The organism is Achromobacter sp. K91 (assembly GCF_003576205.1).
In the GTDB taxonomy this organism is placed as follows: Bacteria; Pseudomonadota; Gammaproteobacteria; order Burkholderiales; family Burkholderiaceae_B; genus Achromobacter; species Achromobacter aegrifaciens.
In genome coordinates this window covers 1-41671 of sequence record NZ_QWFB01000082.1, presented here as the reverse complement: position 1 = coordinate 41671, position 41671 = coordinate 1, and the positions used below count along the sequence as shown (strand labels likewise).

Genomic DNA, 41671 nt, shown 5'->3' with positions numbered 1-41671 from the left:
AAGGGAAAGTAGCGCAACTTCATGGGACAGCGAACAGCCGCCGACAGTTTGGAGCTGAGCGGTGGCGTTCTCGAAACTTGAAATCACTGCCTTTCGTAAGCCAGGTCGGCCTTGCGATGCCGTTCTGCAGCGACATCCAGTTCCACCCATGATCTATCCATCTTTCGCCCGGAACTACGCGGTCAGTCAATGCTGCTGACAGAGGTGCCCCGACGGAGTTGTTTGAGGCACTCCCTATCGCCAAAGATGAGATGAAGGTCCGTACTGTGCTGTGGGGCTCTACATAGCGAAGCATGATGAGCTCTTGCTAGATGTTCGCAGCCAGGGGAGAAGTAGTAATGCGTGCCACCGGTTGCATGGTCAAAACGCGAAAGAACGGCGAAGTCCAGCATCCCTCTCTGGTGAGCAAAACGTTGGGCGTGCTGTTCGAGTTTGAGGTTCAAGACAACTGAATCGATTCCATTGTCGACGTAGAGGTGATGCCACATAGTGGGCCTCCAAGGTGTAAGTGATAGGTCCTTAGTCTTTGTCTTTCACCGTGGGCTATTAGCTCTTCGACGGTACGTCTGCCATATCAGCCAAGCTCGGCCCTGACGCGTTCCTGGATGGTGCGTTTGAATGGCTCCAAGAGTTGCAGTGATCGGTGCCGCATAGCGCTTCGATCTCCGCTATTCGCCGTACCGGCACCGGATTCTTGGACGCCTTCGGCGAAATGCAGTTTTCCATCAACCGTGGCCAACACTTCCTGCAATGTTCTAGTGTTCGGGCTAAAGCGGTCCGCAAAGAGTTCTTCCAGAAGAAGTTGTTGAAGATGGAGTTGAGCGGCAAGTTCCAAGTCCGTCTCGGCCCCCCCCTCCTCTGCTGCCAGTGGGTCGAGAGTGGTCCGCGGTGGAGAGGTCGTCAGGTTGGTGATTACCGTGTCATCGCCAAAAAAATGCTCAAGCTCCTGGTGTCCCTGAGGCGCCACGCAAGGCTCCGCGTCGTGAGCGAGCGCGAAAGTCGCACACTGAGGCGAGAAGTAGAAGTGAACACCTTCAGCGTCGAAATCGGGGCGCACAAGGATGGCGAAATCATGCTCTCCACGCTGCTGTGCAAAGTCCTCTGCGAGCTGTGCCAACCGCCATGGGCCAAGAAGCGCTTCGACGGGCGACGCGACAGCGTCTATGTATAGGTGATGCCACATAGAAATTCCCTCCATAGTTCGTAACGCACCTGCCGGTGCAAAACTCATGGTAGCGCTGCTCGTTGGGGTGAAAAAAGCGGCTCTTTGTAAATTGATGAAGCGGTGCAACATTGCGATGCGTCTAGGTTTTTTTCATGGCTTTGTTGATGCAATATGGCAAGAAAGATCCCATCTCGCGCGCGGTGAGCCAGCCCGTAGAAGCTGGCTCAAGATGCGAGAGCATCCCTGATAGGCCGGAGAATCTTGCTGCACCAAGTCGGCGAGCGCTTGAGCCATACCGTTATGACGCTATTGGCACCCGATACGCGTCTCTCGAGGCGGATGAGCGAAGGGATGCCCCTTATCGCGGCCAGCACCAATACATCCCCCGCACCGCTCTGAACGAGGCGTCCACCAGGCGTTCGTGTTAGCCTGCCGCAGCTTCGTTCAGCTTGCTGACTCTGCGTGACACAACGCAGGCTAAACGAAGTATCTCCGGAGCTTCAATCGGTGCCTCACGGGCCACGAGCGTGGTTGGTGCAAGCCAGTGAAGCAGCCGATCTCCAGCATGGAGCTGCCCATTTTCGAGGCGAAGGTCACACCCAACAAACACTCATGGCCATTTGAGTACATCATTCAAATCCCGGGGATTCAGAACTGATAGCGCACCCCCAAATTGATGTCCCCGCCACTGAACCCATAGGCCCCGATCCGGCGCTGGCCCGCCACTTCTCCATACAAAGCCAAGTTTCGCGTGAGCATGCCGTTCGCACCGATAGCCAGCCGCGCGGCGCTGCCTACTCGGCCTGGCGAGTAGTCCTTTCCCGAGAGATTGACGGTACCTGCACCGCCTGTGCTGTGCATCAGGTCCACTCGCGCATACGGCGACCAGCTCTGCGTGCCAGAAAGCGTGTAAGAGGCTAATACCCCCACTCTGCCAGACCAGATCTGCTGGTTATCGAACTTGGCCTTGACACCATCGTCGTCGGTAAAGTTGCGAATGCGCAAGGTCTGACTGCGTAACTGGAACTGCGGTTCAATTTGCAGGCCACTGGAGAATGTTATGGTCCGCCCCACTTCGACGGATGCGTCATAACTATCACCTCGCAGCGTTCCGACATGGCCACGTTCATTGCTCGACACCGGGCCACTATAGCGACCGAACGAAAGAAGCCCATCCGCGTACCAGCCACTACTGTGAGTCCAGGTGCCGGTCAGGGCCACGCTACGGCCATCCATGGAGAATTTGCTTTGTTCGGCACTGCTGGCACGGGTATTCACCTTGCTTGACCCTAACGTGACAGCCCCTCCTATGCGCACACGCTGCCGCGGATCGTTCAAGGCCAGCCAATTGGCGCCGAACTGCATGGCCTGGCTGTTCTGATCAAAGTCATAGCCATACTCCTGGAATCCGCGGTTGCTGCGGTACTTGTCCCGCGCTCCGATAACGCGGGCGTAGCTCTCGATGACGGCCGAGTTTTCCCCTGCCGCATCGGATTGTCGCAAGTCACCGAGGCGTCTGCGCAAGTTGTCCGTTACAAAACTGCTGTAGTTTTGCATCGCCATGCCTGCGCTCAAATAAGAACTTCCTTGCGGTACCAGCGCCGGACGCGGATTGCCGTTGCCGTTGCCATTGCCGTTGCCGTTGCCGTTGCCGTTATCGTTCGGGACTCCGGGCACGATATTGCCATTTTTATCCACATAGGCGGTCTGCAAACGGAAATCGACGCTCAACGGGGTCGCGCCAAGCAGGCTCTGGGTCTGGTCAGGCGCCGGCAGTGCGCCAGTGCCGTACGCGAACAAACGGTACTGCAGACCTTTTGTCAACGAGACATAGTCATTGGGAAGCTTGAACGCATCAGCTTGTGCTTTCCCACCGACCTGAACCAGCGAAATACCTTCGGCCGGCATGTAGGCATGGTTCCCGGCGACGTTGGTATTGGCGCCTTCGCCTGTAAATTGAGTTGTCATCAGGATCGTCTGACCTGTTACATCGCCATGGACAAGCAAGCGGTCAGTATATTGTGCAGCTAGTCCCCCTCCTGCATTGAGTACCGTATTAGTGCTCACTTTTCCGCCGCCCGCGTAGTTGCCAGCTACCTCTAGCGTTTTGTAGCGCCCTTCGACAGGAGCAGTGAACTGAATATTTCCCCGATTTACCAGCGAGGTCAGCTTCGCATCTGCTGGCACCGTCCAGGTGCTGTTGGCATCGTTCAGAGACAGTCCGACCTTGGCGCCGCCGGACGCTTGCGGCACGCCAGTATATTGGCTCGCTTGGTCCAGATAGACCTGCAAAACCGTACCCGCGCCGTCGGCCGCGACTAGGCTCTTTAACTCTTGCCCGATCAGATTGAGGCTGGCTTGAGCGTTGTTAACAACGCGATAGGCCGCGTTCGGTGCATTGATTGCCACATTCGACAGCGTAACGACGCTATCGCCGTCCACCAGAATCGCATCTCCGCCGCCCGTGACGGAACCGCCCGACAGAGTAAGGCTGCCCGCATGCATCTGTACTGGCGTGGGAATGCCCGCGGCACCGATGGACGCCCCTTGCAAAGCCAGCTTTCCCCCTCCCATGGTGACGCCGCCTAGCGTGCCGCCGTCGCGGAATGCCATCGAGCCATCTCCGCTCTTGGTCAGCACCATTCCGGCACCTAGGACAGAGCCCCAGCTAGTGTCTACACCAGCACCGACGATGACAGTGCCGTTCTGCCGCAATTCGACGTTTCGACTGGAAACAAAGCTGCCGGCGACCTCCAGATCGCCTCCATTGAGCACCACCTCCCGCGAAGCGGCCAGGCTGCCTATATTGCTGTCGGCCCGCACTCGCAAAACCCCACCATCGACTCGGGTGTTGCCCAAATAGTCATTCTGATTGGTGAGTTCCAATGTGCCGGCACCCGACTTGACCACAAAAATGCCCTGTCCTCCGGGGGTGCTAGCGTCGCCCAGGTGGTAAGGCACCAACTCGGTTTGGCCCGCCGCTACTTCGTAACGCACATTGTCGTTCGCGCCGATCACGCCACCGGCAGTGCTGCCGGTGGTGTCTATGACGAGGTGTGGCCAATTGGTAGCCGAACCTTCATTGGCCGGCACGTTTGATTCGGACAGGTCCAGCCAGCCGCCGTCCAACAAAAACCGCTTGGAAAACGTAGCCGGATCGACGTTGCCACGTATCGCCAGTACCCCGCCTTGAATAGTGGCATCGCCACCGAAACCGAAAGCCGTGGCGCCGGAGAGTTTCAACACGCCAGTATTGCGTTTTATCAGCCCCCCTGTGCCGGTGATAGCGCCATCAAACAGCGAGGCACCTGTGCCGTCCACTGTAAGGTTGTTCGCGCCGAGTTGGATCGTGCCGCCACCATTGACGGTTCCAGCGGCAAAACTCGAAGCACCGCTCAGATCCAAAATCCCGGGCGAACCGATTTCAATGGCTTTACCGCTCGCCGTCGCAGAGCCCAAGGCGGTGATCTTCCCCCCCTGGATAGACGTCGTCCCTGCATATCCGAATGCGCTGGCCCCGCTCATCTGGAGATTCCCCGCGCCCTGCTTGGTCAAACCACCGGAACCTTGGATCGATCCGCTGAAGTCCGAATCCCCCGCGCCAGACACCGAGAGTGATTGCGTACCCAGCAGAATGGTGCCATTGCCCACAGCCGCGCTTTGCAGCGTGCCGACCGTAAATCCGTTGGTACTTTGGGAAATGTCGAGTATGCCCCCCCCTCCGCCTGTGAAATTGAAATCTTTGTCCTGCGCACTTACGGCCTGGCCCCCCACTGCCAAAGTGCCTGCTCCAATCTCGACGTTGCCCGAGAAACCGAATGCCTGCGCCCCGGTAAGCGTCAATTGACCAGACCCGTTGCGCACCAGGTCGCCAAAGCCTGATATATCGCCAGCGTACGTCGTCGTAGCGGCACCATCGACCGTCAAGCTCACCGACGTAGCTGCACTGGCACCTAACTTGACCGCTCCCCCCGAACCCTCCAGAGCGCCAATTGAAAAAAGCGTATGGTCATTGTTGCCGCTGATATCGACCAAGCCCGAGCCATCCAGCCTCAAGGTCGCGCCGGTGGCTTTCGAGTCCTGCTCGAATACAAGTTTGCCTTCCTGAGCCGAGCCCGAACCATTGGCCCAGAACTTGCCGCTCGACGCGTCGGCGGAGCCCGAGAACACGATCGTCCCCCCCTCCTCCGCCAAGGCGCTCCATGACTGGGAGCCCAGTGCCATGGTAGGCAAGTTGATACTTAGCTTGAGTTCACTACCGGTGCCCGTCGAGTGCAATCCCGCCGAGTCGGCACCGGAGATCACCATCCCAGCCGGAATAACGTCGGTAGATGGATTGGCGCTGCTGAATGTTTTGACGGCGCCGCCCTGCAACGATATGCCATGCGAAGCCGCTCCCGTCGTGGCGATCTGTGAGTTGGAATCCAGAGTCAGCTTGTGGGACTGCGTGCCATAGATCACTACCGCCGCGGAACCGTCGCCGATTGTGGAGATCGAGGCTCCCGTGGATACCACGCTGCCGCTATTGTCATTAGCAGTCGTGCTGCCCACGATCAGGCCGGGGGAATTTTTTCCGCTCGTCGAAACAGATGTCCCGTTCAATTGCACGAGCCCATCGAACTGGGCGCGGATGCCCCCCGCTCCGTCCCCCTGCGTCGACACCGTGGCGGCGTTCAACTTCACACCGCGTCCCGCTGTTCCCGTGCCGAGCACACCGTACGAACCTCCGCCAGTGGTAAGGATGAAGGCGCCATCACCAATTTCTGGAATGGCCCCACCACCAGACAGTAGGCCGTTACTGCTGCTCCAAACGGCAGTGCTATTTGCTCCCGTTGTCGTAATTTTCGTTGCCCCAGTCACTGTCGCAGAGGATCCAGAGAAAATCCGCAGACCGTACGCGTTATCGCCTTTAGAGGTAATAACTGCACCATCTATCACCACCGTAGCGTCGGAACCAGCAGTCTCAATCGCCGTGCCCCGCTCTGAAACAAACTCCGAATTTCCACTGACGGTGGCCATGCTGCTGTAGTCCACATACAGAGCTTTTCCGTTTGCTCCATTCGCAGTGGCCTTCACATCCCCGAGCGTCAGCGAAGATCCATTTTTTGCATATGCGGCGTAAGCCGTCGATCCCTCCACAGTTATATTCGTCCCCACCGCATTAATGTTGGATTGCGGCGCACTCAATGAATCCGCCATCAGCCCATGCGCGGAATCTCCCTGTGTCCGGATGGTGTTGCTACCGGGCGCATTCAAGAGCGTCCCTGCTTTGCTCCACAAGCCGTAGCCACTAGTGCCAGCCCCTGTAGTCTCTACGGTATCGCCAAGACCCAGACTGTTGGTCTGTGTGCTTGTGTAGTTCGCGGCGCTTACGTCCTTGGGTGTCAAGGCAACGCATGCCACGACGCCCAACACCCAGTACCACGGGACCCACCCATTCTGGATCTGACCTAGATGAATAATGCGCCTCGCGGCCCAAGGCATAATATCCCGCTCGGAGTTCGATGCAGCGTTGTTCGTCAATTTATCGTTCATGGTCTCGTTTTCCACCACAGGAAGAAATGCGATCGACCGCAGCGGGACCCGGAGTTCTCACCATTGGCGATTCCGGTACTGCGAGCATTTCGACTCTGTAGATTAGGGCGATAGCTGTGGTCTGGTAGCTATCAAGCTTTGATGAGATTTATTTCAAGTCATCATTTGCGCAACCAGGCCAAAATGATGTTTCCGTACATCGAGCGAAAATGCATGGAGAAGAACAAAATGGCTGACGATCAGACAGCAGGGTTTGGAGTACCCTGCCGCCCCAGACGCGCGGCAACCGTCACCCTAAACTGGTGTCCATTGGCACAGTCAGCAATTTTGAATACGCCACGGACGTGCCCCCTCCCGCTTGCCTCACTGCATACTCGGCCTGAAATTGCCCTGCATATCCCGTCATGGCGAACTGCTCGAAGGTTACGTTGAATCCCGTCCTGAGTTCTCCGAATAGCACGCCGTGCGTGGAATCCAGTTTAAAACTCTGCTTAGTGCCATCATCGTTGACGTAGACGGTCACATCGACCTGGTCGCCCTCCTGCATGTTGGCATATGGCTTTACCTTGACGTTCAACCCTCCAGCGATAAGCGAATTATTGACGACCGATCCACTGATCGATGGCGCCACTAAAGTGCGGGCAACGTTTGGAGGCATCACCTGTGGTGGAACGCCTTGGACCATTTGCTCAACGATCTGGGAGTCATATGCGTTGCCGCTCGTGCTGCGGCTCATGCAATAAGAAATCTTATTGCGTTGCCCGCTGACGAATAGAGATTTTGGAATCTGAATTTCGCCCGGCGTCGGCAGGTTGCTCAACAACACTGGACCATAAACGGCGTTTCCGACAAACACCGTACAGTTCGTGTAATTCTTCAAGTTCACGCTTCCATCGAACGTGGCAGTCACATACGCCAACGGACCGTTCAGATCGATGTAGTTGTTTGGCATGATGAAAATCAATGGGGCGAGCGTGCCCTTGGTCACACCTCCTGGTGCCAACTGCGAATAAAGAACACTTTGCTGTATGCCAGCTGCTCCAGGCGCAGAGAAAATCAAAATTATCGCGGATTCGCTGGCATTGAGGCACTGCAAAACCGCCATACCCGTATCGTCCGCCGTTACCACATAATTGCCATCGTCGTCAGGAATTACTCTGTCACCGGACTCTGTATAGAGACCCGTAGGTATGTTGGGCAATCCTTGGACTTGGATCGGCATGAACTTGGCGGGCAAGCCAGTGGTCAAATCGGTGGCCCGCACCGTGGCGCGGATCGTGTATATCGACCCATTCGCAGGCGGTGTGTTGCGGGTTGGAGAAGGGACGGCATCGATTCTGTCAAAATTGACGTTCAAGGCGGCATCAACAACGTCGTACATACTGACGTAATGGCCCGCGGGGGTCCCGCCCTCCTCCCATACGGAAACTCGCAGTGATCCCACTGGCCGAGATGCCACATGGACAACATTTTGACCCTGTCCATTTGCATCCGTCGTAGTTTCGTCTTCGTCGAACACATTTCCTTGCAGGTCGTCGGTACTCCAATTGAGGGTCCGGCCACTGCTCTTCCCCCCATCTTCGGCCACAAACTTCACGGTGATTGTCTGCCTAGTCCCAAGTGTGACGGAAGCAGAAGCCTTAGGAGAAACAAATGCAATACTCATCGATTTCACCTCGAACGTTTCTTTTCGCTACGCCGCCAACATGCGAAACTGGGCGACGGTCCAGGAATCTTCGGCAACAATAGGGTTGGTGATGGGCTGATACCCCGAACTCCAGTTTGCATTGGGACCAGTGTTGGTCAATCCAAGAACAATGACCTGATACTCCCCACCGGCTGAAAACAAATACGGCACATCACAGGATATGGCCTGAGGGTCCAAGACCTTGAAACCCCTGCCGCTGCTACCGGTATAGTCCATCCCGGAAATCGAAAGGCTGAAGCCCACGCAGGAGGGAGGCTGCGCCTGGTTCCACGTCCACTGGACAGAAACATACCCGGACAAGTCATATGACGTGCTATGAATAGTGATAGCTGGTTGAACAGCAGCTTCCATGAAAATCTCCCTGATAGTCGTCAGCGGGTAACTTGTGGGCAGTCCCCTGTTGTGGTACCTGCAGCCTGCCCTCAAGTTGACCCGTTCCTCGTCTTTTCAACGCCCGGACTTCATGCGCTGCTTAACAAGCTGACCCTGCATGGCGTTGTCGCCGATCTGTATGCCACCCGCGACAAACACGGCGTCCTCGGGATTCGCGATGTCGGTCCGGTCTTCCGTTTCGAGCACCAGGTTATATACAGTGCGAGCAGCTTCAAAAATCTGTTTACTCGCCTCGTTTACTCGAATCGCCTGGCCGCGCTTGTCGTAGACTTGATCGCCTACTTTGACCTGAGAGGCAGCAACCATGCCACGATGCGTACGGACGGGATGGTCCGGAGTTAGCATGACCGTTTCTTTTCCCGCTCCAATTCGAACGAACTCCTTGTCGGTGCCCTTGAGAGTGGAGCGCACTCTCAGTCGACCGCCGTCCTTGGTAGCAATAATGTTCCCAGGTCGCAACGATTCGATCGGAGCCTCGCTGACACTGGCATTGGCCAGTTTCACCATCGTTCCCTCCAGCACGCAGCCCCACTGAATCTCCACAGGGGAGACTTGCTGGTAGTTTTCGGGATCGACACTGGAGCCCGCGGTGATGTCGGAGGCCCATACCACGGTCAGGGGCTGGCCGAATTGTCCCCCGTCGTTCAACATGGAAGTTACGGTTACGCTAAAGGGCAGAATAGTGCCGTTGTTGTAGCAGACCGGCCCAAAATTTGCCGTGGGGAAGTTCCAGGAGAGGCTTAATTGGTCGTTGCTGATCGTGACGTCGTCCTTCGGCGTGGAGGAGTCATCGGGCGAAACCTGACACACCCCGCCATTGCCGTCTCCAAGCATAATTTCAATGTACGGGCTGCTGTCCGGAGGAGCCAGATCGTTGGGCATAATTCTCTGGTTGTACTTCACCTGCCCACTAACGGGGAATATCACCGAAACGGCTGTATTCAACGGTTGTGTGGGACCATAATCGCACAGTCCATCGCCATATTGAGACGCCCGATTCAGGCATACTATGACGGGCTGGTTCAGTATAGGCTTGGTGGTAATATGTCTGGGGTCAGTGAGTGCCTTGCTAATAACCGCGGGCCCTCCCGGATCGCCAACATTCGCTCCCCAGACCTGCGTGGACGTGAGTGCTATTTTTCCACCATACCAATAGATCAGGTCAGCCTTTGCTAGCACCAGCCCCGACGGCTTTTGCGGTGTTTTGTAGCTCGACGCCGGCATATTTCGAAGGTCGGCGTTAGGATTGAGCGAGCTATCCGTCGTCTTCGATTGTGAAATTGCAATTCTTTGAGCATTCAACAGCTGTTGGGTAATTTTTAGGCGACGGTCTGGCGTCCCGTTGGCTGGTTGGCCGTAAGGCACATAGGCCGTGGCCGTCACATCAAACCCCAGATTGTTTACGTAACCCGAGAATCCTCGCATCTGGATATAAGGTTGAGGTTCGGTAGCCGGGACACCTGCAGACGCAAGCATAGAGCTTACCGAAATAGGCAGGCCTTTCGCCCTCATGTCCAGCTGCCGCTTCTTGTATTCGGCGAGCTGTTCAAAGAGTTCAGGATCGGATTTCGGCGTAACACCCGCCAGGCGGTACTCCGCATATACCCCCGCCTCCGTGATTGGGTCGGTCAAGTCGAGTACTGTCCGCTTGCCGACCGGAACTTTTTCCAGATACCGGCTAATCGCTGCCTTATCCGAGTCTTCCGCGCTGACACTGCGCATCGCTGTGCCCGAGGCCGAACAGGCCTGTATGCTGACCAGCACGGCAAACACGAGCATGCCACGCCACAACTTTCTGATGGATGAATACATCGCGTTCCCCAAAATTGATTTCCACCCCTAAACATTACCGACTGTTCTTATACTGAGCCGGTGTCGGCTATGTAGGGACTGTATTTCGAGTACAGGACTTGGCCAGTAGTCTTAACTACGGAATACTCGCATTCGTAGGAGCCGTTCTCGCCGCCGTACGATCCATACCCTGCAAGTGCCGACTGCGGGACGCTTACCGTGAATGCGCCAGTAGCAACCACGGTAATGACTGGATTTGAGTAGGTGTTGCCTCTGGGCGTGCCATCGGTCCCGTCAAAACCATTGATATAGGACGTCACGGTAACTTTGTCGCCAACCGCCATACCAGAATACGAGGGCACTTTAACCAGCAAGCCTCCAGAAATTGCCGAGTTCGAGACAATGCTCACGCCAGGCAAGGTAACAGCTGTCAACGTTCTGCTTTCTTGTGCCGGATGGTTATTCGGATTTCCCGTCGCATACAGGGCTAGCACTCCAGATTGAGTCGTATTCCCCGTCGCGCTCGTCACCATATAGCGCAGAATATTCTGATGCCCGGGATTGGTATCGGTAGTAGTCAGTTTAGCCTTGGGAACATTCACTCCCGCCGCGAGATCGGTGACCGTTATATCGCGCAGCGCGACCTGATCGTCAATGAGGACGCAAGCGGCCGAGTTTCCATCCACCATTCCGGATGGAATGAGCGCTTGCACTGCAAAGGTTGGGCCTGAACTTTGATCGAGGTCAATAGTCGTACCGTTGGACTCTGGAACAGAAAGGGCGGGCAGTGGCCCATTTCCGCCCTGCTCGATGAATATCAAATTGACTGTCTGCTCGACCCCGCCACTGCCGCGGGCGAAACTCAACCAAAATGTCCCTGCATTTGTGGAACCTACGTTCACGGACGCTGTGCCTGTCGTCCCGGAGGTCAGGTTATATATGCCATTAACCGGAGAAAGTGCTACGTTATTATTGGCAGGATCAAAATATGAAAGATTGCCGTTGCTTCCCAGCTGAAGCGTGTAGTTGTCAATTGCATCGGCATTTTCATCGGTGATATCTACTGAGGTACCGATTATGTTGGCAGCAACCGCAGGATCGATAGTGTCCGAGAAAGGGGCGTAGGCGGACGTATTGCCCGTAAAGTGCACAGTTGATATTTTTATTATGTCAAAATTGTATTGGTCTGAACTCAATTGTTGCGTTACGCCACCGATGACGCTGGATACCGTAATTGCGGCCGAAACGCTGGTTGAACCTACGTACTTGATAGAGTTTTGAGAAAATCCATCGGTTCCGGTTACCGTGGTAGAGTGCCGAATTTCGACATTACTATCGTCGCACTCCCATTTTAGTGTTGTGTTGCTTGGGTCGCCTGAAACTCCCCCATCATAGAGGTAGACAAAAGTAGTATCGACTTCAGCGGGAACAGGGCTGCCTGGTGCTGGATTTTGCATTTGTGATGCCATTTTGCTTCCTCTTAAGATGAGAGATGGCGTCGCCGCTCCACGACGTGGAACGAAGTTCAGCACGATTTGCACAGCCGGCATTCTTATTTTTCACGCGTGAGTTTTGAATTCTTATCCCGGCCCACCCTCTGCATGAACTCCGTGCGGAACAGCAACCGTTAAATGGCAGCTCGATCGTTCTCATGGCGCCGGACGGGCTTCAAAAGGGAAAGTGCACGCGTTCAATAGCGCCAGGACTCAGGTTCGCGTACCTTCCAATGGAGCATTGCCGTACTGATTGTGGAGGAGAATATGGCGCACGTGATCTGGACGATATCGGGAATCGGCGTTGGATCAGTGGCGGTCTGGATGTCCCATACGTGGCTGGTGCCACCGTGGCGCGATCTTATAGCGATTGCTGGGAGCGCTGTAGGCGTACTTCTTATCGTTTTGCCGTTTTTCTTGGACTGACCCGCTCGCCCTGTTTTCAGTGTCAAACCTCATCTGAAAAATTCGGTATGGCTTCGCCACATGGAATGGGAGCCATGCCGTGAAGTGATCGAAATACAACGAAGAGAAAATTGGCTCGCGTGAAAGCAGGCCGAATTAGGGACAGCCGCTCTCGATAGTTCCTGCACCATCTAGAGTGAAGCCGAACGGCGGTACGCCGGGCCGGCCTCTGTCTGGCGTAATTTCACTCATCTTGCTGTGAGCAGTTCTAGACGAGAAATGAACTTGTCCGCCGTGCCAATAGTCACACCAAGTGGACAGGCGCTGGGCAGAATTCTTTTCATTGTTGGCACGGCATGTGACGCACTGATTTGCGCGACGTCAGTCCGAAATGCTGGCGTGCCGCAAGGTTTCTGCCGGTTGTGGCCCACTTTACTGTCAGGGATGTCAATATGAAAAACCGATTGCTAAAGTTTGTGAGTTGCTCGGTCATTGTGCTGATGACTGGCTTGCTACCGAGAGTGATGGTCGCCGCAACACCGCCGTTCAAAGTCAGTGCAGATAGGATGGAAACGTTGTCAGCGGACACCGTGCGAGCAACAGGCCATGTCGTTATCGCATTCGAGGATGCGGAAATCCGGACCGACAAAGCGGACATCGTCACAAGCAAAGATCAAGTGGTCATTACTACGGGTGCCCGTAGATTCGTCGTAACGAAGAACTAACGATTTTCCGGCGCTGAGTATGGCAACTCTTCGGAGTATGCCGAATGCGCCGGGAAACCTCCTCATCATACCGCGTGCGTTGGCGGGTCGACGGCCCGCATTCGATGCAAAGCCAGACTGTTCCGTAATGCACAACAGCCCGATGCACCGACCTCGGATGCGGCAGGATTGACGACGGGACTGTCAGTCAATTGCAGTCGTTCATTGCCTGTACCTCTCAGAACTTGGAACGAATGGTTTATTCATCAATGTGGGCGTATAAGATCAGTAACAACACACTCACACCACTTCCCAAAAGCACCACGACGACGTCGTAGGGAGACGGTATGATTGCGCCAAGCCAGGCCGTAGCAATTACGGCCATAATGCTGCAGCCGAGTACGATCACTGCCATAGCATTTCCTTTTCCTTTGAAAAGAGAATGGCCACTGTCGTCACGGTATTCGACTGTTTGGTTTTCCGCTTATGAAAAGCGGACGATTCGCTTTGGAGATGCGGCTATCTGCTACCCGGCGTAGCCAGTACGACGTACGAACGTTCACCAATTTCAACGTACCCAATCGATTTAGCCCTTCCGCAGGCCTGTTCGTGCCATTGGAAAGCCGTTCGGCGTTATTGGGGTATTGTCGGGTCTTCGTCCGTTTGTGTGGGCGTACGGCGTTAAAGATGTCCGCAGTTTGTCCAGCAGGGCGTCACCTTGTGAACGGCAGTGCTCCGATGGCATTGGGCTTGCGCTGAACTCGGTTGTTCTGCGGTGTCTCAGGGCAGCAGCTCGTCAATGCGATTGTCCGGATGCATCAGCGATGTGCGCCAGCACATGGCGCTGGTACGTACACCTTGTGATCAGATGCAGCCATCTCTCCAGTTTTGAACTGTCAAGTTTGCGGGCGAAGGTCACTTACCTTCAACCTAACGGTGAAGACATGTCCGGTTCGACAAGGGCAAGTTCAGTAACGTACTGGTTGCATCGGGCATCGAAATTTAACTGAGCGATGCCCGTGCGCGTGTCATGACAGGAAGAAAAATCTCCGGAAGCACCTCAGCTTCCGGTATTTACTTTTTTAATCACAAACTCACACCACACATCGGGAGCACTTTTAGTGGCTTCCATATAAAGATATGGATACTTCGAAGTATCTAAATTTGCTGACAAATAATTTTTATTTCCAGCGATGGATTGGAGGGTATATTTAGACTCACCTGCTCCGACCTCAGATATGTTGAATTTGCACCAGTCATCTATCGCGCTGTTTTTCTGTGAGGCGACATCTAAATATAACGCTCCATTTTTTTCCTCTTGAATTAAGCTCAGAACATTCCCATCATAATTTCGAAGCAAGACGGTGTTTCCTTCGTAGCTCTCTATATAGAAAAAGTTAAGATTACTTGAGGCTCCATCTTTTGCAGCAGCGCGATAGCCATATGGAGCGCCAGGTGGCGAGACTATGATTTCCCAGAAGCTGCCGGTTGTCAGCTGTAGGGTAATTTGGGTTCCGGTGGCGGCCATAAAATTCCTTCCTATATTATTTTGAAATCCAAGAAATATCACACACCAAGGGCATGAGTGCTAACAGTTCGCATGGCAAATCGCTGCCATAATTCTTTAAAAAAGATTGGCACGCTGCGCGCTCGTTGATTGATTATGGATAATCGTCAAGTTCGACTTTCTTAATCAAAAACTCACACCACTCATCCGGAGTTGTTTTTTGGGCCTCTACGTACAGCGGTGAATTTTTTGTATCTTGAATTGCTGATAAATAGTTTTTACTTCCCGCGATGGACCTTAGTGTGAATTTGCTGCTCCCTGGAGTGACCTCCAGCATTTCAAATTTACACCATTCATCTACATTGTTGCCCTTCTGGGGCGCGACACTCAAATATAGAGCTCCCTCTTTTTCTTCTTGAATAAGACTAAAAATATAGCCATTAACTGTTCTGAGTGAAACGGTATTTGAGTCGCTTTTTTCGATAGAGAAAAGGACTAGGCTTGGGGTTTGGCCGATGCCGATGCGGTTAGAGTTGGCGTCTGGAAAAAACCAGAATCCACCATTTTTCGCCTGAATGCTATAAAAATAATTTGGCCCCGTCATCGCTCATCCTTCTTGGTTGGATCAGTTAATGTTTACGCTGGCAGTGCTTATTCGATCATCGTCCAGCAGACCCCGGACGTAGAGTGACTGCGACAGGACTTTGATCGAAGATTGAGTTTTGCGTGAACCTTGGTCTGGTTGCGTTTGGGCTTGCCCCTGTCGAACCAGCCCCCCTCCTCCCCGGAAATACCTCGTCTTGAGGCTTGTTGCGAAACATGATTTTTCCAAAGATCAGCGCGAGTATCCTGTTAAATATCTTCTTAATATTTTGAATGTGCGCACATTTAGAGCGGCTAACAATACTGGGAAGTGTGAGAATGTGAAAAGAGCCTAATGCCTCCTATCTAGCTTGCCGTAGTGGAATAAAATTCCAAGAACGAACCGCGCTTTGTTTCGATAGCCGCGAGCCTTCACGCGCATGGCTCGGATCTGACTATTCAGGGCTTCGGCCCCGGCGTTGGACACCCTCAGCCACATAGCATTGAGGATGCCCCAGAGCCGCGTCTCGATCTGGTTGGCCACGCCGTGCAACGCCGTGATGCCTGAGCGGCGAGGCGCCTGGATCCATACTTGCCACGCCTTGGCCGACTGTTTTGGGTGATAGTCCGCATGCCAAATTTAGCGCGCCTTTTCCTTGTGCATCCAGACCATGGTCGTGTCCAGCAGACTGGCCGACAGCGCCTGAATGCGCTCACGGGCAAAGTCAGATAGGCGTGAGCCCCACCGCAACCAGTCGTAGCGACTGCGATGGATATCCCGGCGTAGCGAATAGTCCACCCGATGCAATTCACTTTTGCGCGTGTTGTCTACAGCTTTACTGAGCGACTTGGCCACGTGGACATGATCGAACGCGACCTTCTCTAGCGCATCGGGCAGACTGTCGAGAGCCGCTTTGATGTAGGCACAGCTCATGTCCATGGAGACCGATTTGAGTTGTTCGCAGCGCCTTCGTCCCAGGGCCTTGAAGCAACGACGCAGACTCTCAGCCGCCCCGCCGTGTTCGACAGTTAGCACGCGTTGTGCCGACGATACGATCGCAACGTAATCCCGCCCCTTGGCGAACGCGACTTCATCGACGCAAATGTGGACATCGCAGGCAACACGGCGCCGACCTAGCCCCCGACTCACCGCCCGACGCAGAATGCCGTCAATTGCACTCCAACTTAACCCCAGACGGCGGCTCACCGCGTGGATGGTCGTCTCGCTTCTGGCCGCGCGAGCTCAGCGGCTTCGCAAATGCGCCTGAGTTGCCTGCGGCCCTGATTGCACCAGCACTCGTAACAGGTGTAAGTCACGCCGTCGATAGTCAGATGGAAAACCTGTTCAATATGCCAGACAGCAGAGCTGTCCCTCACCCGCACAGCGTCCCCGGTCTTCCACATATGCTCTCGCCCGGTTGCACTCAGTTTGACCTGTGAGGTCCGCACGTCTCGCGAGCGCGACATACAACACACGCGTGCAATCGCCCTCCTCTTGGCTCTTTGGTCCCGAAGGAAGCATCCGTCCAAGCGCACCCACCTTGAAGGTCGGGCGGCTTTCGGTTGGACGCTAGTCTTTCAAGTTAAACGGACTGGACAAACTTACTATCGACCCAGCATTTATGTCTGTAGGAAACAGTTGTCGAAAGTGGTTCAGCAACCGCTTCTGCTGTCGAAGCCTGGAGAATTCGGAACAGGGTATGTCGCCATCCTGCTCCAAAATGGAAATCCGGTTGTCGTGCCTGTTTACGATAACCTGCAAATGCAGACGAACATGCCGTGTCGGCCATAGCAATAGCGCAAGACGCTCACCACCGATATGTTCTAAATCCTCAATCCGCCGTTCACGCGCCGCGGTACGAATTTTTTGCCACAGTCCGTCAGAATTTTGTGCGTTCAGAATGATCATTGCAAGCTTCGTGCTGGCAGGGTCGCAGAAGCCCTCCATGGGTTCGGGCGTCCGATAAAGTGCGGACGCTTGGTATAGCCCGAATGGCCGAAGAACGATAGCCATTTTTCAGTAACTTGCCCATTTCATGCATGAATCAAAGTTGGCAATCCAGTTTTCAAAGGGCTGGAGCGAAAATGGGACGTTGACGAATGTCGGCCCGGGTTGTGATTCCGGTAGTCCAGAAACGGGCCTGCCGTAGGCTTCACGGTCGGTTGCTTCTCCATCGACTCGAGCTTCGCAAGTCGGTCGAATGCTCGCCACCGTATAGGCTCCCACAATAATCTCGGGCTGTTTCGCCGCATCTGCGCAAATTTCATGTCGCCGTGCAGGAATCTGTCTCACGCGTGCACAGTGAACCTACATATATTGTCCATGCCTTGCCGGGATCCTCCCAGCTAGGCCGAGGCGAGTTTGACCGCTCGCTTCTTCAACTGGATTTAATAGGAGCATGTCGATGCAAGATGAACCGATCAAGTTGGAAGAATGGCTGCGCGAACCTACAAATGAAGACGCTACGAACATGATGCAGGCCAAGGCGATCGTGCCATTTGGAACAGCCCTCTGGCCTCTGTAGGTCAATAAGCGGGCGACCGGGACTTTGTCCCCGCTCTTTTCTCGGCCGCCCGCGCTCACCGCTCACTTATGGGATCTGATCAGCATGAATGGCAGCATCCGGAATCTCTATCAGTGCCTTGCATTCCACCCCGCTATCGCGCGCATGGTGAACGCGCAACTACCCATCAGCATACTCATAGGTACGGACTCGGCTCACGCGGCCATTGGAAACAACATTGCCCAACGGTGTCCACGGTGGCTGAACGCCCGTGTGGAGCATCTAAGTCTGGAACGTAGCGACGAAGATGATCTGCGCGCGGCCATCGTCGCTTGCGATATCTATGTGTTTCTTTACTCGTCATCGACACGAGAGACCATTTCTCCGGCCGGTCCTCCGTTTCTGGCCGGCATAAAAGAATCCATGATCGTGTACTGGCGAAAGTCGGTGTTGTTCAAGGACTATGGCGCGCACCTGTATGAGGCTTTCGCCGAACCCATTGAACAGATCTCGCAGCGCAACAAAATGCTGATCACGGCGGCTGCGAATGCGGATTTCATCTCATACACGGATGCGCACGGAGGCAGGCTGGTCGGTATGCTGCATCCTGGACAAAGCTGGACGTCCGTGGACGGACATGGCAACGAAGACGTCGTTCCAGGCGAAATCGCCACGCATATGAGCAATTTGAAGGGCCATGTTCAATTCAGCGGCACGTTTCTGTCCACCGTGCCTTTCGCCCGCAAGTACGGCGTCGTCAAAGATTTCATGACCTTGTTCGTGGAGGATGGAAGACTGGTGGGGTTTGACTGCAGCGACGAAGCATTCCGCCGGGACTTCAACACCTATCTGGACGCGCATCCGGGCAATCGCATCGTGGAGGAGTTTGGCATCGGCACAAACACTGGCATTCGGTGCTTGTATGGCTTGAACGCGGGATTCGAGGAGCGGCATCCAGGCCTCCATCTGGGACTAGGGGGAGGAAAAACCGGAAGCCATCACTTGGATCTGCTCTTCAGCGGCGGGCAAATCTGCTTTGATCGACGCGTAATTTACGACGACGGATTCCAAATCTGAGGCGGGCATTCTGCATGAAGAAAATTGCAAGCAACGATTTTCGTACGTTGTGTTTGCGTATCGGCGCCGCAACCCGGCCAATAGCAGCGGCTGAAGCTCCGAGCATTTACACCGCTTTCGACTTATTCCTACAAGCACTGGAGGAGCGGCCTCGGGATCGCGAACGGCTTGAGGCCGAGTGCGTCGCGCTGCTGGCACGGCATGCGAATCCGCTGTATGACCAAAACATCAAACCATCCTCGATGACTAGCGCCGGTCCTGGCGCCCTGATGCACGGCTTTCAAATGATCGCGGCCTTGCAGCACGATTTGCCTGTACTTTCATGCCCATCCACCGATGCTCGCATCAGACGCTTCTACTCCAGAATGGGCTTCATAGCGCGGCGTTGCCATCAAGCGCTAGCGCCAATTCTCGATGCTGGCACAGGCATGGAGGGCGAGTACGACATCATCGTGAAGGTCTGGCGGTATCGCAATAGCGCAGCGGTACATCAGCACGCGACGTATCTGGTTCCACCACACTTCGATCGCAGTGTTTTTTCCATCATGCTGGACAGCAGGATGGATGCCGCCGGCCTCAGCCAGCACCTGTTTCTATGCCCCGCGGACGATGAGCCAAACATCGCCCTGCGGGTGGCTGGACTGCGTCTTGAGCTGTGTCGATTCCCCGAACGAATCGACTACCCCATTGTCATTGCCGGCGCGCATGCCAGCGTGCTAGGCGGCGAGCCTGTTTTGCATGGCGTGACGCCCATGCAGCCCGATCACGGCAGATTCCGCAACTCGCTGCTCGCCTTCGTAGTTCCCAAGCGCGGGCTGCATACAGCCAAGCCCAATATGCTGCTTCACTGAGAACAATGAAAAAAAAAGCGTCCTTACTAAACAGACTGACAAGTCGCTGCACGAGCATTCTGGCGCCCTTGGCGCTGGCAACCCTGCTGCCCAGCCCAGCGCTCGCGCTTTCCGCCCCTATTCCGCCGGAACAGCAAGGCTTCTTCTCGGGCAGCCACGCTGGGCTCAAATTGCGTAGCTACAACGATCACCTGACCACGCAAGATCGGCCCGACCGCAACGCCTCAGTGCTGGGTGCGCAGGCGTGGATCGCTTCGGGTTGGACGCCGGACCCGCTCAGCTTCTCCGCCAGCGCATCGTTGTTTTCCGCCCTGACCTTGGGGACGAATAGCTACGCGGGCAACATGGCCCACGCCGGCTCGCCGGACAGTTGGAAACAACGGGGCTGGAGTTATCCGGGGCTTTGGGATATCCAGGCACGCGCTGGCGGCAGCTTGCTGAAATACGGCCTCCTGCTGCCGGAAGCAGACGCCTACCTGGTGCCACACGACAATCGAGCGCTTCCGCCCACTTTCAGGGGCGGCGCTTTCACCAGTCAAGACGTATCAGACTTGAAGCTGATCGCTGGCAGCTTCGACAAGGTTGTCCCCCGCGGGCAGTCGGACCTGAAGCCACTGACCACCGAATACAGTCGTGCGCCGGTCTCCCGCTTTTCATACCTGGGTGGTGCATATCGCCTGACGAAAGATGCGCAAATCGTGTTGAGCGGCGCCCAGGCTCGCGACGTATGGAACCAGTACTACGTCAGTGCCCAACGTAGCATCGGCGACGCGGCGACAATGAAATGGACGCTGCGTGGCGATTACTACCACACCTCGGATACGGGTAAGTCGCGCGGAGGCGAAATCCGGAATGACGCGTACAGCTTCGCGCTAACCGCCCGACATGAGGCTCACGCGGTGACGCTAGCTTTCCAGCAAATACTCGGCGACCAGTTTTTCGACTACATGGGAGAGTCCGCCGATGACAGGCTAGCCAACTCCATGGATGTCGACTACAACGCGCCGCATGAACGTTCCATCCAGTTGCGCTATGCCGTGGACTTGCAGGGATATGGCGTGCCGGGCCTGAGCATCACAGTTTGGGGCGTGAAAGGCTGGGGCGCCGATGCCGGCAATATGGCCAATCGCCTATCGCCTGGCACTCCGCGATACGACCTTTACTGGTCGGGCGGAGAACCCGTGCATGGTTCGCACTCCGAGATCGGCATGATTCCCGCCTATCTCATCCAGACCCCAGAGTTGCGTGGGTCCGCCGTCACGCTTTCGCTGATGCACCACATGGGATCCGCGCACTATTCGGACCCGTCAAGCAACGTCGCGCGCCTGGTCATGAACGTTCCGCTGACCGTTTTCTAAATCACATTCTCGCTGGACAAGGTTCCTCCGCGTGTCGCGGTTTACCTCGGCGCGTTTGCTGCGCGCGCAAATTAAGGAGTTATTGGATGTTGAATGTCTTGGTATCGCCGCGAACGCGCGCATTCTCAACACTATTGCTCGTAGAAATGTGGGAACGATTCGGCTACTACGGCATGGCCGCGCTGATGGTGTTATTCATGGTGGGCCAACTGGGATTCTCGGATACGCAAGCGAATCTCACCTGGGGCGTCTTCGCGGCGCTGGTGTACGCCATGCCAGCAGTGGGCGGCTGGATCGGAGACCGGATACTTGGCACTCGGCGTAGCATGGTCCTGGGCGCGCTGATTCTGACCGTTGGCTACTTTCTTCTTGCCGTGGGAGGGCTCGACGAAAGCGCGTTATTTACGTCGCTGGGGGTCATCGTCGTGGGCAACGGCTTGTTCAAGGCCAATGCCGGCAATCTGGTTCGCCAGATTTTCGCCGACAAACCCGAAGGGCTGGACAGCGCCTTCACGCTGTACTACATGGCAGTAAACGTAGGCTCGACGCTCTCGATGTTGGCCACGCCCTGGATACAAGCGCATTGGGGCTGGCGCGAAGCCTTCGCCGTCTGTCTGGGCGGCCTGTTGTTCGGCCTGCTCAACTACGCGTTCATGCGCCGATCCCTCGCGGCCCAGGGTTCGCCCGCCGATGCGAAGCCGGTCAGGCTTGGCGCGTTGCTGGCAGTGTTGGCCGGAGGGGCGGCGGTCATCGCGGCAGTCGTATTCCTACTAGAGCACGGTGATCTGGCCGCAGACTTCGTCTACACGGCGGGCGCCTTGGTGCTGATCATCTTCGGCGCCATGATCCGCAAGACGGCAGGCGCGGAACGCGGCGGACTTACCGTAGCGCTCATTCTTACGCTGCAGAGCATTCTCTTTTTCATCTTCTACCAGCAGATGGCAACTTCACTGACGCTGTTCGCCTTGCATAACGTCGACCCCGCCTTCAATCTCTTCGGTAAGCATCTTTTTGATTTTTCCGCGGCCCAATTCCAGGCTTTGAACCCCATTATCATCATGCTCGCCAGCCCACCCATGGCGTTGCTGTATGCATGGCTTGCACGGCGCCAAATGGACCCGCCGGTGGCTGTGAAGTTCGTGCTGGGTTTTGTTTCCGTCGCAGTGGGCTTCTTCATTTTTGCGGCCGGCGAACATCTCGCCATCGCCGGAAAGGTGTCGTCATGGCTGATGGTTGCAGGATACTTTTTCTATACATTGGGCGAGATCTTCGTCAGCGCATTGGGCCTGGCCATGATTGCCCGCTATGTACCCGCTCGTATGACGGGGTTCATGATGGGCTCGTACTTCATCGCGACGGGGGTGTCGCAGTACCTGGGCAGCATGGTCGCGAACATCGCGCATGTTCCAGAATCCTGGACTGAGGCGACGCAGACACTTCCGATCTACACGCACCTGTTCAATGTACTTGGCGTCCTTGCCGCGGGGTGCGCGCTGATCGCAGTGGTTTTGTTGCCATTCCTAAGACGCCTGTGCGCCCGACATGGGATGGAAGGGCAAAGACCGGCGCAAATAGACGCTTGCACCTGACCACGTGCAGCAAGAGCGGAACGGGGTTGATTCATTCGTTTTCATATACCGAGAACTTGGGATCCTTCCTTGGAAAATGCCTTTTCAAGGATCCAGATTTTCCCGGCGGCTGAGCTTTGGGCAGCAAGGCCTCTGGGAACAAATTTGCGTTCCGCGCATCATGCGGATTGCTGTAGTCAAGTACCCGGGTGTGCATGAATTTCGCCATCGCGTTGCATATATTTCATGTTTTTCCGTGCATTGCGGGGAAGTAGAATCAGCGCAATTCATGGCATTTTTTAGGTGATCCTTGACTGCGCTAGAACAACCTGCACTCGAGTACGATACATCCTCTGTTCCCACGCAAGACCGGTTTTCCTACTGGAGTGATTTCATCTCCAGGCACATCATCGGGGTGTCCATGTCGGCGGAAAATCCTGACACATTCCAGGGCTGCATCCAACTGCATCAGCTTGGCGAAACCTCGGTGTCTTTCAGCTCGGCTGACGCATGCGGCGCCCGAGGCGTGATAGGGTCTAGTGCCCCTGGGGCTGACGAACGATCCACCGGCTGGTTGCTCGTGTGCCACAAAGTCCCCGGCCGTATATGCCAAGGCCGCAGCGAGGCCTACTTCAAGGCCAATGACGTCCTCCTCATCGACCGCAACAGAGCCTATTGCCGTGATCTCGGAACCGTCAGAGCGACGTCTATCGTGATCCCGAAATCTGTTGTGCCAGACACTTTCACTCGCGGTCTGCTCGAAGACTCCGTCGCGTACCGGCTGTCAAGCACTGCTGCAGGCTGGAGCAGGATCTTAAGCGCGAATATGGCCGCGCTGAACGCCGAGTTCGTATCCCGGCTTGCAGTCAATGAGTACGAAACGCGTCTGCTGCTCGACCATATTGGTCATACGCTGGTGTTGGCTTTGACCGAGGCCCGCGGACAGGCCTCGCCTACACGCGAGGCCTGTGCGTCAATTTCAGGCGGGATACGCCGGGAGCTCCGCGGACGAATTTGCGCGTGGCTGAAGGAGAACTACCCGCGTCCCAATCTCACCGCGCAAACGGTCGCGACCGAGTTCGGTATTTCCGTGCGCTATGTGCATCAACTTTTCGCGGATGCTCCGGGGCGGCAGAGTTTCCTGAGCACGTTGCGCGGCTATCGCTTCGAACACGCCGTCCTCTTGCTCCACAGTCCTGCCAGTCGTACCTGGCCCATCGCGGAGGTGGCCCGGCAATGCGGCTTTAGCGATCCAGCCTACTTTTGCCTGGCATTCAGGCAGCGCATGGGATGCTCGCCCCGCGCGTTTCGAGCGTCGCTTTTGTCGAGAGCCAACGAACGTTTCTGGAAGGACTGCCAAGCGTAGATTAGTTGCATATTCACTTAAATTTCGCAGGAAACAATGACTTTTATTGAAAATCCATGTTAAGTAAATAGCGAAGGGGGTGTGCTTAGGCGATGGATTTTTACTTTTATTTATCAATGCGTTGTATAGGTTTTTTTAAGTAAAAGCTAAGTCTGATTTATGCAGATGTTTGCTTAACTGGACGAATCGCAAGTAAATGGGCGTACGCTTGTCCTCCAAGCCATTCCCGCCGTCTACACGTCCACATGTCGATCCGCTCAGCATCCCCCGCGCTGGCCGCGGCGCTCCTGTTCGGCGCGAGCACGCCATTCGCCAAAACCTTGGTCGAAGGCGTCGCACCGTTGCTGCTGGCTGGACTTCTCTATCTGGGCAGCGGGCTGGGTCTCGGCATCCTGCTGGCGCTACGTCACATCGGCCGTGGCCACAGCCCGGGGGATGCGCCTGGCTTGCGCATTCCGCGCGCAGACCTGCCCTGGCTGGCGGGTGCGATTGCGACAGGCGGCGTGCTCGGCCCGGCGCTGCTGATGCTCGGGCTGACCCAGACGAGCGGCGCCTCGGCCTCGCTCTTGCTGAATATCGAAGGGGTGCTCACGGCCATCATCGCGTGGTGCGTGTTCAAGGAAAACGCCGACCGCCAGATCGTGCTCGGCATGGTCGCGATCGTGCTCGGCGGCGTACTGCTGTCTTGGGAGCCGGGCGGCACGGCGCCGTCACCCGGGGCGCTGCTCATAGTTGGGGCCTGTCTCTGCTGGGCCATAGACAACAACCTGACGCGTCGGGTCGCCACCAATGACGCCATGCTGATCGCCGGTCTGAAAGGCTTGTCTGCCGGAGCGGTCAGTACGATCCTGGCGCTGCTTGGTGGCGCCGAACTTCCGCCCGTCACCATGGTGGGGGCCAGTCTTGTCGTGGGATTTCTGGGGTACGGCCTGAGCCTGACGCTATTCGTCCTGGCGCTAAGAACGCTGGGAACCGCCAGGACTGGGGCCTATTTTTCAGTGGCGCCGCTAGTCGGGGTGATCATTTCCTTCATCTTGTGGCCCGAGAATCCGGGCCTTCTATTCTGGCCGGCGGCCGCCCTGATGGCGCTGGGCGTGTGGTTGCACCTGCGCGAACGGCATGCGCACGACCATACCCACGAAGCCATGGAACATAGCCACCGTCACGTGCACGACGAGCACCACCAGCACGCGCATCCCTTTGCCTGGGATGGCGCGGAGCCGCATACGCATCCGCACCGCCATGAAGCGCTGACGCACACGCATCCCCACTATCCGGATATTCATCACCGGCATCGTCATGGGCCAGGGCATGGAATCCGAGCGCGGAAGGCATAGGTTTTCGCCACCGCCCTCCTCGCCTGCGTGCCTTGGCGTCCAAGGCGGATCCCGTCTTGGATTCAACGCGGCCCCAACACCTCGGCCAATTGCGCACCCTGGGGCATGCCTCTGAATTTCTTGACCGAGCCGTCGCTCTCCCGCACCACGATGCCGGGCGTGCCTCGGAACCCGCTCGACAGCATCAGCATGTGGTTGTCTTCGAGGGTCTGGAGTACAGCGTCGGGGACGCTGTCGGCAGGCTTGATGCCGCCCTGATCAAACTTGTGTTCGTTTTCGATCAGTGCGGCCGTTGGGTCGGGAGCGCCAAGGATAGCCGCGGCCTTTGCCGGACTGTCTGCCCGGATCACGCCCACGAGCAGATGGCGAAGCTGCACCTTTCCGGCGTCCACCCAGGGGCGCGCTGCTTCCCAGAACTGGTGGCAGTAGGGACAGTTTGCATCGGAGAAGGTGTAGATAATACGGGGCGCGTCGGGTTTGCCGTCCTGTACCCAGGTCGCGGATTCCAATTGACTCCACGTCTTTTCGCCCATCGGCTTTTCAACCAGGTCCCGCAGCTTCATTTGGTCGATGGGCTTGCCATTGGCGTCCAGGCGCGTGCCCACGATGGCGTTGCCATCGCTGGTGAGGTAGACGGCGATGGGGCGGTCTTCTGCCGTGCCGGCGAAAGCGCGCAGGCCGCCTTCCACATCGAACTCTCCCACGATGGTGAGGCCTTGCGCTTCCAGTGCCTGGATGGCCGGCGGTCGGGCTCCGGTCTGGGCCTGGCTGTAGCCGGCTGCCAGCACGAGCGGGATGGCTGCGATGGATGAAATACGCATACGCAATGCAAACATGGTCATTCCTTACTTGGGTAAATCTTGGATGCCGTCTCGGGGTATATCGAAACGCCGCGACATCTTGTCCTTGAGGGCTGCCATGGTGATCTCGCCCAGATGCGTGTCCACCAAGCGTCCCTGCGCGTCATAGAACAAGGTCGTGGGCAGGCCGCGTGAATTCACCGCCCGCATGGACGCGGACGCAGGGTCGAGCAAGACGTTGCGCAATGCCAGGCCTTCGCTCTGGATGAAGTCATGCGCCTGTTGCGCGCCCTCCCCCTGATTGACCAGGACGATGCTGACGCCCGGGAACTCGGACTGCGCCTGTTCCAGGGCGGGCATCTCACGGCGGCAAGGCGGGCACCAGCTCGCCCAGAGGTTGACGACTAGCGGTTTGCCCTCGTATGACCTCAGCGCGATGGGCTTCCCATCCAGCGTTTGCAACTGCAAGTCCGGCAGACGCGGCGGCTCGAGCAGCAGCGGCAGCAGCGCGCCGCCTGCGAACCAGGCCACGACCCCGGCCAATATGCCCGCGTATATGGGACGGCGCGGCGCCGGCATGGTACGGGTCCGCCACCAGACGAAGGCCAGCGTGGCCGGCACCCCAACCCACCAGTAGTATCCGCCATCGCCGATTGCGATCAGCGCCATGGGAACTGCGAAATAGTCTTCCCACCAGAAGGCGATGTAACCCAGGCGCGCCGCGACAATGCCCCAAAACACGCCGTCGAGCAGCACGGCGCCGGCAAGCCGATGAGAAGCGTCCGGCAGGCGTTTGGCCAGCGCGCGCGTCACCAGCCAGGAAAACAGTACAGCCGCGAAGACGCCCATGCTTTGAATGGAGAAGGGACCGATGCCTATCATGGCGTTCCCGCCTTGTTCAGTCGCCCCAGGAAATCAGCGGCGCTGACCTCCCCCACCACGCGGAGGTCTCGGCGCTCCGTGCCGTCGGGTCCCACCAGGATGAGCGTGGGCGGCCCCATGACGCCCCAACGCTTGAGCAGGGCCTGATCCGTTGCGTCGTTGCGTGTCACGTCCGGCCGCAGCACTTGCATGCGCGCCAGCCGCTGCGCCACAGCGGAGTCGCCGAATACATTGCGCTCGATCACGTGGCAACTGATGCACCAGTCGGCGTAGAAGTCGATCAAGGTCCATTGGCCGCGCGCGGCCGCGTCCGCCAGGCGCCTGTCCACGTCCTCGACCGACTTGGCCTCGACGTAGGCTGGCTTGTTGGCGATGGCTGGCACGGCAGCCGACGAGGCGGCGCGCAGGTGCGCCAGCGGCTGTGACAGTGAATCACCGCCCGACGCGGCGCCCACCAGCATGAGAATGGACCACAGGCCTGCGATGGCTCCCAGTGTGCGCAAGGCCCACATCAGGCGCAGCTTTTGCGCGACCGCGTGCGCCCAGGCCAACAGGCCGATGGCGATGGACAGTATCCAGGCCCCCCAGAGCACCAGGCTCAGTGTGGCTGGCAGGAAGCGATCGAGCATCATCACCGCCATCCCGACCATCACGTAGCCGAACGCGATGCGCACGCGATCCATCCACGCTCCCGGCTTGGGCAGTACGCGGGCGCCGAATATGGCGATCACCAGCAGCGGCAGGCCCATGCCCAGGCCCAGGGCAAACAATGCCAAGCCGCCATACAGCGCGCTGCCGGTCTGGCTGATGTAGAGCAGCGCTCCCGCCAAGGGCGCGGTCATGCATGGCCCGACCAGCAATGCCGACAAGAAGCCCAGCGCCGCAGCGCCGACCACGTTTCCGCCCGCGCGCCCCTGGTTGGCGGATCCGACCCGGTTCAACAAGGCAGACGGCAGGCGCAGTTCGAACATTCCGAACAAGGAACTGGCGAGAATCAGGAACAAGGCTGCGAACGCTCCCAGCAGCCAGGGGGATTGCAGGGTCGCCTGGAGATTCGCGCCTGCCAAGCCGGCTGCCACGCCCACGGCGGCATAGGTGGCGGCCATTGCCAGCACATAGGACAGGGACGTGACGAAAGCGCGCCGCGGACTGGCCTGAGCGCCCACGACCATGCTGGAGATGATGGGGATCATCGGCAAGGTGCAAGGCGTGAAAGCCAGGAGCAGGCCGAAGCCGAAGAACAGCAATGTGCCTGCGATCGGCCCCAGCGTCGCCAGGCGTTGGGCAGCAGCCTGGTCCTCGGCGACGTCGGCTGCGCCGCCGGCACCCGCCTCCGGCTGACTGGTGGTGGCAGGAGGCTCGGCAGCGCTACTTGCCCCCGCCGCCATCGCGGGCAAGTTCAATGCCATGGTCTGCGGGGGGTAGCAGATGCCCCCTTCCGCACAGCCTTGCCAATGCAGTGTCAACGGACCTGTGACGGAGGCGGGAAAGCGCAGTCGCAGCGCATCTCCAAGATAGATTTCCGTATCGCCAAAGAACTCGTCATTCTTGGGCGTACCAAGGGGAAGATCCAGGTGGACTTCCTCACCCTGCCCCGATACCAGCTTCAATGAGTGGCGATAGACATAGTAGTTCTCGGCAATGTGTCCTTGCGCCGCCAGTTCCGTCCCCTGCTGCTGCACCTGCGCCAGTTTGAATACATCGACAGGATCCAGAAACTCAGCCTCCTCCTGCCAGGAAAACAGGCCTGCGCTCCCCCATGCACTGCCGATGGCGAAAAAAAACAGAAACACAACGGCCAGTACTCGTCGATATACAAACAACCTCATTCCTCCGGGGCAATAGTCGGCCTTCCCCAACCGCCCTCATGTTGAGGCGCAGGGGAGCTTATCCAGCCATGATGGAGGAGATCGATTAACCGAAACTAAAGAAGGGAAAGCAGGCGCGGAACGAACGGAAATCAAGGCGCCGGCCATTCTTGGCTGAAAAGTTCTGGCCTAACATATGGGCCCTGGGTTGCAACGAATCGGGATTCAAATGCGGGTATTGCTGGTAGAAGACGATGAACTGATCGGCAAAGGAATCGTGGCCGGCTTGCGCGCGCATGGCATCACGGTGCATCACGTTTGCACGGCCGCTGACGCTGAAACCGCCCAAACGGAAAACTCCTTCAATGCCTTGGTGCTCGACCTGGGACTTCCGGACCGTGACGGAATGGAATTGCTCTCTGCCGTGCGTAGCATTGAACCGTGTTTGCCCGTGCTGATACTGTCCGCCCGGGATGCCATGGACCACAGGCTCGCGGGCTTGCACCAGGGCGCCGACGACTACATGACCAAACCGTTTGACTTGCGCGAACTGGCAGCGCGATTGCATGCGCTGGTCAGGCGCACACAGGGGCGCGCGGCCCAGACCATTACGGCGGGACCTTTGCGCCTGGAACCCGAAAGCGGCCTGGCTTGGTTGGGAGGCCAAGCCATTTCGCTATCGCGTCGCGAGGTGGATCTGCTGGCGCATCTGGCCGCGGCCAATGCGAGGTGGATCCCTCCTGATCTACTCAATGAACGCCTGTACGGGCTGGGCGAGGAAGTGAGCAGCAACGCGCTCAACGTTCATATCCACAACCTGCGCCGCAAGCTTGGCGCTGACGTGATTGAAACGTCGCGTGGATTGGGATTCCGGCTGGGTTGGAGGCTCGACGCATGAGTTTGCGTCTTCGTGCAGTCCTGATTGCAGGACTTTCTCTCATGGTCTTATGGGCGGCGGCGGCGGCCTGGATGATGCTGGGCGTGCGCGCCGACCTTGCCCGCACGCTTGATGGTCGCCTGGCCATGTCGGCTCGCATGGTCTCGGGCTTGCTTGCCGGGTCTGTCATAGATCCCAACGCCAAGACTACGGATTTCACGCAAGCCATCCGCGTCAACGGCAGCGAAGGAATCGCTTGCGAGATTCGCGCGCTGCGCGGCGAGGTCCTGGCGCGCACCAGCGGCAGTCCGGCCTCGGATTTCGACAGCCTGCCCGCCGGTTACAGCACGCGCATGGTCGCCGGACACGAGTGGCGGATTTATGTGCTTCGCGATGACAGTTATCAAATAACGACAGCGGATCGCGTCGAGCAAAGGAACACGCTGATCAATGAACTGCTGTTTGCGGCTGGCGTGCCCTTCCTGATCGCGCTTCTTGGCGGGCTGGCTGCCCTGTGGATCGGTATCGGGCAAGGCCTTGCGCCGCTGCAAGCCCTGCGCATGCAGTTGCGGGCCAAGCAAACGGACGATACCACCCCTATCGCTGTCGCAAAGCCGCCCACCGAGCTTCGTCCGGTGCTGGATGCCATGAACGGATTGTTGGGACGCTTATCCCTGGCACTCTCCGGTCAGCGAGCGTTTACCGACGCGGCGGCGCACGAGTTGCGGACCCCGCTGACCGTGATCGACACCCACCTGCAAGTGGCCAGGTTGACCGAAGGGGAAGAAGCCGAATCGTCACTCTGCAGTGCCGAGGAAGGCGTGAAGCGCCTGCGGGGTACGCTCGACCAGATGATGATTCTGGCGCGTGCCGAAGCATCGCCCAATTCGGAGAACGGGTGTACGCCCATCCAGGAGGTCATCGCCAGCGTCATCGATGCGACAACTGTCGAAGCGCGGCTGCGCCTGGCGGTATCCGTCGACGGCGCTGATGCTTGCTGCTCCATTCCGCGCGAGATGCTGGAGGCTGCCATCCGCAACCTGGTGGACAATGCGATTCGCTACTCCCCCTATGACATGCCTGTCGAAGTCGTTGCCCGCTTCGATTCTCCAACCCGACAATGCCGCATCGTCGTGGCGGACCGGGGGCCGGGGCTCAGTGCGGATCAAGCAGCCAAGATTGGCCAACGCTTCTGGCGCGGGGACCAAGGCCGAAGCCGCAACGACGGCGCGGGTCTTGGCATCTCGATCGTGCATGCCATTGCCAAGCGGTTCGGGGGAGCATTGCATCTCAAGCCCCGGGAAGGTGGCGGTTTGGTCGCGGAACTTGTGTTTCCGTGCTGTCCGTAATTGGAGCGTGTTATGAACTTTGGAGCCACCGTGACCGAACCGACCGCCATTGAAGTTTCAGCCGAAGCCGCATCTCATAAGGGCGAGTTTTTCCTGATCGACGCAAGCTTCTTGGGAAACGGCAGGATTCCCGGCATCGAAATCGCCAACGAAGAGAAGCTGATCGATCCGGGGATGAATGTCGTCTCGCGTCCTAATGGAATGCCAGATCAGTATCCGGAGCGTCCCCGCCTGGTTCATGTGCCGGAGAAAGGCGGAATGCCACGCGATCTGGAGGTGCTTGCTGGCATATGGATTGTGTCGGAGCCATTGAAGCAACTGTTTGAGCAGTTGGACGCCGAGGCGTTTGCATTTGTGGCGTGCGACTTCAGCCTGGCTGACGGCAGCCCCGCCCCTCAGTACTACCTAGGCAATGTGCTGCGCAGACTCGACGCCCTGGATGAAGCCTCTTCCCACGTGAGGATCAAGTTCGAGCATAACTATCAGACCGGCGAGGACGAGAAACTTTACAGCCTCGTCGGCGGAGCCAGCCTGGTGTTCAAACAGGATATGGTGGGAGATGCCCATATCTTCCGCCAGGATCGCATGGGAGCGCCTCCCATCTGCGACCGCGCGATGTTTGATGCATTGAGTGCGGCCAACTTCTCCGGCGTACGGCTGCGCGATGTAGCCGATATCTAGAGGCACGTTTACTTAGGCCCGCGGCGGGCCTGCATGCATAAATAGTTCAATAATTGTTGTATCATTGATCAATGAATGAAGATCAAGCCGTTACTGCCCTGAATGCCCTGGCCCATGCCCAACGCCTGCGCGTTTTTCGTGCGCTTGTCGTCGCGGGGCCCGACGGCCTTACACCCAGTGTCATGGCCGAAGGGCTTGGCGTTGCCCGCAACGCGTTGTCTTTCCACTTGAAGGAGCTTGCGCACGCAGCCCTGGTCAGCGTCGAGCAGCAAGGCCGGAATCTGATCTACCGCGCGGATTTCTCCCAGATGAATGGTTTGCTCGGATACCTTACCGAGCATTGCTGCGCGGGCGCGGCTGGTGAGGGAGCCGAGACCGGCGCCAGCGCGGCATGCAGCCCGCCATCCCGCCTCCTCCAGCGGCATTGATACATGCTCGACGCTCCCGTACGCGTCGTTGGCTCCCTGGGCACGGCTCAGACGCTCGCCTGGGCGTCTTCCTATTACCTGCCGGCGATGCTGGCGGATCCGATGGCCCGCGACCTGGGGGTGTCGGCGCCGGCGGTGTATGCGGCGTTTTCCGCTGCGATGGTGGCTTCGGCCGTGGTCGGTCCCTGGGCGGGACTAGCGATCGACCGCCATGGCGGGCGCGTCGTATTGGCCGGCACGAGCCTGCTGTTTGCGCTGGGGCTGGGCTTGCTGGGCGCCGCCCAGGGCCTCTGGACGATGGTCGCCGCCTGGCTGGTTATCGGCGTGGCGATGGGGGCCGGACTCTACGAGGCAGCCTTCTCCAGCCTGGTGCGGCTGTATGGCCATCACGCCCGCGGCGCCATCACGGGGATCACGCTGATTGCCGGTTTTGCGAGCACGGTGGGATGGCCGCTTTCGGCCTGGATGGAAACCCAATTCGGTTGGCGCGGCGCGTGCCTGGGGTGGGCAGGATTGCACCTGCTGGTCGGCCTGCCGTTGAACGCATGGTTTCCGAAAGCGCCGGGCGCGGGACGAACGCAAGAGCCTGCGGACAATGTGCAGGATGTCCCCTCCTCTGCCCCCCAGCCGCGGCAGCAGAGGTATGCCACTGCCCTCCTCGCCTTCGTGTTTGCGGCGACCTGGTTCATCAGCACCGCGATGGCCACGCATTTGCCGCGCATGCTGGAAGCCACGGGCGCCACGCTCGCAGCCGCCGTGGCCGTGGGTGCGCTCATCGGTCCGGCGCAGGTTGCGGGCCGCCTGCTGGAATTCGGTTTCTTGCGGCGGGTTCATCCCTTGTTGTCCGCGCGCCTGGCTGCGCTGGCGCATCCGGCCGGGGTTGCCCTGCTGCTGGGAGGCGGTCCGGTAATGGCGCCGGTGTTCGCCGTCCTGCATGGGGCGGGCAACGGCATCCTGACCATTGCCAAGGGGACCTTGCCGCTGGTGCTGTTCGGCCCCCAGGGCTATGGCGCGCGCCAGGGTTGGCTGATGATGCCGGCGCGGGTGGCGCAGGCGCTAGCGCCATTTCTTTTCGGGGTGGCGCTGGACCGCTGGGGGGTCAACGCGCTGTGGCTGTCCGGGGGCATAGGGCTTGGCGCCTTTGCCGCGCTATTGCTGCTGCGTGCGCGGGCGTCGGCCGATTGAAATCTGAGTGTCGTATGTATAGAGGTGTTGCATGAAGTTGATCCAGAAAACCGTTGAGACCCGCATCGGCGCGGAGGTGGTCCGTGTCTGACACCCTGGCCGATTTGCCCAACATTGATTCGTCGTTGTTCCATCGACCCGGCGAGGCCGGGCTGTTTCCTGCCGTGCGGGCCGCGCACGCGCCGCGGTTCCTGCTGCTGTACGGTTCGTTGCGCGAACGCTCCTATAGCCGCCTGGTGGCCGAGGAAGCCGCGCGCCTGTTGCAGGCGCTAGGGGGCGAGACCCGGCTGTTCAATCCTTCGGGACTGCCGCTGGTCGATGACGCCAGCGATGACCATCCCAAGGTGCGCGAGCTGCATGAGTTGGTCCAATGGGCCGAAGGCATGGTCTGGAGTTCGCCCGAGCGTCACGGCGCAATGACGGGATTGATGAAGACGCAGATCGACTGGATTCCGCTGTCGGTGGGCGCGGTGCGCCCGACCCAGGGCAAGACGCTGGCGGTGATGCAGGTGTCGGGCGGATCGCAGTCCTTCAACGCCGTGAACCAGATGCGGGTGCTGGGGCGCTGGATGCGCATGTTGACCATTCCCAATCAATCGTCGGTGGCCAAGGCCTACCAGGAATTCGACGAGGCGGGACGCATGAAGCCATCGCCCTACTACGATCGCGTGGTCGACGTCGTCGAGGAACTGATGAAGTTCACCCTCCTTACGCGGGATGCCTCGCCCTATTTGGTGGACCGCTATAGCGAGCGCAAGGAGGCGGCCGCCGATCTGTCGCGCCGGATGAAGCAGGCGTCCATCTAGGGGGATTCAAGTCGGGCGCGGGCCTGGGCTTTTAATCCGCGCCTGCGCCACCACAGCCAGATCCCGCTGATGCCCAACGCGCCCAAGCCCAGGCCCAGCAGCGCGACCATGGCTACTCCCGCAATTCCGCCCAGTTCTCCCGTATGCAGCGGATAGAGCACGGAGTTGATCCGCGCGCCGGGATCGAGTTCGTTCCAGCGCTGTGCCGCCAATACGTGGCCGTCGCGCGGGTCGAGCCAGACGGTGGATCTGCCGTTTGGATGCGGATCGTCGGGCACACGCATGCGTATGGCCAAGGGGCGGTCGATGCGCGGCGTGTACAGCAGGTAGCCAATCGCGCCGTCCGGAAATGCCGCTTGTGCGGTTGCGGCCAATTCGTCCAGGGAGCGCGGCGGGATGGCGCCCGCTGGCCGCGCCGGCAGCTTGGGCGCCACGACCGGGGGCTGGCCGCTGGCCAGCGTGATCCAGCCGCCTATCGGACGCCATGCCAGATAGGCGCCGCTGGCCATGCACACCGCCAGCAGCAGCGCGAGGATGGCGCCGCCGTTGCGGTGCACATCGAACAAGGCGCGCAGCGCGCCCTTGTTGAACACCATGCGCAAGGACGGCGGCCATTTGCGCGGCCACCATGCGATCAGGCCTGACACCGTCAGGACCAGATAGGCCAGCGCGGTCCAGGCCAGCACGGCCTTGCCGGTGCGATCCAGCATCAGGGCGCTGTGCAGCTTGTAGACGATGGCGACCAGGCCCTCGTCTTCTCCCCTTCTGCCCTGCTCCCGGCCGCTGGCCGGATCGAGATAGACCGTGCCGTCCCAGGCGTCGGGTGCCCTCACCCTGACCTGCATGGTTTCGCCGGATTCGCGCGGCGGGCGGAAGGTGTAGGAGGCTTGCGGGCCGAACTCGGCGGCCAGGTTGCGGCGCATGGATTCGAACGATGCGGGCTGGCCGCCGCCTGCGTTGCCGGCCCGGAAGAACTCTGGATGCAGCAGCTTGTCCAGCGGCCGCGCGGCCACGAGGAAGGCGCCGGTCAGTCCGGACAGGATCAGGATCCCGCCCAGGCCCAGCGCCACCCAGCGATGGCAGAGCAGCCAGATGCGCCTGGGCATCAGTAGGCCAGGCGCGCCTGCAGGTAGACCATGCGCGGCGCGCCGACCATGCGGCCGCCGTTGGTGTCGACGTTGCGGGTGTAGTAGCGGCGGTCGAACAGGTTGTTCACGCCCACGGCCAGTTCGCTGCCCTTCCATTGCGGCAGCTTGTAGCTGAGCTGGGTGTTCCAGACGCTGAAACCCGGCACGCGGCCGTTGGTCGCGGCGGCGTTCTCCTCTTCGGTGTTGGCGGTGTCCGAGTACTGGCCGCTCTGTGCCGTCGTGTAGAGGTTGAAAGTCCAGTTGTTGCGCATGTAGCGTCCGCCCAGCGTGCCGGTCTGGCGCGAATAGAACGGCACGTCCCGGCCTTCGAATTCGCCGGATTTCTGGATGGCGCGCACGTAGGTGTAGTTGGCGTAGAGATTCAGGCCGGCGAGCGGGCCGGACTTGTCGAAGTCGTAGTCGATGGCGAATTCGACGCCGTTGTGGGTGGTGGCGCCCAGGTTGCGGAACACGGCCGGATTGGTGCCGGGTATCGACAGGATCTGGTTGTCGAACTTCAGGTTGAAGACCGTGAACTCGGTGTGGGTCTGTTCGCCCGAGTAGCGCAGGCCGGCTTCCAGGGTCTTGGCGACTTCCGGGCTGAGCGGATTGGAGGCCGACATCGAGTTCAGCTGCGTGTACTGCACCGCGCCGAACGAGGTGTTGTAGTTGGTATAGAGCGTTAACGCATCGTCGACCAGATAGGCGATGTTCAGCGAAGGCAGGCCGCGGCTGTTGCGCAGGTCGAACGGCGTGTCGTTGGCGGTGCCGCTGGGCTGGCGGTTGGTGCGGATGTGTTCATACCGCACGCCGGGCGTGACGCGCCATTTGCCGTAGGCGATGCGGTCGTCCAGATAGATGGAGTGCGCTTCGGTCTTGTTGTCGAAGACCTGTGCCGCGCCGATGCGTTGGCCCGTGGCCAGGGATTCCGAATAGCGCCGGTCCTGGCCGGTTTCGTGGATGTAGCGGTAGCCGATGGTCACGTCGTGCGTGGTCGGCCCCCATTCCAGGCGCTGCGTGTAACGCGGCTCTATGCCCAGTACCTGGTTGTTGCGCGGCTGATAATCGTTGCGGCCCGTCGCGGTATTGATGAGCGAACTCTGGCGCGAGCTGTCGTAGTGATAGACCCGGGCCTCGAATTCCTGGGTGTCCGAGATCGAATTGAGGTATCCGATGTCGACCTGATCGCGCTGCCCTTTCCAGTAATCGGTGGGATGGGTGTTCTGGAATGGATCGTCGCGGTACTGCGCCACCGTCAGGCCGCCCGGCGTCATCGATTTGACGTCGTAATGGGCGAACTTGCCGTAGATTTCCGACGTCGGGGTCAGCTCGAAGCGCCATTTCAGCGCCACGTCGTTGTAGCGGTCATGGCTGGCATCGCGCCATTGTTCGCCGTCCATGCCGGAGTACATCAGCGCCACGCCCAGCCCGTTTTCGAACTGCGTGCCCAGGAAGCCGGTGTATTGGGTATTGGTGCCGCCCTGGCTGAAGATGTTGTAGCGGGCGGAGGCCTCGGCGGTGAGTCCGCTGCCAGTCGGAATCGAGCGGGTCTTGAAGTTGATTACGCCGCCCACGTTCTGCGGGCCATAGCGCACCGCCCCGCCGCCCCGCACCACGTCGATGGCTTCGATGTTGCCCAGGCTGGTCGGCGACATCACCAGGTTCGGCTGGCCATAAGGGGCCATGGCCATGGGGATGCCGTCCAGCAGCATGGTGGTGCGAAATGAATTGCGCGGGTTCAGGCCGCGGATGCCGACGTGCAGGCCGACCGAGCTGCCGCTGGCGCTGGTGCTGCCGCTGATCTGCACGCCGGGCACGCGCCGCAGCACGTCGGCCACGCTGGTGGCGCCGCTGTTCTGGATCTCGTCGCGCTTGACCAGCGTGCGGGCGCCGCCAAAGGTCTGCACGCTGTTTTCCAGGCCGGTGCCCAGCCAGTCGCCGCTGACCTGGATCGATTCCAGCGTGTTGGCGTTGCCGGCAGGCACGGCCTTGGCCGCAGGGGCTGGCGCGCGCACCACGTATCCCTGGCCGCCCTGCTCCTCCGCGGCGAGGCCGGTGCCGGCCAGCAGCCTGGCCAGCCCCGATTCCACGCCGTAGCTGCCGTCCAGGCCCTGCGTCCTCAGTCCGCGCGTGTCTTCGGGCCGGAAGGAAACGGTGATGCCGCCCGCCTTGGCGAAGGCGGAAAGCGCCTGGTCCAGGGGACCTGCTGGGATGCGGTAGTCGTGCGTCGCGGCCGGGGCCGAGCTTTGGGCCGCGGCGGGCGGCGCGGCGGCGAAGGCAGCGGCCAGGCTCAGTGTCAATCCGGCCAAGCGCAGGACGCGGGGTTGGGTTTTGTCTACGACTGCCACTTGGTCACATCCCTACAGGTCATCAATGCGCGGTATGCCGGATGAGCGCGGGGAAAAGGGACAAGGGCGTAGCGGCAAAGTTGTAAGCGAGTGAAACCAGGCGGCTTTCAGCGCGTCAGGGTGACCCAGTAGGCGGTACGCGTGACGACGCGCAGATCCAGGGTCTTGGCCACGACGGCAAGTAGCGCGTCGGTGTCTTGCAGGCGGAATACGCCAGATACCCGCAGGCCGCCCACCGCCGGGTCGCAGCGCAATACGCCGCGCCGGTAGCGCGAGACCTCGGCCAGCAACGCGTCCAGGCGCATGTTGTCGGCTTCGAGGACGCCGCGCGTCCATCCTGGCGCGTCTGACCTGGCCTGGGCGTTCGGCAGAAAGGCATTGGCGGTGAAGCGCACCGACTCGCCGGCATTGAAGATCCGCTCCGGACTGCCATTCCCGAGGGTGACGGCGACGCGATGTTCCAGCACGGTCAGCTCGGTCTGGGCGTCGCCATCGTCCAGTTGCCGGACGACAAAACGGGTGCCCAAGGCGCGCAAGCGGCCCTGGGGAGTCTCCACGATGAAGGGCCGCGCCCTGCCCGCCGGGTCGGCGGCCGTGCGCACATAGATTTCGCCGCCGCGCAGGTGCAGCAGGCGCATTTCGTCGGAGTAGCCCACCTCCATGGCCGTATCGGTATTCAGATGGACCTGGCTGCCGTCGGCCAGCCGCAGGTCCTGGTTTTCGCCCACCGCCGTGCGATAGGCGCCTGCCGGCTCCGCATACAGGCGGTAGGTCAGCAAGGCGGCGGGCGCGGCAACCCCCAGGACCGCCAGCGTACGCAGCACGGCGCGCCGGCTGACCTGCGACGGCCGCGTCAAGAGCGGCACGCCTACCGAGGCCGGCACCGTGTCGAACTGCTGCATCAGGCGCTGGGCGCGTTGCCAGGCAAGCTCGCGTTCAGGATGACCGTGACGCCAGCGTTCGAAGGCGGCGTGATCCGCCGGTCCGGCCTCGCCGGAATGCAGGCGCACGAGCCAGCGGGCGGCTTCCCGTATGACGGAGGCGTCTAGCGGTTTGGATTCGGCGGCGGCCATGGGTCAGGAATCCAGCATGGTCAGGCAGATTTCGAAGCCCTGGGCCATGTAGCGCTTCACCGTGCGGTCGCTCAAGCCGGTGCGGGCGGCGATTTCGACGTAGGTGAGCCCTTCCAGTTGCGACAGGACGAACACCTCGCGCGCCTGCGGCGCCAGATTGCCGAGCATGCGGTCCAACTGTTGCAGCGCTTGCTGCACGCCCAGCAGCATCTCGGGCGAGGCTTCCAATTCGGGCGGCAGCGCGGCCATGGCCTCGAGCCAGGCGCGTTCCAGCGAGCGGCGGCGCCAGTGATCGTTGAGCAGCCCCCGCGCGATGGTGGTCAGATACGCCCTGGGCTGGCGCAGCGTGCGGACTTCCTCGGGATGGCGCAGCACGCGCAGAAAGGTGTCGTGCGCGAAGTCCGCGGCCTCATCGCCATGGCCGAGGCGATGCCGCCACCATTGGCAGAGCCAGTCGTAGTGGTTTTCGCAGAGTAGCTGGAGCGGCTGTAGGGGCTTGGACATGCTCGAACGCCCCCGATAGGCAGCGCGATGACACGGAATGGCGGCCTGGCCGGATTCAGCCCGGCGGCCAGCGGGGCTAAATGATACCAAGAACCGTTCGCAGTATCGAATCGCGCGGAGCCCTGCGGGGCGTTCAGAACGGCACCATCACCTTCAACGTGCCGCGATGGCTTTGTATGTGGGACGAAAAATCCCCGTCGTACTGCAACCGGAAGTCCAGGCCGCCCGCGTTGGATACCTGCAGGCCCGCGCCGATGCGGCCGATGACGTCGTCCATGGGCACCGAGGTCTCGAAGGCGCCCGAGCCTGCCGGCGCGCCCTGCAAGCGCGACTTGACCGTGTACTCGTCCTTGGACAGGAACGACACGCCGCCATACATGTAGGGGCGCATGGTTGCGCCGTTCTTCAGCGCCACCTTGCCGCCCAGTTCCAGCGTCGGCGACAGGGCCATGACGAATTCATTGCTGCTTTCCACGTCCAGATGCAGGGCGTCGCGGGATTCGCTGTAGCCGGGCATGTGGGTGTAGGACGCGTCCACGTCCACATAGGGTTTCAGGTAAACGTGTTCCCCGGCGTAGGTGCGCGCGATGCGCAGGCGCAAGGCCGCGCCGTAGACGTCCAGGTCCGCGTCGGCCGTGCTTTGCATGCCGGGGATGCGGATGCTGCGGTTGATGTCGTACTGGCCGTAGCCGCCGCCCAGGGCCGCGGACAGGGTCCAGGGTCCGGTTTCGCGCTTGACCACCACGCCGGCATAACCGCTGTCGCCCTTGCCGCTGACCCGTCCGTCGTCGCCGCTCAGATGGCTATTTTGGTAGGCAACGGACCCGCCCAGGAACCAGCCCGGACTGACCTGGCGCTGGCCGCCGAACTGGTAGGTGACGCCATCGAACGAAAATCCGGAGACCCCGCCGTCGCCGTCCTGGTTGGTATTGATGCCGGACACCTGGCCCCACAGGCAATCCTGCTCGCCGGTCAGCGCGTCGCCGCCCTGGAATGCCGGGCACGACATCATGGCGCCGGTAAAGCGCGCCATGCTGGCCTGCATCTGCGCGGCAGGCGCCACGGTGACGCCGGCCGACAGGTCGGACAGCCGGTTCGAATAGGTGTCGGCGCTTTCGCGGGAGGCCATGTCCAGCGCCGCGAACAAGGACGCCATGGCGGCGTTGCCACCCAGGTTCCAGGCGCCCTGCAGATGATTCGCAACCGAGCGCTGATTGGCGGCCAATTGCATGGACGGCGCGGCGAAGTCGGCCTGCGCTGCGCGCACGCGCACGTTCTTGCCGTCCAGCCTGGCGTCGTAGTCGATCACCGGGCTGTCCTTGGCAACGGGGCTGCCTTGCACATCGCCTTGCAGCGTCGCCACGGTGACTTCGTGATCGGGCAGCAAGGTGATGGGCTGGACATTGACCTGGCCGTTCAGGCGGGTATCGCCCTGCACCACCATGCTCGGCGATTTGAGGTTGGCGAAGTCCACGTCCGCCTGCAGCAGGCCGCCGGCCTGCAGGTTGAAATTCCCCGTAACCGTGAGCGTGTCGAAGGCGCCGGACCTGCCTATGGCGACCAGCCCCGCGTTGTCGATGTTGGCCTGATAAAGCGTGGCGTCGCTCAGGGTGCCGCTGGCGGCGTTCCAGACGTTGCAGGCGATGCCGCCCGCGCCGCCGCCGCATTCGATGTTGCCCAGTACGGTCCCCGCATTGTTGACGGACAGGCTGGCGCCGGGGGCGCTGGCCAGGAAGCTCACGGTCTTGGCCTGCTGCAGGGCGGCGCCGTCGTAGCGTACGGCGCTGCCGCCTGCGCCGGCGATGATCATGCCCGCCGAGCCCACGGTCAGCGTGTTCTGCTTGTCGCCGACGATCCAGACGCCATATGCGCCCGCGCCGGTGCCGCCGCTGACCGAACCGTCGACGGTGACCGCGACCTGGCCCGAACCTTGCGGACCGGCGCTTTGCGCAAAGATGCCGGTGGCGCCGGCGCCGGTGGCGGCGATGCTGCCGCTCTGCGTCAGCGTGACGTTCCCGCCGGATCCCGTGCTGCCGGCGCCTGCCGTGCTGCCGGCGAAGCCGCCGGCGGCATTGCCGCCCAGCCCGCCCCCGCCGCCGATGGATTGGGCGATCACGCCGAAGGCGTAGGCCCCCTGGGTCGTGATGTTGCTGGCGACATTGAGGTTAAGCGCGCCGCCGTTGCCGTTGCCACCCGTCTGGCCGCTGCCTGGGGTCCAGCCGCCCGAGTCCAGCTGCAAGCCCTTGCTGGTGTCGCCCGCGATGCCTCCGCCGCCGCCGATGGACTGGGCGATCAGGCCATGGGAGCCCGCGCCGCTGGTGCTGATGTGGCTGCCGGCATTCAAGGTCAGGGTCACGGCGCCGCCGTCGCCCGCCGCGCCGCCGCGCCCGCCCAGCGACACGCCAGACAGGTTGCTGGCGTCGCCCGCGCCGCCCAGCCCCTGTCTCTTATACACATCT

Annotated in this window: 30 protein-coding genes and 1 pseudogene; 13 read left to right on the top strand and 18 right to left on the bottom strand. The window is 59.6% G+C overall.

Annotation, left to right across the window (positions count from 1 at the left end):
• Window positions 1–574: 574 nt before the first annotated feature.
• From DXK93_RS31950 to DXK93_RS31945, 6 genes are all read right to left on the bottom strand, one after another.
• Window positions 575–1231 (bottom strand): hypothetical protein, encoded by a 657-nt coding sequence (locus tag DXK93_RS31950; protein ID WP_147400310.1) that lies wholly within the window; start codon window positions 1229–1231, stop codon window positions 575–577.
• Between the two features lie 582 nt (window positions 1232–1813).
• Entirely contained in the window at window positions 1814–6700 is a 4887-nt protein-coding gene (locus tag DXK93_RS30665) for an autotransporter outer membrane beta-barrel domain-containing protein (RefSeq protein WP_119452118.1), read from the bottom strand.
• Window positions 6701–6989: 289 nt separating this feature from the next.
• A complete protein-coding gene (locus DXK93_RS30660; protein WP_147400309.1) occupies window positions 6990–8366 on the bottom strand; it encodes a hypothetical protein in 1377 nt (458 codons plus the stop codon).
• Window positions 8367–8393: 27 nt separating this feature from the next.
• A complete protein-coding gene (locus tag DXK93_RS30655) occupies window positions 8394–8759 on the bottom strand; it encodes a hypothetical protein (RefSeq protein WP_147400308.1) in 366 nt (121 codons plus the stop codon).
• A 96-nt stretch (window positions 8760–8855) separates the two neighbouring features.
• A complete protein-coding gene (locus DXK93_RS30650) occupies window positions 8856–10613 on the bottom strand; it encodes a Hint domain-containing protein (protein WP_119452115.1) in 1758 nt (585 codons plus the stop codon).
• A 47-nt stretch (window positions 10614–10660) separates the two neighbouring features.
• Window positions 10661–12133 (bottom strand): hypothetical protein, encoded by a 1473-nt coding sequence (locus DXK93_RS31945; RefSeq protein ID WP_147400307.1) that lies wholly within the window; start codon window positions 12131–12133, stop codon window positions 10661–10663.
• A gap of 809 nt (window positions 12134–12942) precedes the next feature.
• On the opposite strand from DXK93_RS31945, the gene DXK93_RS30645 reads away from it, so the two are divergent.
• Window positions 12943–13215, top strand: a complete 273-nt coding sequence (locus DXK93_RS30645; RefSeq protein WP_147400306.1) for a hypothetical protein — start codon at window positions 12943–12945, stop codon at window positions 13213–13215.
• A gap of 1039 nt (window positions 13216–14254) precedes the next feature.
• Here DXK93_RS30645 and DXK93_RS31940 read toward each other — a convergent pair.
• From DXK93_RS31940 to DXK93_RS31930, 4 genes and pseudogenes are all read right to left on the bottom strand, one after another.
• Window positions 14255–14722 (bottom strand): hypothetical protein, encoded by a 468-nt coding sequence (locus tag DXK93_RS31940; RefSeq protein WP_147400305.1) that lies wholly within the window; start codon window positions 14720–14722, stop codon window positions 14255–14257.
• A 133-nt stretch (window positions 14723–14855) separates the two neighbouring features.
• Window positions 14856–15305, bottom strand: coding sequence for a hypothetical protein (locus DXK93_RS31935; RefSeq protein WP_147400304.1), 450 nt, complete (start codon window positions 15303–15305; stop codon window positions 14856–14858).
• A 330-nt stretch (window positions 15306–15635) separates the two neighbouring features.
• A pseudogene (locus DXK93_RS32470) lies at window positions 15636–16433 on the bottom strand (transposase).
• 420 nt (window positions 16434–16853) lie between these two features.
• A complete protein-coding gene (locus DXK93_RS31930; protein WP_147400303.1) occupies window positions 16854–17192 on the bottom strand; it encodes a hypothetical protein in 339 nt (112 codons plus the stop codon).
• Between the two features lie 700 nt (window positions 17193–17892).
• Here DXK93_RS31930 and DXK93_RS30630 point away from each other — a divergent pair.
• The 6 genes from DXK93_RS30630 to DXK93_RS30605 all read left to right on the top strand — a co-directional run bounded on the left by DXK93_RS30630 (window position 17893) and on the right by DXK93_RS30605 (window position 25344).
• Window positions 17893–18864 carry a leucyl aminopeptidase gene (locus tag DXK93_RS30630; RefSeq protein WP_233564653.1) on the top strand — a complete coding sequence of 324 codons (972 nt, stop codon included), beginning with the start codon at window positions 17893–17895 and terminating at the stop codon, window positions 18862–18864.
• Between the two features lie 14 nt (window positions 18865–18878).
• A complete protein-coding gene (locus tag DXK93_RS31925) occupies window positions 18879–19715 on the top strand; it encodes a hypothetical protein (RefSeq protein WP_147400302.1) in 837 nt (278 codons plus the stop codon).
• Window positions 19716–19783: 68 nt separating this feature from the next.
• A complete protein-coding gene (locus DXK93_RS30620; RefSeq protein ID WP_158598594.1) occupies window positions 19784–21073 on the top strand; it encodes an OprD family outer membrane porin in 1290 nt (429 codons plus the stop codon).
• Window positions 21074–21159: 86 nt separating this feature from the next.
• Window positions 21160–22662, top strand: a complete 1503-nt coding sequence (locus DXK93_RS30615; RefSeq protein ID WP_199728356.1) for a peptide MFS transporter — start codon at window positions 21160–21162, stop codon at window positions 22660–22662.
• 289 nt (window positions 22663–22951) lie between these two features.
• Window positions 22952–24007, top strand: coding sequence for an AraC family transcriptional regulator (locus DXK93_RS30610; RefSeq protein WP_147400301.1), 1056 nt, complete (start codon window positions 22952–22954; stop codon window positions 24005–24007).
• A gap of 245 nt (window positions 24008–24252) precedes the next feature.
• Window positions 24253–25344 carry a DMT family transporter gene (locus DXK93_RS30605; RefSeq protein ID WP_119452108.1) on the top strand — a complete coding sequence of 364 codons (1092 nt, stop codon included), beginning with the start codon at window positions 24253–24255 and terminating at the stop codon, window positions 25342–25344.
• A 62-nt stretch (window positions 25345–25406) separates the two neighbouring features.
• Here DXK93_RS30605 and dsbG read toward each other — a convergent pair whose 3' ends face one another.
• Genes dsbG through dsbD form a run of 3 tightly spaced genes read right to left on the bottom strand, consistent with a single transcriptional unit; the run spans window position 25407 to window position 28855 of the window.
• Window positions 25407–26180 carry a thiol:disulfide interchange protein DsbG gene (dsbG, locus tag DXK93_RS30600; protein ID WP_119452107.1) on the bottom strand — a complete coding sequence of 258 codons (774 nt, stop codon included), beginning with the start codon at window positions 26178–26180 and terminating at the stop codon, window positions 25407–25409.
• Window positions 26181–26189: 9 nt separating this feature from the next.
• The gene (locus tag DXK93_RS30595; protein ID WP_119452106.1) at window positions 26190–27026 is read right to left on the bottom strand and encodes a TlpA disulfide reductase family protein; all 837 of its coding nucleotides are present in this window, start codon (window positions 27024–27026) and stop codon (window positions 26190–26192) included.
• Entirely contained in the window at window positions 27023–28855 is a 1833-nt protein-coding gene (gene dsbD / locus DXK93_RS30590; RefSeq protein WP_199728355.1) for a protein-disulfide reductase DsbD, read from the bottom strand. Before dsbD ends, DXK93_RS30595 begins: the two co-directional genes overlap by 4 nt.
• Before the next feature lie 208 nt (window positions 28856–29063).
• Here dsbD and DXK93_RS30585 point away from each other — a divergent pair, with 208 nt between their 5' ends.
• From DXK93_RS30585 to arsH, 6 genes are all read left to right on the top strand, one after another.
• On the top strand, window positions 29064–29732 hold the full coding sequence (locus DXK93_RS30585; RefSeq protein ID WP_119452104.1) for a response regulator: 669 nt from the start codon (window positions 29064–29066) through the stop codon (window positions 29730–29732).
• Window positions 29729–31060, top strand: coding sequence for an ATP-binding protein (locus tag DXK93_RS30580; RefSeq protein WP_119452103.1), 1332 nt, complete (start codon window positions 29729–29731; stop codon window positions 31058–31060). Before DXK93_RS30585 ends, DXK93_RS30580 begins: the two co-directional genes overlap by 4 nt.
• A 12-nt stretch (window positions 31061–31072) precedes the next feature.
• On the top strand, window positions 31073–31741 hold the full coding sequence (locus DXK93_RS30575; protein ID WP_119452102.1) for an imm11 family protein: 669 nt from the start codon (window positions 31073–31075) through the stop codon (window positions 31739–31741).
• Window positions 31742–31812: 71 nt separating this feature from the next.
• Entirely contained in the window at window positions 31813–32169 is a 357-nt protein-coding gene (locus DXK93_RS30570; RefSeq protein ID WP_054454415.1) for a helix-turn-helix transcriptional regulator, read from the top strand.
• A gap of 3 nt (window positions 32170–32172) precedes the next feature.
• Window positions 32173–33354 carry an MFS transporter gene (locus DXK93_RS30565; protein WP_119452101.1) on the top strand — a complete coding sequence of 394 codons (1182 nt, stop codon included), beginning with the start codon at window positions 32173–32175 and terminating at the stop codon, window positions 33352–33354.
• Between the two features lie 83 nt (window positions 33355–33437).
• Window positions 33438–34160, top strand: a complete 723-nt coding sequence (arsH, locus tag DXK93_RS30560) for an arsenical resistance protein ArsH (RefSeq protein ID WP_054454412.1) — start codon at window positions 33438–33440, stop codon at window positions 34158–34160.
• Here the strand turns inward: arsH and DXK93_RS30555 are convergent.
• The 5 genes from DXK93_RS30555 to DXK93_RS30535 form a co-directional block, all read right to left on the bottom strand.
• Window positions 34157–35266 carry a PepSY domain-containing protein gene (locus tag DXK93_RS30555; protein ID WP_119452100.1) on the bottom strand — a complete coding sequence of 370 codons (1110 nt, stop codon included), beginning with the start codon at window positions 35264–35266 and terminating at the stop codon, window positions 34157–34159. The two genes, arsH and DXK93_RS30555, sit on opposite strands and share 4 nt — an antisense overlap.
• Window positions 35266–37596, bottom strand: a complete 2331-nt coding sequence (locus DXK93_RS30550) for a TonB-dependent receptor (protein WP_225588730.1) — start codon at window positions 37594–37596, stop codon at window positions 35266–35268. The genes DXK93_RS30555 and DXK93_RS30550 overlap by 1 nt, the downstream gene beginning before the upstream one ends.
• A gap of 146 nt (window positions 37597–37742) precedes the next feature.
• Entirely contained in the window at window positions 37743–38708 is a 966-nt protein-coding gene (locus DXK93_RS30545; protein WP_119452098.1) for a FecR domain-containing protein, read from the bottom strand.
• 3 nt (window positions 38709–38711) lie between these two features.
• Window positions 38712–39212, bottom strand: coding sequence for a sigma-70 family RNA polymerase sigma factor (locus DXK93_RS30540; protein WP_119452097.1), 501 nt, complete (start codon window positions 39210–39212; stop codon window positions 38712–38714).
• Window positions 39213–39345: 133 nt separating this feature from the next.
• Window positions 39346–41671 (bottom strand): autotransporter domain-containing protein (locus tag DXK93_RS30535; RefSeq protein ID WP_147400300.1); only part of this gene is annotated, 2326 nt, incomplete at its 5' end.

Coding starts and splice junctions, on each gene's coding strand:
- DXK93_RS31950 (WP_147400310.1), bottom strand. CDS start 1,231: ATGAGTTTTGCACCGGCAGGTGCGTTACGAACTATGGAGGGAATTTCT.
- DXK93_RS30665 (WP_119452118.1), bottom strand. CDS start 6,700: ATGAACGATAAATTGACGAACAACGCTGCATCGAACTCCGAGCGGGAT.
- DXK93_RS30660 (WP_147400309.1), bottom strand. CDS start 8,366: ATGAGTATTGCATTTGTTTCTCCTAAGGCTTCTGCTTCCGTCACACTT.
- DXK93_RS30655 (WP_147400308.1), bottom strand. CDS start 8,759: ATGGAAGCTGCTGTTCAACCAGCTATCACTATTCATAGCACGTCATAT.
- DXK93_RS30650 (WP_119452115.1), bottom strand. CDS start 10,613: ATGTATTCATCCATCAGAAAGTTGTGGCGTGGCATGCTCGTGTTTGCC.
- DXK93_RS30645 (WP_147400306.1), top strand. CDS start 12,943: ATGAAAAACCGATTGCTAAAGTTTGTGAGTTGCTCGGTCATTGTGCTG.
- DXK93_RS31940 (WP_147400305.1), bottom strand. CDS start 14,722: ATGGCCGCCACCGGAACCCAAATTACCCTACAGCTGACAACCGGCAGC.
- DXK93_RS31935 (WP_147400304.1), bottom strand. CDS start 15,305: ATGACGGGGCCAAATTATTTTTATAGCATTCAGGCGAAAAATGGTGGA.
- DXK93_RS31930 (WP_147400303.1), bottom strand. CDS start 17,192: ATGATCATTCTGAACGCACAAAATTCTGACGGACTGTGGCAAAAAATT.
- DXK93_RS30630 (WP_233564653.1), top strand. CDS start 17,893: ATGAATGGCAGCATCCGGAATCTCTATCAGTGCCTTGCATTCCACCCC.
- DXK93_RS31925 (WP_147400302.1), top strand. CDS start 18,879: ATGAAGAAAATTGCAAGCAACGATTTTCGTACGTTGTGTTTGCGTATC.
- DXK93_RS30615 (WP_199728356.1), top strand. CDS start 21,160: ATGTTGAATGTCTTGGTATCGCCGCGAACGCGCGCATTCTCAACACTA.
- DXK93_RS30605 (WP_119452108.1), top strand. CDS start 24,253: ATGTCGATCCGCTCAGCATCCCCCGCGCTGGCCGCGGCGCTCCTGTTC.
- dsbG (WP_119452107.1), bottom strand. CDS start 26,180: ATGTTTGCATTGCGTATGCGTATTTCATCCATCGCAGCCATCCCGCTC.
- DXK93_RS30595 (WP_119452106.1), bottom strand. CDS start 27,026: ATGATAGGCATCGGTCCCTTCTCCATTCAAAGCATGGGCGTCTTCGCG.
- dsbD (WP_199728355.1), bottom strand. CDS start 28,855: ATGAGGTTGTTTGTATATCGACGAGTACTGGCCGTTGTGTTTCTGTTT.
- DXK93_RS30585 (WP_119452104.1), top strand. CDS start 29,064: ATGCGGGTATTGCTGGTAGAAGACGATGAACTGATCGGCAAAGGAATC.
- DXK93_RS30580 (WP_119452103.1), top strand. CDS start 29,729: ATGAGTTTGCGTCTTCGTGCAGTCCTGATTGCAGGACTTTCTCTCATG.
- DXK93_RS30575 (WP_119452102.1), top strand. CDS start 31,073: ATGAACTTTGGAGCCACCGTGACCGAACCGACCGCCATTGAAGTTTCA.
- DXK93_RS30570 (WP_054454415.1), top strand. CDS start 31,813: ATGAATGAAGATCAAGCCGTTACTGCCCTGAATGCCCTGGCCCATGCC.
- DXK93_RS30565 (WP_119452101.1), top strand. CDS start 32,173: ATGCTCGACGCTCCCGTACGCGTCGTTGGCTCCCTGGGCACGGCTCAG.
- DXK93_RS30555 (WP_119452100.1), bottom strand. CDS start 35,266: ATGCCCAGGCGCATCTGGCTGCTCTGCCATCGCTGGGTGGCGCTGGGC.
- DXK93_RS30545 (WP_119452098.1), bottom strand. CDS start 38,708: ATGGCCGCCGCCGAATCCAAACCGCTAGACGCCTCCGTCATACGGGAA.
- DXK93_RS30540 (WP_119452097.1), bottom strand. CDS start 39,212: ATGTCCAAGCCCCTACAGCCGCTCCAGCTACTCTGCGAAAACCACTAC.